This window comes from Ichthyobacterium seriolicida, from assembly GCF_002369955.1.
Lineage (GTDB): Bacteria > Bacteroidota > Bacteroidia > Flavobacteriales > Ichthyobacteriaceae > Ichthyobacterium > Ichthyobacterium seriolicida.
This window is the reverse complement of record NZ_AP014564.1, coordinates 1,876,897-1,921,407: the sequence shown is the minus strand read 5'-3', so window position 1 is coordinate 1,921,407 and position 44,511 is coordinate 1,876,897. Positions and strand designations below refer to the sequence as shown.

Below are 44,511 nucleotides of genomic sequence, written 5' to 3'. Positions count from 1 at the left end.
AGGTGCAAAATACTTATACTTATTCTAGACGATCCAGGAATATTTAACTTAAATGATTCGTAAAAAATAATTAAAATATTATCCTCTCCAATTTATCAAAAAAGATTCGTTTTTTTATGCAAAATTTAGCCCTGCTAATCAGGGCCGTAAAAGTATTAATTCTTAAGATTATTTTGACGTTTTGTGATATGGCAGAAAAAAAACTTTTTTTATTAGACGCTTATGCCTTGATTTACAGGGGGTACTATGTTTTTATCAAAAACCCTATGATTAATTCTAAAGGCTTTGAGACCTCTGCTGTTTTAGGCTTTGTAAATACCTTGATGCAACTCTTGAGAAAGGAACGACCTACTCATATAGGCATAGCTTTTGACACTCCAGAGCAGACAGAGAGACATATAATATTTCCAGAGTACAAAGCACACAGGGATAAAACTCCAGATCCTATAACAGAAGGGTTAACATATATAAGACAGATTGTAGATGCTTTTGGCATAGAACATTATTCTATACCTGGATATGAAGCAGATGATATAATAGGCACACTAGCAAAAAAAGCAGAAAAATCTGGCTTTAATACTTATATGGTGACTCCAGATAAAGATTACTGTCAATTAGTGAGTGAGAGTACTCTCATGTATAAGCCAGCTAGAATTGGCAATGGCTTTGATATTATGGGGATCGAGCAAGTATGTGAAAAATTCGAGATAAATAATGTCAGTCAAGTTATAGACTATCTGGCCATGGTAGGAGATAGCTCAGATAATATACCTGGATTGCCAGGCATAGGAGATAAGACGGCAAAGAAATTCTTAAAAGAATATGACAGCATAGAAGGTCTTTTCAATAATACAGATAAATTAAAAGGAAAACTAAAAGAAAAGGTAGAAGCAAATAGAGAAATAGGAATGTTATCTAAAAGACTAGTAACTATCAATACAGATGTTCCTGTAGACTTTGATGAAGATAAATTGCTTTTCAACAGAATAGATATACCGAGATTATTAGAAATTTTTAAAGACTTAGAATTCAACAAACACAGTGAGTTACTAATTGATAATTTTGGAGGAGCGATGACTGTAAAAACTGATAATTCCAAATCAGAAGTGCAGTTGAGCTTATTTTCAGATGTTAAAATTGAGGATGAAAATGATATAAAAGTTGTAGAAAATAACTCTTCCCCTAGGTATTTTTATCAATTAGTAGATACAATCATAGCTAAAAAATTACTTATAGAAAACATACTCAAACGAGATAGTTTTTCCTTTAAACTACTGAGCGCATCTCAGAATGCTCTGGAGCTAAGAATAATGGGAATAGCATTTTCATATGAGAAGAATATGGGTTATTATTTACCCTTTCCAACAGATCAAATAGGTACTGATAATTTGATTGGGGAATTGGCACCTATTTTCAAAAACAAGGAAATACTCAAAATAGGTTACGATTTAAAACAAGATATCAAAATACTAAAAAAATACGGTGTAGATGTAGAGGGGGAACTTTTCGATATTACAGTAGCTCATCATTTGATAAATCCAGATATAAAACAAGATATAGATGTTTTGTGTAAAACTTATTTAGATCATTCCTCACATTACAGTAATGGATTTATAGATAATAGAAATGAGATTCATATACCTTGTAATACCCCTTTGAAAAGGGAAGAAATACATTTCGTGGAATCCGCAGATATAGCCTTTCAGATAAAAAATATTCTAGAGAAAAAAATACAAGACAACGATATGGGCTACGTCTTCAAAGAATTGGAAATGCCACTTTTAAGAGTGTTAGCAGATATGGAATTAGAAGGTATAAACTTAGATGAAAACGCATTAAAACAGCAATCTGAAGAAATTGAAAAAGAGATATCCATTTTGGATAAGAAAATAAAAGATATATCTGCAAGAGACTTTAATATATCTTCTCCCAAGCAATTAGGCGAAGTTTTATTCGATGAATTAAAATTAATAGAAAAGCCAAAAAAGACTAAGACAGGGCAATATTCTACTTCAGAGGAAACTTTGGCCAAGTTGGCTAAGGATCATGAGATAGTCAAGTATATATTAGAATATCGTTCATTGCAGAAATTGCAATCCACATATGTAAATGCATTGCCATTAGAGATAGATAAAAACACGGGCAGGATTCACACTTGTTTCAATCAAACTGTAACGGCCACTGGAAGATTGAGCTCTAATAAACCTAATTTGCAAAATATACCTATCAAAACAGATAGGGGCAAGAGAATTAGAGAAGCCTTTATTCCTAGAGATGATAATCATGTTTTACTCTCTGCTGATTATTCTCAGATAGAACTTAGACTAATGGCCTCTATGAGTGATGAAAAAAATATGATAGAAGCTTTTCACAAAGGAGAAGATATTCACAGGTCTACAGCTTCTAGAATATTTAATATCTCTTCTGAAGATGTGAATACTCAACAACGCAGTCATGCTAAAACTGTAAATTTTGGAATTATTTATGGAGTTTCGGCCTTTGGATTGAGCAGACAAACAGACCTGTCTAATAAAGAGTCTGCCGCTATGATAGAGTCTTATAATAAATCTTATCCTCGACTCAAGGAATACATGAATGAAGTCGTAGAGATTGCCAGAGAAAAATCTTTCGTTCAGACCTTAGTGGGAAGAAGGAGATATTTAAAAGATATTAATTCTATAAACGGTATGATTAGATCTTCAGCTGAGCGAATGGCTATAAACACTCCTATACAAGGTACAGCAGCCGATATTATAAAAATAGCAATGATAGATATACACAAATCTCTTTTGAAGGGTAATTTCAAAACAAAGATGCTATTACAAGTTCACGATGAGTTAATATTTGATGTGCCTCTAGGCGAATTGGAACAGATAAAAATCTTAGTAAAAGACAAAATGGAAAACGCTTATAAAGTTAAGGTTCCCATACAAGTAGATATGGGAATAGGTAAAAATTGGGCCCAAGCCCATTGATAAATATTCGCTTATGTTATTGAAAATTGTTCTTTTTTAGGAAAGACATTTTCTTTTTTAAGAGATCGAGAGATTCTTTTTTGTCTTGTAAGGATTTTTTAACCTCTTTTGCAAAGTCATTATCGCTATTTTTGAAAAACGACAAATTTATTTCTAATTGTTGTATTTCTTTTTCCATAGAGATTGTACTTTTTTTAATCGTTTCGTGTTCTTTTTTTATATCATTTGTTTTGCCTATCTCCGAGAGAGCCATAATTTTTTCTTTGAATCTAATCAGAGTTATTTCCTTTTGATTAAATCCCATTTTAAGCAGGATGGAGTTGATATGCAAGTAGAATTTTTCTGTTAATTCAACGGGGGTTTCCCCTAGTTTTTCCCATTTTTTTATAAGATTTTTCAACAGAGGTTCATCTTGTTCTTTGGAGATATCTTCTTTATTGTCGTATTCTCTAGTTTGTTCTATTACAGCATTGGCAATGCCTATAGTTTCTTCTGAAATATTTTCGAATTCATCTCTTTTTTCTTTGAGTTTGCCGAAAAAATCATTGCAAATGCCCTGAAAATTTTTGTCAATTTTCTCATGTGACTTAGACCTTATTAAACCATTCCATTGTCTTTGTATTTCTTTTATATCTCGTATGGTTTTAGATGTGTCTTCACTGCTGACTATAGCTATGGCTTTTTCTAATAATTCCCTCTTCAATGGAAGCTGATCGTTAGCCCTCTTTTTTAAAGACTTGTAAAAATCATTTTTGTTTTTGTCGAATCGCTTTTTAAGCCCTATAAACTTTTCCCAGATATTTTCTTCTTCCTTTTTAAATGCTCTCTTAGTCTTTTTAAATTCAGTAAAAATATATTCTACTTCAGCATTCTTTTTTTGCCATTTATTATGAGTATTTAGACTTTCTGTATCACTTACCAATGCCTCTAGATCTTTACACAATTGTCTTTTTTTATCAATTGACTTTTGATTCTGAATCTTTATTTCATCGAAATGAGCAGATATCTTCTCTCGTATTTGTGAACTTATTTCACTGAATTCCTCCCAAGTTTTATCGTTATCAGTTTTTCCTACTGAGCCTATCTCATTTTTCCATATGTTGTGTAAAAGATCTATTTTGGTAGACATCTTCTTTATAGAAGTTTCGTTTAATAACTCTCTGGCGGAATTTATTACTTTGGTTCGAAGCTCCAAATTTTTTTCAGTGTTTACTTGTCTGAGTTGTCTATTTAAATTTGTGTAATCATAAAAATTCTTGGTGTGATGTTTGTATTTATTCCAAATTTCATTAGCCTTGGATTTTGGAATATCATCATATTTTGTCCATTCCTCTTGCAGTAGTTTAAATTTTTCTATTGCATTGGGCACACTTTCAGTTCCTTGATACAGCTCTTTTATACTCTTTATTATCTGTATTTTTTTTTCTAAGTTTTTTTCTTGTCTGATTCTAATTTCTTCGAAATACTTCTTCTTCGCACTCCTGTACTCGAACATGAGCTCTATAAACTTATTGTTTATTTCGTTATTGAATTTAAAATCGTGAATCTCTCCTCCAGAGCTTACAAAGCTCTCTTCTTTGTTTTTTCTATCGATCTGTATCAATTCACAAAAGCGATCATCAATCTTATTAATAACCTCTTTTATGAGGTTTATAGGTTTGTTCTTGATGATTTTTTTTGCCTCTTTGTACAATTGTTCTTCGTTCATATCGTCGTAAACAGACAAATCAAATAAATCATCGTTTAATAGAGTTTCATCTTTTCCTGGTAACATTTCCTTTGTTTTTTTTAGTTGAAAAATAAAATTAGAAAAATATACTTTTACAATACGGTATTAAAATCACCTTTCCCCTCCCTTATTAAAACAGGCGTTTCGTCAGACAAGTCTATTACTGTAGAAGGCGTATTACCTATAAAACCTCCATCTATTACTATGTCGACCAGTGATTTGTATTTCTCATAGATTTCTTGTGGATCACTCATATATTCTATTATTTCATCGTCGTGGTGTATTGAAGTGCTCACTATAGGATTTCCTAATTCCTTTACAAGGGCTCTGGTGATATTGCTTTGGGGAACTCTAATACCTACAGTTTTTTTATTTTTAAATACTTTTGGAAGTGTTCTGCTCCCCTTTAAAATAAAAGTGAAACTGCCAGGCAATGCCCTGTTGAGTATTTTGTATGTAGGGGTGCTGAGTTGTTTGGTGTAAACAGATAAGTCTTTGAGATCAAAACATATAAATGAGAAATTCGCCTTTTCTAGGTTTACTCGTTTTACGCTGGCTAATCTCTTTAGAGCTTTAGTATTATTTATGTCGCATCCCAATGCGTAAACCGTATCGGTAGGATAGATTATAACTCCTCCGTTTCTAAGGCATTCTACAATTTTAACAATGCTTTTTGTATTTGGATTCTCTTGGTATAACCTTATAAATTCAGACATCGTTCAATAATGATCCTCTTTATTTAGATGGCAAAAATAACAAAATATGTTATTTTTTTTGAGATTAGACAAGTCTATGTCAAACTGAAGTTAGATTGATATTCATGTTGTGAAAATTTAAATAGGGTTCTTATATGTTTTTTTTGTAGCTTGCGAGCTTTTTATGTCATACATTCTAAATGTTCGACTTAACTCGTTCTATAAAAATCAATATTTATTTCACAAATGGTTAGTTACAAGTTTATTGTTTTAAAGTTATTGTTTTTCTCGTTTTTAGCGCTCTCAATCTCAGCTCAGACTCATGAAATTGATAAAAAACTCATTATTTATGCATCTGGGGGCTATGACTTTAATAAAGTAACCCATAATTTAAGCAATAGAGTAAGTAGTGATTATGTCGGTCAAGATGGATTTTACACTAGTCTGATCGTAGAGGGGAAAAATGCCTTAGATCTTTTCGACGTATCGTCTGGCGTAGAAGTTTTGAGTAAAAATTATAGGTTTGAGAGGTCTGGGGAATATGAAGGCTGGTACACTAATTACAATACTCTTTATTTAAATGTTCCAATTAGGTTAGGGATAGGAGTTTTATCTATGATTGGAAATTATATAGAAGGGCTTGATTTTACAATACACGGTGGTCCCTATTTTGGGTATTGGCTCAGTCTATATAGAGAGGGGCAATACTTTTCCTTCAGTGGCTCGGTAGAAAAAGACCCAGAGATGGTTAAGATAGAAGGGCCTTATGATTTTGAAGAAAATATAAACAAATTTAGTAGGGTTGATTACGGATTTGAATTTGGATCTAAATTATCATATCAATTGTTTGAAGGCTTAGGAGCCTTTATTGAATGTAACTTATTGTATGGGACATCGGATAATTGTTATGATTATAGAAATAAATCTTCTAACCATTATTATACTACTTTAACTGCGGGAGGCGGGGTTTTCTATGATTTAAGTTTTGTCCCAGAATGATTGAAATAGACATTTTTTGAAAGTACTGTAAATATTATGAAAAAATCGACATAAATCAAGTCTCTGTAATTTAAAACATCTAAATAAAAAGTATATGAAATCTATTTTCTCAGTAATCAAAAATTTCGTTCCAGTATTTTTATTCTTTGTTCTAACATTAATATCTTGTCGTAAGCAACAGGTAGAGTTGCTTCCATTTAAACATCACGATATTGATAGTTATGAAGAATTATTTAAGTCATTTTGGACTACTATGGATAGAAATTATAATTATTTCAGCGAAGAAAATATTGATTGGAGTGATATTTACGCTAAGTATAACGATAAGTTTAGAGATTTAAAAACATTTAATGATGAAAATGCGGATAGATCTTTAGCTATGAAAGAAATAAATTTAGCCTCTAAGTATTTTTCTGATATCTCATCCAAAATATTAGATAATCACTTCTTCTTTTTGGTAGAGTTTCCTTTTCCTCAGATGAAAAAGGGTGGAAAAATAATTAGAATATTTAATGGAGATACTAATACGGCCATAGATGTAGATGGTAGCTATGATCAAACTTTTACTAAAGGGAATATTCGTATAGATAAAAAAAAAGCCATAGAAGGAGCGTCTAGGTTGTTCATAGATGGTACTTTAAAGCGAAAGTCCTTTAAGGATAAAGAAGGTAACCTTGAATCCCTTTACACATTAGGGATGTTGAAAGATATGCGAGATAACACATTGTATTTTGGTTTTGACATATTTCAATTGTCAAAACATGCAATAAAATATTCAGACAAGATTTTTCCAAATTTTAGTCCAAAAAGAGTGTATTTAACAGGCAGTGATTACTTTGGGCATGTCCCTGACTCTATAGAAAATGAGTTTAAAACGGGTTTGGAAAAGATAGATTACTTTATGTACAATGCTATGAGTGGATTAATAGACTCTAAAGAGTATAAAGATGTTCTCAATCATAAGAATTTATTCCTTACGAAAGGAATACTTGACTGTTCAAGTCTCAAAAGAGATTGGACTTTGGTTGGCCCCTTACTTGTGCGAGTAGTAGCACAAGTGTATTTTAAATTACAATCATATAAAGAGCAATATAAAAATAAAATGTCTTCTTCTTCATTAAAAAAGATAGTCGGTAAATTAGAAAAAAAAGTGACCCAAATGCTTAGTAGTCATGGAGAAACTTTAAAGGAACTTAGTGATTGTGGTATCTATGACATGTTTTTTAATAAACTTATAGATGGTTCTATGAAAAAGATCATTATAGATTTAAGAGGGAATGGCGGAGGTCTTGCTCTAGATAGATTGAATTTTGTTGATAGGTTAATAAGTAAGAGGAGCCTTTATGGTTATGAAAGAACTAAAGAAGGCAATGGTAGATTTAATTACACTCCTTGGATTCCGGTATATACAAAAACTCATCCCCATGGACTTAAGTCTCCAATTCCTATAGTTATATTAATAGATAAAGGGTCAGGCAGCATGTCGGAAATAACCACGGTTATGTTAAAAACTCAAGATAAAGTTAAAGTTATAGGAGATTACAGCAATGGAGCATTTGCTGGATTGACTGGCCAATATGAGTTTAATGGTGGATTACGAGCCTCTAATGAATATCTGCTTTTTTATATGCCAGCAATGGCTTTCAAGGATAGGAATCATAAGATATTAGAGGGTATAGGGGCTAAGCCAGATATTTTGATTATACCTACAGAGGATGATATTTTAAATGGTAGAGATCCGGCATTAGAAAAAGCCATAGAAGAAATAGATAAAATGGATTGATAGATATTCTTTTTGGTTCAGACAACTTAAGGTAAATTTACATGCGTGTAACCCCTTGTGTTATCTATGAAAAATAATTATATAATTCGTTTGAGAATTTCTGAGGTAAAATTCAGGTCTATTTTACGGTTATCTTGCCTAGATATTGAAACCTGAGTTGGATTAATAAATCAATCACTCGAACTTAGGTTTATAAGAGGCATTATAGAGTAAAACATAGTGAAAATGAATTTGCAAAAGGAGTAAATTACATTAATGGAATTGAGAATTTTTGGGGACTATGTAAAGTTCGATTATCCAGGTTTAGAGGAGTTCATAAGCACAAGTTTTATTATCATCTAAAAGAGTGTGAATGGAGATTTAATTATCGCAATGAAAATTTGTATTTTTATCTATCAAAATGGATAAGAAAAAATCCACTTAAGTTGTCTTGAACCAAAAAATTACATAATATTAAGTCTCTATAATTTAAAACATCTAAATAGAAAGTATATGAAATCTATTTTCTTAGTAATCAAAAATTTCGTTCCAGTATTTTTATTCTTTGTTCTAACATTAATATCTTGTCGTAAGCAACAGGTAGAGTTGGTTCCATTTAAACATAACGATATTCATAGTTATGAAGATTTGTTTAAGTCATTTTGGACTGCTATGGATAGAAATTATAATTATTTCAGCGAAGGAAATATTGATTGGAGTGATATTTACGCTAAGTATAACGATAAGTTTAGAAATTTAAAAACATTTAATGATGAAAATGCGGATAGATTTTTAGCTATGAAAGAAATAAATTTAGCCTCTAAGTATTTTTCTGATATCAGATCTAAAATATTAGATAATCACCTTGTACTTAGGGTAGAGTTTCCTTTTCCTCAGATGAAAAAGGATGAAAAAATAACTAGAATATTTGATAGAGATACTCAGACGACCATAGATGTAGATGGTGGCTATTATCAAACTTCAACTAAAGGGAATATTCGTATAGATAAAAAAAAAGCCATAGAAGGAGCGTCTAGGTTGTTCGTGGATGGTACTTCAAATCAAGATATCATTACCGATGATGAAATCCTTTACGCATTAGGGATGTTGAAAGATATGCGAGATAATACATTGTATTTTGCTCTTAACAAGTTTAGATTGTCAGAGTATGCAATAAAATATTCAGACAAGATTTTTCCAAATTTTAGTCCAAGAAGAGTGTATTTAACAGGCGGTGATTACTTCGAGCATGTCCCTGATTCTATAGAAAATGAATTTAAAACGGGTTTGGAGAAGATAGAATACTTTATGTACAATGCTATGAGTGGAGTAATAAACTCTAAAGAGTATAAAGATGTTCTCAATCATAAGAATTTATTCCTTACAAGAGGAATACTTGACTGTTCAAGTATCAAAAGAGATTGGACTTTGGTTGGCCCCTTACTTACAGAAGTGATAACACAAGTGCGTTCTAAATTAGAATCATATAGTGATCAATATAAAAATAAAATGTCTTCTTCTTCATTAGAAAATATAATCGGTAAATTAAAAAATAAAGCGACCAAAATACTTAATAGTCATAACAACGCTTTAGGGGAAGTTAGCGATTGTGGTATCTATGATATGTTTTTTAATAAACTTATAGATGGTTCTATAAAAAAGATCATCATAGATTTAAGAGGGAATGGCGGAGGTTTTGCTCTAGATAGATTGCATTTTATTGATAGGTTAATAAGTAAGAGGAGCCTTTATGGTTATGAAAGAACTAAAGAAGGCAATGGTAGATTTAATTACACTCCTTGGATTCCGGTATATACAAAAACTCATCCCCATGGACTTAAGTCTCCAATTCCTATAGTTATATTAATAGATAAAGGGTCAGCTAGCATGTCCGAAGTGACCACGATTATGTTAAAAACTCAAGATAAAGTTAAAGTTATAGGAGATTACAGTAATGGAGCATTTGCTGGATTGACTAGTTCCGAACATGCTTTTAATGGTGGATTACAAGCCGCTAATGAATATCTGGCTTTTTATATGCCAGCAATGGCTTTCAAGGATAGAAATCATAAGATATTAGAGGGTATAGGGGCTAAGCCAGATATTTTGATTATACCTACTGAGGATGATATTTTAAATGGTAGAGATCCAGCATTAGAAAAAGCCATAGAAGAAATAGATAAAATGGATTGATAGATATTCTTTTTTATCAAAAAAAAATCTTTTAATATTACTACCTCATTAGTTTTTACAAGTTAAGTTTTTTATATTTGCCTTTTGAAGATATCTTCAAAGATGTCACTGTTATTTTTAACAAAAACTAAAAAAGTAAGTATTAAATAATTATGAGCGACGCATTCTTTTTTGCTAGGATTTTTTTGTCTTGTATGCTATTTTCGATTCTAGTCTCTTCATGTGTTAATGAAGGAGGAGACTCAAAATTGAGTTCTGAAAAAAATATCATCTCATTTGATCTTATAGATTCTATTAATGTTGATAAAGAAATCATATCTGACTTAAAGGTAGATACAGCTAATTTCACCATATCTCTAAACGTTCCATATAATGTTGTTTTAAAAGATTTAAAACCTTTGATAGATGTTTCGAAAAAAGCTAAAGTGTCAACAGTCAGTGGAAAAGAGGTTAATTTTGAACTTGTGCCTGATTCTAAACCTAAGGTCTACACAGAGGAGTTTAAAGTAGTAGCAGAGGACGGAAGCGCTCAAAAATATACTGTAAACATAACTAAGTTGCCTTCTAGTGCCTGTTCCATCAGAAGTTTTGTTTTAAACAGATCTAAAAATAAAACCAATATCTTCGGTAATAGACAAGCTAGGATTAATGAAGACACAGTGCCTCCTACTGTAACTTTACGTGTATCTGAAAATGCCAATCTAAACGGGTTAATGCCTACAATAGATCATACTGGTGTTAGCATTTCACCTATGGGTAGTAGTACTATTTTTAAAGATAAAACTCCAGTTATGTATACAGTAGAGGCTGCTAATGGCAGAAAAAAGGAGTATAAGGTAATAATATCCAAAAGTTTATCTTCTTCTAGTGCAATAGAATCTTTTAAGTTTAAAGCAGAGGGTAATAATCGATTAAGAGGAAATATTTTTAAAGAAGTACATGGTGTTATTGACAATAAAAATAAGAGAGTAACAGTAATGGTTCCTTATAATGCAGTTCTTAGTGAGTTATCTCCAGAGATAAGGGGGCATAGAAATGCAAAGGTTAAAAGTCTATCAGCTAGAAATTTAGAAAGTGCTGATCTAAATTATGTAGTAACAGCTGAAGATGGAACTACGACTAAATACAATGTGCATGTAGAGAAAGGCCCTGAACCTAAAATAAGTAGCTTTAAGCTCAATGCTGATATCTCTAAGAATATTTCAACTGAAATAACTGCCACTATTGACAACGCAAGTAAGGAGACATCTCAGGGAGAAATAGTTTTAAAAGTTCCATTTGACGCAGATTTATCTAGTCTAACTCCTCGTATAGTTGTTGAAAATTCTCCTTTTGCGGCTAAATTATATAAAGCTGGTGTTGTATCTTCCAACACTGATATTATTGCTGATTTTAGTAATTCTCATTTAAATCCTATTCAATATTCTGTTGAGGATTCCCTTGGAGGATTAAAAATTTATAATGTAAAGATCTATAAAGAGCCACGTATAACAGATTTTAAGTTTGTTAATACTGATAATAATCTTTTAGATATAAAAACTGAGTATGTTGGAGCAATCCAACAAGGGGATAATATGTCAGATGATGGAGTTATAACTTTTACAGTTGCAAATGGTACCGATTTCAGTTCTTTAAAACCTTCTTATGAAGGTATTAATGTTAATACTGTTGATGGAATTATTCCAGCTCCTTTCACAGAAATAGATTCTGAAACCCTTGAGGCTGTTTACGCTTTTAAATATGAGCATTTTGAGGGGTATGAGAAACGTTATACCCTAAGAATAACTAAAGAAATTGCCCCAAAGTTGACAAATTGTACAGTGCAAGCTAATACAGATAAGGGTTTCGAAAGTGATGTTACTGCTGAATTTATTCATAATGATGATGCTTCTGTAGGAGTAATAAGGCTGAAATTTTCTAAGGATAATGATAATGATAATGATCTAAGTGGATTAGATCCTATTATTTCTGTTCCAGAGGATTGTACTTTAAGTTCATTTAAGGGTGAGGATATAAATGAAAGTATAGGAAACTATAAATTTATTTTGACTAAAAATGATACAGGAGTTCAGAGATTATACTCTGTAGAGGCAATTAAAAGCCCTTATATCGAAAGATTAAATTTCACTAATTCTAATATAAAATGGGAAATTGATCACGCTAATGATGTGATAAGGCTAGACCTTTTTTCTTTAGATTCAGAAGAGTTGTGTTTGTTGCCTACATTTATAGCAAAAAATGGTATTGTGGCTATTGATGATGAATGTAGTTACACATATGATAAACCTATTGTTGAACCTATTGATTTTAGTACTGAGATACTCTGCAAAGTAATATCTACTGATGATCCAAAATTCACTAAGACATATACTATAATTCCTGATTTAGAAGATCGTTAGAAGAAATAATAGGGTTATAAACGAATAACGCCTCAGTCGAGTTTGAGATTGAGGCGTTATTTTTTTTCTCTTTTTAATACTATTTTACATATTAGTATACTGAATTGATATAAAGCCATTAATGGCAAGCATACTAATATTTGGCTAGCTACATCGGGAGGGGTTATTACAGCAGAGATAATCAACATCACAACTATGACGTGTCTATTATATTTTTTCATAATACTAGGTGAAAGCAAGCCTATTTTAGTCAGGAAATATACTATCACTGGTAGCTGGAAGATTATAGCCGAAGCTAAAACAATTGTGGAAATAGTACTTATATAGGAAGTGATATCTATTTCATTAGAGATTTGGGGACTAATTGTATAGCTAGCTAAGAAAGTTATAGATAGTGGAGTGATTAGATAATATCCAAATAATACACCTGCCATAAATAAAAAAGAGCTTGATAGTATTATATACGAACTGTATTTCTTTTCTTTTTTTGAAAACCCTGGTTTTAAAAAACTCCATAATTCGAATATTACGTAGGGAAAAGCTATTATAAATCCAGATATAAGAGAAACCCAAATATGTGATGAAAATTGTCCTGTCATAGTTCTATTCTGTATTATGAAAGGAATTTCATCTATGCACATAGCATCATCAATCCCTATGATTTTAGAAATACTGCAGAGCACCCTATAAGTTAAAAAGTTTGGGTCTTTAGGTCCAAAGACGATTGTATCGAATATAAAATTTTTACCTAAAAAAGCTATAATAGAACATATAAACACAGCTATTATCGAACGTATAAAGTGCCATCTCAGCACTTCTATATGTTTTAGAAAAGGCATATTGGAGTTGTCAGACATGTATCATTTATATGTTTTGTGTTTTTTTTTACAAAGTTAGTTAGTCTTTTAAGAAAGACCTTCCTTTATTATATCGTGCAAGTGTATCACGCCTAAGTAATGGGTGTCTTTAGCTACCAAAATATGTGTAATTTTTTTTTCTTTCATTATTTTTATGGCGTTTACAGCTAGTAAGTCAGGAGAGATACAATGAGGTGAATGACTCATTATATCTCTTGCTCTTAGATTTAAGAAATTATCTGTATTTTCCAACATTCTACGGATGTCTCCATCTGTAATTATTCCAATGATTTGATCGTTTATAGTTACAGCAGTCACTCCTAATCTCTTGCTAGATACCTCTAAAATAACTTTACTTATGGGATCATCTGGGTTTACACTTGGCTTAAAATTGTTTTCAATGATATCTATAGCTCTCAAATACAGTTTTTTACCCAGTGTTCCACCTGGATGATATCTAGCGAAATCTTCAGTAGAAAAGCCATTTAACTCCTCTAAACAGACGGCTAAAACATCCCCCATAACTAGTTGGGCAGTGGTGCTACAAGTAGGTGCTAAGTTGTTTATACAAGCTTCTTTTTCTACAGAAGTATTTAAAACGTATTTGGATTTTCTCGCTAAATAGGAATTTGGATTACCAGTAATGGAGATAATTTTATTGCCTCTTTCTCTTATTAAAGGAGCTAAGACTTGCATTTCTGGAGACTCTCCACTTTTTGAAATACAAATAATAACGTCTCGTTTTTGTATGATTCCCAAATCACCGTGTATGGCATCGGCAGCGTGCATAAATACAGAAGGTGTTCCAGTAGAATTTAATGTGGCTACTATTTTCAAAGCTATGTTAGCGCTTTTGCCTATTCCAGTTATTATCACTCTTCCTTTAGACTGGTGTATTAGATTTACAGCTCCTTGCAAATCATCTGTCAGGTTAGGAATTAACATCTCTATAGATCGAGCCTGTAATAGTATAGCTTCTCTTGCTATTTTTATTATATCTATTTTTTTTTTCACATCTTTTATTTATTAATTTTGCACTAGCCGTAATCTAGCAAAATTACTAATAAGACATCAAGCAGATGTCTTTTATATGTGTGTAAAAAGTATAAATAATAAAGTGGATATAAAACAACCAGTCTCTCTAAAGCAGAGAATAGATTTAAAATTAAAATTAAAAGATTATTTCGGATTTGATTCCTTTAATGAAAACCAAGAAGAGATTATAACAAGTTTGTTAGACGGCAACGATGTTTTTGTTTTAATGCCTACTGGTGGGGGCAAGTCCATGTGTTTTCAACTGCCAGCTTTGATTTCAGAGGGGACGGCCATAATTATTTCTCCCCTTATAGCCCTGATGAAAAATCAAATGGATTCTATAAGAAGTATCTCTGAAAGAGATGGAGTGGTTCATGTTTTAAATTCACTATTGAGTAAATCTGAACTCGAAGATGTGAAAAGAGATATAAGAAATGGGGTTACTAAGTTGGTATATATCTCTCCAGAATCTCTTACTAAGCAAGAAAATATAGAGTTCTTTAAATCTGTTAATATTTCGTTTTTTGCTGTAGATGAGGCTCACTGTATATCTGAGTGGGGACATGATTTTAGACCCGAGTATAGAACCTTAAAGCCTATTACAGAAAGTATTGCCAATGTTCCTATAATGGTGCTTACCGCTACAGCTACTCCAAAGGTTCAGGAAGACATTCAGAAAAACTTGGGGATGGATAATGCTAAAGTTTTCAAATCTTCTTTTAATAGACCAAATCTCTATTATGAGGTGCGTCATAAATCTAATACGGAATCACAGATAGTTAAATTTATCCATTCCAAAAAAGGCGAATCTGGAATAATATATTGTTCTAGTCGTAAAAAAGTAGATGAGATATCAGAATTACTAAATGTTAATGGTATTACTGCTGTATCTTATCACGCTGGTCTGGATGCTAAGACTCGTGCTAAGAATCAAGATATGTTCATTATGGAAGATGTAGATGTAGTAGTAGCTACTGTAGCTTTTGGTATGGGAATAGATAAGCCTGATGTCAGATATGTAATACATCACTCTATGCCTAAGAGTCTTGAGAGTTATTATCAAGAGACAGGTAGAGCGGGAAGAGATGGAGGGGAAGGACATTGTTTGGCCTTTTACGACTATGAGGATATGGAAAAAATAGAGAGATTCTTGAATAAGAAATCTATTTCTGAAAGAGAGGTGGGTTTGCATTTATTGCAAGAAGTAGTATCTTTCTGCGAGACTTCTATCTCTAGACGAAAATTTTTGCTTCATTACTTTGGAGAATATTTCGATGAGATTAATGGGAAGGGAGCAGATATGGATGACAATGCTAGATTTAAGAAAAAACAAATAGAAGTTAAAGATGAAATACACCTCTTATTAGATGCTATTTCAAAGACCTTTGAGCAATACAAAGCCAAAGAAATAATATACATTCTTATGGGAAAGAGTAATTCAGTTACTAAAGCTCATAAAGTACAACTTTTAGACGTGTATAAAAAAGGGGAACACAGAGATGAAAAGTTTTGGAAAGCAGCTTGTAGACAAGCTATAGTAAGGGATTTGTTGAAAAAAAACATAGAAGAATACGGAAAATTAAAACTGACTGAAAAAGGAAGGAATTTCTTAACCTATAAACCTTCATTTACTATGGCTGAGGATCATGATTACACAAAAGCTTCTAATACTGTTTCACAAAAAAGCAATGTAGGGGATAAAAATTTATTAATTCCACTAAAGTCCTTGAGAAAGGAAATGTCTAAAAAATTAGGTATACCTCCCTTTGCTATTTTTCAAGATTCATCTCTAGATGATATGTGTGTTCAATATCCAACTACTATTAAGCAATTGATAGGTATATACGGTGTAGGAGAGGGGAAAGCTAAAAAATTTGGAGAGCAATTCGTCAATCTTATAAGTGATTATGTCAAAGAGAATGATATCTTGAGACCAGATGACATAGTTGTAAAGTCAGCAGTAAATAAATCTGTATTAAAAGTTTATATCATAAAGAATACGGATAAAAAACTCTTGTTAGAAGATATTGCAAAAGCAAAGGGTATCAGTATGGACAATCTTCTTTCAGAAATAGAGAGAATAGTAAACTCTGGCACCAATATAAATATAAACTATGCCATAGCAGATATTCTAGATGAAGATCAAGTTGAAGAGATATATGACTATTTCTTGAATTCTGAAGATGATAGCATAGAAAAAGCTTTAAAAGAATTCGATGGAGAATACTCTGAAGAAGAGATTAGAATGGTCAGGATAAAGTTCATAAATGAAGTTGCTAACTAATAGAAGTTATTTTTAATAGTTTAATAAGGAGCGAAGGTTGCAGGTAGTCAGGTGCCAACGGATTGCAGACTTTGGACAGGGCAGCGCGAGCCACCTGCGAGTGGAGTAAGGGTGGTACAAAAGGCACAACGCTTTTTAGGGCGGTTTGTAGCTATGTGTGAAGTGGAACGTATCATTTTTGTAATTTTTTCTTTACACAAAAAGGCGGAGTCCAACGGAACTTACACAAGACTTACTGCTTTAATAGCGGCAGTGGAGGCAAGTCAATCAACATTAAGCCGCAGCCCGTAGCGACCCGCAGGCGATCAAAATTATGGGTAGTGGAAGGAAATACCGTGATAACTTGCAGAGAAACGCAATAAAAGTGACAAATTGCATAGATTTAGCGAGGCACCTGTAGGGCACTATAGCTCTTTTTTTGACCTTTAAAAATTGAAGTGTCCCAAAAAAAATGCGCTGTAATGGTTTGTAGATTTTATTTGCTGACGACCAAAGGCGGAACATCGCTTTACTTGCGTTTGGATGTGCGTTGGAAAAAGGAAGTGTACGACAATATGGAATGTAGTTTGCGGAATGGAATAATGGGCTACTCTTACTGAGTGGTGCTGAAAGCTTGTGATTGCAGTGAGGTACGAACGGAAAGAACAGGCTGTAGGCACATTGGGTGCGGATTTATCTACTTGAAAATTATTGTTCTTGGCTTATCTGTCGAATGAAAATTATTGTTCTTGGCTTATCTGTCGAATGAAAATTATTGTTCTTGGCTTATCTGTCCAATGAAAATTAAAATGTCTAAATTTCTTCATATACTGACCTACACCTTCATCCAAAACAATGGAATAAGAGCTATTCAAGTAATTTAATCCAGATTTCGAACAAATCATTTCTTCAATGATAGTTGATTCAGCGATGAATATTTTTTTATCGGAAAGTTGTTCAATAAGATCCTTTTTTGATTCATCTGTATTGATTTCAAATTCAAAACCCAAAGGGTTAACTTCAACTACTTTTAACCCAGATTATTCATAGTTACCCTTTAAATATTGCGCATAAAGTGTTAATTTTAAGGCATTAAAGTCCAAAGAAACATACTTTAATATAGCCCAAAAATGAGGAATAAAAACACATTATTTTATAGAGGGAAAACTTCTGTTGAGTTAACTTTTTCATCATCAGAAATTAGCTCTGATGGATCTTTAATCATGCTTGAAAAACTAGAAAGAGATCATAGATTGATTCATTATTACAGTAAACTTTTGCCTGATACTCGAGACTCTAGATTTATTACTTATACCAGAAAGCAACAGTTAAAACAAAGGGTTTATATGATCATGTTAGGCTATGAAGACGCCAATGATGTTAATCATTTACATAACGATCCTTTATTCAAAGATGTTCTTCAAGGTGATTTGGCTTCTCAACCTACTATATCAAGATTTGAGAATAGCTTTGACAAACAAGCTGTTTTTTAAGTTTTGTGATGCGTGGTTTATACAAATATGTTTCAAGTTTATCTGATCGTAAGAGAATAGTTATTGACGTAGATTCAACTGATGATCCAACTCATGGCAGTCAACAATTGTCAATGTTTAACGGTTATTATAGTCAATTCATGTACAATGAACTATTTTTTCATGATGGAAAAACAGGACAGATTATCCTTCCTGTACTCCGCCCAGGAAATAGTCATTCTAATAAATGGTATGTGAGTATTTTAAAGCGAATAATTATCAAAATACGTGAGAGTCACCCAGAGATGGAAATAATTATTAGAAGTGATAGCGGCTTTAGTTGCGCTCCTTTTTACCAATTAGTAGATGATTTTGATTTACTATATGTGACAGGCATAGCGAGCAATGAAGTTTTAAAAAGAAAGGTATCTTGGTCAAAAAATGCTGTAAAAAAAATGTATTTAGATCAGGGAGAGAAGCACCAACATTTTATGAGTTTTACGTACAAAGCCAAGAGTTGGCACAAGCCTCAACAGTGCTATTCTAAAGTTGAGAGTACAGGATTAGGGATGAACATAAGGCATTTTTCTAGTAATCTTCCCCAAAAGGATGCTAGAGAAATTTACTTTGACTTTTATGTGAAAAGAGGTGATTCAAGTGAAAATAGAATAAAAGAAGTTAAAAATATGTGTTTTTCTGATCGTTTGTCAAATCATAGTTTTCTTGCTAATTTTTTTCGACTTATGATGAGTAGTCTTGCCTATGAAATGTTTTTATTACTGAAACAGAAGATAAAGAAAACAAGATTTGAAGTAGCAAAAAAATGGTTAATCAGTTCGATTAGAACCTATCTTCTCAAGGTAGGAGCAACGATTAAAATTACCAAAAGGCGAATCTATTATCAGCTATCTAAATCTTTTGTTTACAAGGGTTTATTTCGGGAAATTATTACCCAGTAACGGTTGTTTATTTGTGAAATGAACAACCTTGGGATAGTTACGCCTTGTCGTTAAAAAACCATGTAAAAACACTAAAAAAGAGCATTGTCATCCTAAAAAAAGGTGCAAAAAAACGACAAAGAAGATGAGTTCTCTTCGATTAGTAAAAAAGTTAAGGAAAAAATATCACGTCTAATCTATTTTAGTATGACTATGAATAATGCGGGTTAAATCAACATCGTCTTGAGTATATCTTCTCTTAAAATAAAGTACACCATTACTTTGTGTAATTTCAGACAAAACAGGGGGAGTAGTTGGTTTTCCATGACTAGAGCAATATTCCTGCTGCTGTTTTAGCCACTTTTTTAACAAAGTTCTTTCCGTAGGGATTGATTCTGTTGATTGAAGCCAGGTATTCAAATCTTCTACATGTCCGATAACACAAACCCTGATTTCTTTATCTTCCACATCCCATGCTAGAGTAAAAGACAGAACTTCTTCATTGTTTCTTTCATGAAGACATTTGACTATCATATTTAATGCCTCCATTGTTTTATCCACCAAGTTTTGCGTGTCCTCTGTGGAATGATAAATGCATGGAATATTTACATAATAATCCCCTGGAAACGTATGAACACAACCTTGAGGAAGCTCTAAGTTTTCACCTAATCTGTTTAAAGCTTTTTTTATTTCCACAGTGAAATACTCAATAGCATCATGATGTTTGCCATCTTCTAAAATGATTACATCAGGAATAGATACATACCTTTTTTTACTGCCATGATCCTTTTTTGGATGATAGCTTACTAACAATCTTATTCCGTCATTTTTACTTATTGAATATGGGATATACTTCTCTAACGGACTCTTTTCATTCTCTTCGGGTTGAACATGTTTTACTGAAGGTTTTGGTAAATTAAAGTACTTGTAAATTTCAGGGTTACCTTGTAAGTAGTTTGTAACAAGTGATTTCCAGCTGGATAAGGAGAGTTTTCCATCAACTCTAAAAAGCTTTGTATAATCACTTTTTCTGCCAAACTCTGTCATTTTACTATCAAGTCTCTCGATCATCAATTCTGTTGAATATGATCGAATAGCACCATCAAAATGCTGAAATTCAGACTTATCCTTGTTATAAATTGAATGAACATATCTGCAACCATAAGTATCCGTTAAAGTTGGAGCTGGATCATCCTTTACTTCTTCAAGCTCAAATTCATGAAGTTCATTGTTTGATTTCCAAAAAAATTCAGTTCGGTCAATATTGTGATATAATTTTTCGTACTCATCATTTTTGTAAACTGTCAACCCTACTTCTATTGAAGATATATCATCATCATATTTTGGCCCCCACCAGTATTCAAATTCAAAGGATTGTAGAAAAGATGGGCTAAACCCAATGTAGTCTGGATCAAGCTTTATTTTAGTTATGACATCTTTTTTATCACTTAAACCAACAAGCTCATCAAGGAATATTGAGTTAAAATTATTGTAATGGGAAAGTGATTTTCTGAAAAATGGGTGTGCAAGTATTGCTTTGTCAGAACTTTTCTCTTTAAATACCCCGTGTCCTAAGTAATTGAAACTCTCTAAGAGAATGTTGATGTCAATCAGACCAGCTTTGTCTTTTGCAATCTCTTCAGCAAGTTTAGGAAAGACATCAGTGAGTATGTTAGATTTATTGTAAAGAACAAGGTTTTTATAGAATAGACGGCCATTCTCTTGATCAAAAAAAATCACCTAACTCATTGATAAAATCTGATTGATAAGGTTTAATGTATTTGATTGTCATATTATTCAGGAATGTTTTTCGAGCATTGCGGATATCCTTAAAATCTTTGTCAGTTTCACCAGTTAGAAAATAACCAACCGTCAGTATTTTTTGGTAATCGAAATATAACCCTTGCATTCCATAAACTGAAGTTTGCCAAATCCCATCTTCTAAAGCACTAATTGGAAGTTGAATATCGTGTTTAGAAACTTGATTTGAATTAAATATCCCAAAGCAATGCTGCATATCGTATGTGTTTATAAAAACTAAGGTTATCCTTCCCGTAGGCTGGTATTTTTTCACCCACAAAATGAGGGGCTATTTGAGCTACCATTTCTGGGTATTTTATTGTTATTGGACACTATCGCTTAAAGTGTGTAAATAAAAAATGACATATTTTTTTTGTTTTTATTCATAGTCGAACTCTTTTGTCAAGAATAGTAAATAAATTGATTCAAAATTATTCCCCAATTTGGTATGGGTTTGGACCATTTTTTTGGAGTCTCTCTAAGAGTCAAAAAAGTCGATTTCATAACTTTTTAAAAAAATTAAAAAAATAATCTAGGGTTAGTCATTATCTCTTTTAGGTAATTGTAGCTAACATTGCTAGTTCTCTAATCTATTTGAGAAGCCCAACCTTAGTTTATAAGCCTTATACTCTACTTTTAAAAAAAAGTCATTACATTTGAACGGACGTAGAGATATATTTCAATGCCAGATAACACAATAGACCTAAGCATTAAAAATGATACTTCGGAAGTAACCGAAGTATCGGGCATGTATAGAAATTGGTTTTTAGATTACGCCTCATATGTTATTTTAGAAAGAGCTATTCCCACCATAGAAGATGGCTTAAAGCCTGTACAGCGACGTATATTGCATTCGTTGTACGAGCTAAACGATGGGCGCTATAATAAGGTTGCAAATATAGTGGGCAACACTATGAAATATCATCCTCATGGAGATGCTTCTATATTTGAAGCTACAGTGCAGCTGGGTCAAAAAAACTTTCTAATAGATACCCAGGGAAACTGGGGGAACATACTCACAGGAGATAAGGCAGCAGCAGCTAGGTATATAGAAGCCAGATTATCTGAATTTGCCTTAGACGTGGTTTTTAATCCTAAGGTAACAGTATGGCAAAAATCTTATGACGGCAGAAATAATGAGCCGATTACTTTGCCTATCAAATTCCCATTACTTTTAGCTCAAGGAGTCGAAGGTATTGCCGTTGGCTTGTCCACTAAAATCATGCCTCATAATTTTATAGAGTTAATAGATGCTTCAATACAAAATCTCAAGGGGATAAAGACAAATATATATCCTGATTTCCCCACAAAAGGACTGGCAGATTTCACAGATTATAAAGATGGATTAAGAGGTGGGAAAATAAAGATGAGAGCCAGAATATCTCAAGTAGGCAAGGGGATTTTAAAAATAACTGAAATCCCTTATGGGATGACAACTTCCTCATTGATAGAGTCTATAATAAAGGCAAATGATAAGGGGAAAGTCAGAATAAAAAAAATAGAGGACAATACAGCTGAGGATGTAGAGATATTAATATACTTACATAACAGTGCTGTAGAAGAGAAAATTATAGATGCTCTATATGCTTTTACAGATTGTGAACTATCCTTATCTCCTATTTCTTGTGTCATAGAAAATGAAAAGCCCGTTTTTTTGGGTGTTTCTGAAATACTTTATAAATCCACGGAAAACACCAAACAGCTGCTATATAGAGAATTGGAAATTAAGTTGGAAGATTTGAGAGAACAATGGCATTTTTCGACCTTGGAGAGGATATTTATAGTCAGGAAAATATATAGAAATATAGAAGAAAAAGACACTTGGGAAGATGTTATCTCTGCCATAGATAAGGGATTAAAACCCTATGTAAAACAATTAATTAGAGATATAACCAAAGAGGATATAGTAAAATTAACTGAAATAAGAATTAAACGAATCTCTAAATTTGATATTGATAAATCTGAGACCTACATAAAGAATATAGAAAAACAGATAAAAGAAACTGAATATAACTTAAAAAATATTGTAGACTTTACAATACAGTACTTCACTAGGATTAAAACCAAATACAAAAATGTATATAAAGGGCGCAAAACTGAGATAAAAACATTTGACAATATAGATATATTCGATGTAGCTATTTCTAATACCAAATTATATTTCAATAAAACAGAAGGATTTATAGGAACTTCTTTAAAAGATGAATCTTTTGCTTTGGAATGCTCAGATATAGATGATATTATCGTGTTTAAAAAGGATGGAACTTTTTTAGTTACCAAAGTAGATAGTAAAACCTTTGTGGGCAAGGATATAATACATATACAAGTATTTAAGAAAGGAAATAGCCAAAATGTATACAATGTCATATATGAAGATGGCGAGACAGGTATTTCATATAAAAAACGATTTAATGTATTGTCTGTAACACGAGATAAGGAATACGATATAACACAAGGAACTAAAGGATCTAAGGTAATTTACTTTTCAGCAAATCCTAAGAGTGAAACAGAAGTTGTAACTGTACATTTGAAAAAAAAATACACTTTGATGAAATCAAAATTTGAAGTTGATTTTTCACAACTGAGTATAAAGGGAAAAAATGTAAAAGGAAATATAGTGACCAAATACTCAATAAATAAAATAAAGCTCAAATAATAAGTTTTCTCTAAAAAAAAAGATAACTATAGTTATCTTTGTCTTAGTAATTATCAGTATTACCGAGGTGGAGGCATCTGTAGTCAACCTAAATTTAAATGTATAAAGCAAATAAGATCAAAGATTCCTTAAGGATGTCTTATACCATATCAAAAAGTGGAAGTGTGACACCTAGTTCCAAAAGGTTAGCACTAAAAATGATATCACAAATAGATTTTAATAAAACTAAATTAATAGTTGAACTAGGAGCGGGTAATGGATGTATAACTAAGTACATATTGCAAAAAATGTCTAAGGACAGTATTCTTATAGTTTTTGAGGTAGATCCAAAAATGATCGAGATACTAAAGGGGATAGAAGACCATAGACTTATAGTAGTAAATGATTCTGCTGAAAATATAACAACACATATAACCAAAGCTGGAAAAACAAAGGCTGATGCCATAATATCTTGTTTACCCATAACTATTTTACCTAAAAATTTGGTTAATAATATTTTGCAAAAATGCACAGAAGTTCTAGGAGACACTGGTAGATATGTCCAGTTTCAATATTCTCCAAGAACATTTAAAATGCTTAAAAAATATTTCGATATCCTGAGAAAAGATTTAGTTCTTATGAATATACCTCCTGCATTTGTAATGCATTGCTCTGTTAAAAAAGATATATAGTAAGCATAGTTTTACAGGATTTTACAGGCAAAAACTAAGGCTAGCTAAAATATATTTTTGTAGGCTCTTTTTCTGATATAAACCGCTAAGATTTTTTTTCTGTAAATCTTTTTGAAGATCTCTTGTAATCTATCTAATCTTAGTTCTTTTTTTTAAATATATTGGGAGGAATTTGATTTACAGTCTAGATTTTTCACATTGAAAATTCTTTTAACCTCTTATAAAGAGTATTAACTGGCAATCCCAAAACATTAGATTGTGTTCCCTCTATTCTTTCTATTCCTATCAAGCCCAGCCACTCTTGTATTCCATATGCTCCAGATTTATCAAAAGGCTTCCATTGCTCTATATAAAAATCTATTTCTCTGCAAGAAAGAGATCTAAAAGTGACTCTTGTATTTTCAGAAAAAGTTAGCTTATTCTTCTTCTTAGAAACAAGACATACTCCAGTGATAACATCATGAGTCTTAGCCGAAAGTTTCTCTAACATAACTTTAGCTTGTCTGTCATCTTTAGGCTTGCCTAAAATTTCATCCTCTAATATCACAACCGTATCAGCCGTGATAATAATCTCCGATTCCTTTATATCTCTCTCAAAATGAGAAGCCTTTAATTCAGCTAGATATTCGGGAACTTTTCTAATATCCAAATCAGAAGGATATATCTCTTCCAAATCCTTTTTTACAATGGAAAAAGATAATCCCATATCTTTTAAAAGCTTATGTCTTCTGATAGAATTTGAAGCTAAAACAATACTATATCCATTTAAAATATCTTGCGCTACCATAACAGTCTTATTATTTTATCACTCAGGGATAATCCATTTACCTTGAACCCTCATAATTTGTTCTAAAACATCTCTAACACATCCATTCCCTCCATTATAAGGCGATATATATTTAGATATATTTTTTATATCTATAGCGGCATCATTAGGACAAGCAGGCACCCCTACTCTTTTCATAACTGGATAATCAGGCATATCATCGCCCATGTAAAGAGTGTTTTCCTCCCTTATATCGTAAGTACTTATATAATCTTCATACGCTTCTAGCTTATCAAAACAAGAAAAAAAGAAATCTGTTATTCCTAACTTTTGTAATCTACTCTTAACGAGTAAATTAGAACCACTTGAAATTATACAGAAGTTATAACCTTGCTTAATGGCTAGATTTATAGCGTATCCATCCTTAATATTCATCTGCCGAGCCCAATTATTCTCTGATATGACATTGACTTTTCCATCGGTCATGACCCCATCAACATCAAAAATAAAAGTCTCCACTCTTGAAAAGAGCTCTTTATAATTATTACTCATTGGTTTAAATTGTTATATGAATTTGAAATAAAGGTCTGTAAAAATCATACAGAAAAAAATAATATGACTATTTGCTGTATTTCATCAATAATTCCTTCCAAGACTCTAATTCGAGACTGCCTTCTTTTCGTTTGCCAAATATTTGAACTATTAAATTTTCATCTTCATCGAAAACTTCCAAAGCCGATACTTCCCCATCTTTACCCGATGGTCTTCTAACTACCCATGCCTGAGATATTTTATCAGCATTTAGATGTAAATTAAAATCTGGATCTAATACGTTAAACCATTCTTTGTAAAAAGAAGTTTTTTGTATTTCTCCAGTATATATCTGTATGTTTCCTGGATTAGTTACAAAAATCATAACAGGAATATTTTTAGAAGCGACTTGTTGTATTACCTCGACGGCTGCAGAATTAGGAATTTTATTAGCATAATGCTCACTTGGAGCCAGCTTAAAAGCTTGAATTTTATCTAATTTATACTTTCTACAGATAGACATAAATTCGTGTGTGTCTTGCATGCCTTTCCACTCTTTATGGAATTGCTCTACATCTATCTTAGGAGTCTCTATATTATTTTTAGGATTTTTTTCAGCCTTATCAACACTCTCATAAGCCTCTTGATTTTCATTTCTAAATTTATCCACCAAACTGAGATAGTTATCGATACTGCTCTCTGGTGTCAAGTATATTTTGTGAAGAGCTTGCCCAGTACTAGAAAAAAATTGCAAACTGTGCAAATCCCTGCCTTTTGTATTGTCATGAACAGAAAAAGCTCTATGCCAGTGACTTAAAAAAAAATCTAAGATCTATTTCTCCTAAAAATAATCCTAAGTTATCGTCTTTAAATATAGGGTTTTTATAAACTCCTTTTACTTCATGTACACAATACTCATTACGAGTCAACGCCATGACCTTGCCCAGGGATTTGATTTCTGTTAATATTTCTTTAAATCTAGGCTGTAACCTAATTACAGAGTCTCCACACATGGTGCTCAATAACTCTAATTCACTAACCTCTAATTCTTCGGCAGCATCTTTAATCCTCTTATTGGGATTTAGGTTTTTAAATGTCTCCCACCTCTCTTTTAAACCAGAATTTATATTTATAGTAGTATCGTTCATTTTAATTTTTTTTTATGTAAAATCTAATGTCATTTACCATGAAAAATATAGACGTCTGCTAGACAAAAGGTCTTTTAATCAAAGGCTTTGCGCTAGATACTCCTTAAAAAAAACTTGTATAATGCCAATGAGGCCTAGCTTTTTCGCCTCCCAAAGGTAATACAGTACGGGCAAATTTAGATGCTATATTTTGGAAACTAAATTATTAATCCAACTCAGGTAAATAATTAGTTTATACGGAAGTAAAACAAAAAAGCCGCTTAGGATCAATCCTAAACGGCTTCGTTAAATAATATCAATAATTATACTATTCAGATTTGTTTTCAGGATGCTTGCTATTAGCAGCGCCTTCAATATAAGGCATTCCTGAACGTCGAAACATTAAACTAAAATTTTGAATTCCATTATATGGCAAATCCCAAGAACTTAAATCTTGATTAAAATTTTTAGCAAAATAAAACATCTCTAGCCTATGAATAACATTAGAAACATTCCAACTGCCTATATTTCCATTGAAAGATGTAGCGACCTTAAACATACTTACCATATTAGTAACATTAGAAACATTCCAAATGCCTATATTTTGATCGAAAGATGTAGCATTTTCAAACATACTTTCCATATTAGTAACCTTAGAAACATTCCAACTGCTTATATTTTGATTAAAAGCTTCAGCTCCTAAAAACATACTTTCCATATTAGTAACCTTAGAAACATTCCAACTGCCTATATTTCCATTGAAAGCTTTAGCTCCTGAAAACATCCGCGCTATATTAGTAACCCCCTCTAAATTAGGCGCTTCCATAGGTAAAGTTACTAACTTGGAACATTCCTCAAAACTTCCATAATATTTAGATTTACGATCTTCTGTATATTCAATACTGTTGAGTAATTTCAGATCACCCCAAGATGAAATATTTATTATCTCGTCTGTATTATAGCAATCAGGACTCGGATAATCACCAGAAGACTTATCAAAACTATAAGGATTAGTTCTTATACAATTGAAGACTTTACCAAAGTTAAAACCTTCTATTTTTTCTGTAATAGTAACGGTGTACTCACCTGCTGTTGTATAAGTATGTGAAGCTCCAGTATGAGAAGTAACTTTTTGCTTTTCTGAACCATCGCCCCAATCTACTGTAAAGTCATATTCTCCACCATCGTAAATAGGCAATTTTATTTGTTCGTTGTTTGAAGTAGTTTTCCACTTAGAAATAAATTTCTTTAACTCATGGGTAATAGTCACAGTGTAATCTTTAGTTTCTCCGTTTCCTGCTGTTACTGTGTATTTGACAGCTTCTGTCTTTGAAAGGTCTATATTATTAGAATTAGGAGATATAGAAGCAAGGTTTGAAATCTCTATCGACGGCACTATCTTTGTTATTTTTGCTAATTCATAGTAAGATAAATCTGTTACTGATATAGATATGACTGAATTTATTTTATCTATACTTGTCGATATTTTCGCTTTCACGCCATTAGGTTTTGTAATACTAAATGATAATATTTCATTTTCAGCATTCTCAGGTAATACAGAAACAGTTACTGTATAGGTTTTAGATTCTCCTTTTTCTGAAGTAATTGTAAAAGCTACAGGGTTTGTAAAATCTGTAATTTTACTAGGGTCAGGTTTTATTGTTTCTCCTGCAAAACCTATTATAGGAACTAAATTTGTTTTTAATTTTCCTTTGCTGTGAGGTAAAGCAACAGATATCTTAGTAGAATCTTCAGAATCAATAACTCCCTCTATATCTTTACTCAGACCGTTATTCTTATCAGCTTTAAATTTGAAAGACAATATTTTATTCTCAGAGCTTGGTTCCGACAAAGAAACAGTTACTGTATAAGTTTTAGATTCTCCTTTTTCAGAAGTAATTGTAAAAGCTACAGATTTCGAAAAATCTGTAATTTTACTAGGGTCAGGTTCTATTTTTTTACCTATAAACTTTATTGTAGGAACTAAATTTTTTCTTAATTCTCTTTTTTTGTAAGGTAAAACAACAGATATCTTAGTAGAATCTTTAGAATCGATAACTCCTTTTATATCTTTACTCAGATCTTTATTCTTATCAGAATCAAATTTCAAACTGAAAGAAGTTAAAGAAACAGTATCTGAACTATTTTTTACTTCATCTGAAGTATTTTCTACTTTTTTTTCTTTTGTACAAGAAGTAAAGGACATAATTTGAAAAACAAATAAATAAAACAGTAAAATTTTTGACTTCATAAATATTTAAATTAAAATAATAAAACAATAAACTAAAAGCTTAGTTTAAAGGTAAACACACAATATTCAAGCTTTGTAGTTTTAGTTAAAAAGTCTGCGAAGTTAGTAGTTTATTTTGTAATATTAAAAGAAAATATTACTCCTTGTAAATTAAATCGGATTTAAGGAAATACACCTTTAGTTTTAGCCTCTTTTATGCTTATGAGGCGATTTAATAGAAATTTAACAATTTTCGCGCAAAAAACACTCGATTTATCACAAATATGAGTCTCTTTAATCCTAGTTAATTAAAGAGGTTCAAGCATTTTTACCAAACAAATTATTAATTGAACTCATGTTTTTATTGACTGTTCTTTTTAATAAATATTAACTCAAATCAGAGTATAAGTTTATAAATATAAGTATATTTCGCAGCGATATTAATGGCTGCGAATCAAAGTGGAACAGCCTTTATTCCAAAATAGATTAACTTCAAAAATATTATAGTTATGAATAGATATATTTTTTTGTTTGCATTTGTGCTTTTATTTAATTTGGGATTTTCTCAAGAAAATCAAGATGAGGAATTACATAAATACTCTCCTATAAAATTGGAATTGAATGAATCAGGTTCTAAATATCTAAGACTAATCCTTTGGAATCAAATTTGGGTTGGAGTCGAAAACTTGGGAAATAAAAACCAAAAAGCTTTTTTTAATTTTAGAAGATCTAGGATTTTAGCTGTTGGACAGTTTTCTCCTAGGTTTTTAGTATTGACACACATAGGGACACATTCGTTTAACGCTCAAAATGCTACTCTGCATGGAAAATCAGGTTCTGATATATTTGTAAATGATGCTTGGGGAGAGTATATGTTGATAGATAAAAGTGTGTATTTGGGAGTGGGGTTACATTACTGGAGCGGCATATCTAGATTACAGAGATCATCGAGTTTTAAGTTTATGACAATAGATAGCCCTAACTCTAGAGCGTGGTTAAATTACGGTAGAACAGGGCAGTTTGTAAGGGAATTTGGATTTTATATCAAAGGAACAATCTCCGATAAGTTACAATATTCGTTTACTATAAACGATGCTGAAAATTCATATGCTGTAAATGATGAGACTCCTATATCAAAAGATGTATCGGTTTATGCTGGAGCATATATATCGCCTAATATTTTTAATTCTCAGAGATCTAAATTGAATTACACTTCTAGATTGGAATATCAATTTTTAGATGAAGAAGGAGATAAACTACCTTTTAAGTCGAGTAGCACTTTCAGTGAAAAAGGGAATATTTTTAATATTGGGATAGGCATTTGGTATCATCCAAACGCATCTATTACTCTAAAAGACTATTCATCTCCTATAAAAAAGATCTCTGAGATAACAAACGTAAACCAGATAGAATATCAAGATGCTTTACATTTTTCAGTAGATGCCTATTTAGATATGAAAGGACTAACAGCCTATGCGCTTTTTCAAGACACCAATTATGGCAAAAATGCAGGAGGTTATAGATTTACAGGATCTAATACTACATTGACGTTGGGTTATTTTTTAGATAATCTAGATCTTCAACCTTATGCTTCTTATAGTTTTTTACATCCCAGAGTTGATGGATATAATTCTGGATGGGAGATGAAATTAGGAATCAACCTCTTGAAACTAGATATATTCTTAAAGACATCTTTAGAATTTCAAATTAATAAATCAGTTGAAAGTACTTCTTTGAGTAAAAGCTTGCTTTTGCAAATGCAATTTGTAATATAAATATTAATGAAATTGAGATTTTAAGGAATTTAAAAAGACATCTCTGATTCTATGTTTTAGTTTTTAATATATTTGGATGCCTTTCTAAACTGAGATATGAAAAACAATAGATATTGTGTAATAATGGCAGGAGGCTTAGGAACTCGTCTATGGCCATTTAGCACTGAACAAGAGCCAAAGCAATTCACAGATATCTTAGCCACAGGACGTACTCTTTTACAACACACATTCGATAGATTTAGTGGGATCATACCAGATGGTAATTTCTATGTAGTTACTTCGGTGAAGTATGAGAGTTTGTGTTTAGAACAACTTCCAGCATTAGAAAAAAAGCAAATACTTTTAGAGCCAGAAGGCAAAAACACAGCTTCCTGTATCGCCTATGCAAGTCATAAGATAAAGTTAAATGACAAAAATGCTAATATTGTGGTATCGCCTGCCGATCATTTAGTTTTGGATATTCCCAAATTCAAAGAGTTAATACTAAGAGGGTTGGATTATGTAGATAGAAATAAGAGAATACTTACCATAGGTGTAAAACCTAATGTTCCAAGTGTAAATTACGGATACATAAAAATAAATCATGACAATGACGACTATGCCCAAAGTGATTTAAAACACGTAGAATCATTTATAGAAAAACCAGATTTAAAAACCGCTAAAGAATTTGTTGAAAATGGAAATTACTTTTGGAATTCGGGTATTTTTTTATGGTCTGCAGATACTATTGTATCTGCTTTAGAAGAATATTTACCTTCTATCAATAACAAGTTTTTAGAGGGATTAGATTATTTCGGCACCCAAAGAGAGGAGGAATACATAAAGGAGATATATCCACAATTAGAAAATATATCTGTAGACTACGGCATTATGGAAAATGCTGAGAACATATCTATGCTGATTGGAGATTTTATCTGGTCAGATTTGGGAACTTGGAAAAGTGTATCAGAATATTTTATAATTGATGAAAAAGGAAATGCCACGGCCCATGACAATGCTGTATTTTACGAATCTGAAAATTGTATAGTTCACGTGGGTAAAGAAAAAACAATAGTAGTGGAGGGACTCAAAAATTATGTAATCTGCGAAACAGAAAAAAATATTTCAATTCGAAAAATAGAAAGTGAAGATAAAGTAAAACAAGTAATAGAAGAGCTTAAAAAGAGGAACTCTTCGGAGAAAAATATGGTATAAATAATATTTCAAATATTTTGAAATTCAATCATTAACATTTAACTTTTTAATTGAAATGATTAGAATATTATGTTTTTTGTTAGTATTTCCATGGCAGCTGTATTCTCAGGTTATAGATGATTTTTCTAATAAAGATATATCTACAAATCCTAGGTGGGAAGGCGAAAGGGATAAATTCAAAGTAAATGAACACGGTCAGCTACAACTAAATGATTTATCTAAATCTAAAAAAGCTTATCTGTGTACTGAATCTACTTTATCAAATCATATTATTTGGGAATTCTATTGCGCTTATAGCGGAAATCCCTCTTCTAGCAATAACACCCTTATATATCTGATCTCCGACAATCAAAATTTAACAGAGTCTCTCAATGGATTTTGCATAAAAATAGGAGGAGAAAGTGGAGTAAAAGACAAAATAAGTCTGTATAAACAAAAGGGTAAGATTAAATCGAAATTATTTCAATCTGATAATGGACAAAAGATTTTAAACTCTAAAAATAAATTATCTCTCAGACTTAGAATAACTTATACAGATGGGGCCTGGTCCTTTTTTGCAGATAAGGAAGGTGGAGAAAATTTTGTATCCATTGGCACTTATAGAGGGATTATAGATGTAAATCCAATGTATTTTGGCATTTTAGTTCAATTCTCTAAGACTAAGAATATGCATTTTTTCTTCGATGATATTTCTATAAGACAAGAGGGTAATTCGTCCACAGAGATTGAGCAAGTAAAAATTATAGGGGTAGACAGCATACAAATATCTCTATCTGATAAGGTTAAGAGAACGTCCGCTTTATCAAATAGCAATTATCAATTGAGCGAAATAGGTCCTCCAGCGAGTGTTATTTACAATGAAAAAGAGAAAAATATTAAACTTTATTTTTCAAAAATCATGACAGAGGGAAAGAGATATACTCTCCACATAAGAAATTTAGAAGGTGAAAATGGAAACAAAAACCCTGATTTTATAAAAAATAATCTCTTTTACGAATTGCCTGTTCCCAAACTAAATAGTATAGAAGTCTTAAATCCTAAGTTGTTAAAGTTGAATTTTAATATCCCCATACAAGAGGATCAAGTAGAGTTTAAATCAGATCTTTTGACTTTTGGCCTTCGATCTTGGAGCGATGAAAATAGAGTTCTAGAATTACACTTAAGTGATTCTTCCATTATCCCAAATAATATGTATTTGTTAGATGTGACAAAATTATTTTCTAAGAGAAAATCTAATTTTCCTGTAAAAAAAGCTGAGCCGCATAAAAGACAATTTCTGATAAAAATGCCAAAACCTCATATAAACAGCTTGAAAATAATGACAGACTCAACTTTTGTGATAAAGTTTTCTACACCTATGGATCCTATATCCGCTACAAATAGGAATAATTATATTCTTACAAACAATACTGTTGTGAACAAGGCCATATATAATAGAGAAAATCGTACAGTAGAAATATTACTCAACAAAAAGCTCTCTTCAAATATCTCTTATGATATAATCGTAAAACCAATTTTAGCAGAGAAATTCAAAGGATTTACAGGACTTAAAACTAGGAGTATAAAAACTAGTTTGTCGTTTAGAGTCTTAGACCTAAAAATACTTAAAGCTTCTTTTTTGTCTCCATCACAACTATCGATAGTTTTCAATATGGATATAAATAAAAACAGTGTTAAAGAGCAAAACGTCCTAATCGATAAAATGAAAGTAGCTTCTATTCATGTCAATAAACGTAGCATTACAATTGATGCGCTAGATGGAAATTTTGAGCTCAATACCAATTATAAAATAAAACTGAAAGGAATAGAGGCAAATGATATAAGCGGATTTAAAATCCCAAAATTAGATACGGTCATTTCAGTCATCAAGGAGATAGCTCCTCCATATTTACAGAAAATAGAACTGAAAGATCAAAGAATTGTTAAATTATTTTTCAATTGTGTATTGTCAGATTCATCACTTGATATTTCTAATTATACAGTTAATAAAAACATAGGCATGCCAAAAGAAGTTATTAAAAAAGGCAATATCCTATCCTTAGTTTTTGACGATAATTTTCCCAATGATGATTTTCAACTCACTATAAAAGAATTATCTCCAGCTCTCATAGACGGTTTTGAAATAGATAAAACACCTGTGCAAAAAGTAGTATTTTCAAATTACAAACCACTAAATGGAGATATTATTTTTACAGAAATTCTTTCTAATCCAAATAAAAAAGGGTCTAAGTTTTTGGAAATTTATAACTCTACTGACAAACACATACAAATAGAAAATTTTTATATTTCTAACTCTATTGATAAGAATCTTAAGAAGATAGCTCCTTTTTTAATGAAGCCTGATCAATACATAGCTATTACCAAAACCGTAGATGCCCTTAACAAATTTTACTCTGTGGAGGGATCTTATATAGAAATGCCTCTTCCTTCTATTCCTAAAGATAATGGCAAAGTATGTCTTTTAACACCTGAAAAATCAATTATGGACAGTGTGTCATATACATCAAAGATGCATTTCAAATGGCTAAAGGATAGGACGGGAATATCCTTAGAGCGAATAGATGTAAACAGAAAATCTAATGAGAATAATTGGACTAGTGCAGCAGTAAAAATAGGTGCTACTCCAGCCATGCGAAATTCTCAACAAATAAATAACGAGACTTTTGTGAAAAGGGATTTTATATATTTTGAGAATAATGTGTTTTCTCCCAATGGGGATGGAATAGATGATTTACTAAAAATAGAATACGATATCAAAGAGCAGTCTCAGGCTAGAATATATGTATTAGATGACAATAGTTTTATAGTGAAAAAGATAGTGGAAAATGAGAATTTACCATCTAGGGGATATGTCACTTGGAATGGAGATACCGAAAGAGGAGATAGAGCTAGACAAGGGATTTATATAATATTCATGGAGTTTACAAATCATGAGGGTGTAAGTAAAAGGTATCACAAGGCATGTGTATTAGGCTTATGATATATATTTATATTATTCTGGCATAAAAAGACACTATCGTTTAAAACCTGAGTTTGATTAATAAATTGGTTGATTAAACCATTTGAAAGTCTTTTTACTAAGGTTAGAGAGGGCTGTATTTATAATCATTTGAATATTTTTATGCAAAAAATATCAGGTTTCCACTAAGTCGCTTCATAAGTATTCAAATAATTACACTAATAATCTATTGACCTCAATAAATTCAAAGGTTATAGAGTTTTTATTAATCAAACTCAGGTTTTTAAGTTCTTCCTTTTCTGCGATGTGCGTTCTGTCGGCAAATATTTTAAACATCAAAGAAAAGTTTTAAAAAATTAAAAAAATAACATTAATTTAGTAAACTACTCATGTAGTAAATGAGCGGTTTGTTATTTATTAAATTTTAAATCTAAAAAAAAATGAAAAAAATGTTTAGAAATTTGTTAGCAATGCTAACATCAGGTGTTATTGTTTTCTCTTGTGGAAAAGAGATTGATAAAAATCAAATAACGGAGGTTAAAAGTATAGATTTCTTAGCGGAGAAGAACAAGGTTACTGTTGAAGACAAACAAGACGTTAGTGACTTGTTTAAGAGCTTATTTATTATAAAGACTCCTGAGAGAGCAATATCAGCATATACTGAAGAGCAAAAAGCGCTTAACTCAAAAATTACTATTGAAGGAGATAATATTTATGTAAAAATGCCATATAACCCAGCGTTAAAATTAGATGAAGCTGGCATCCTTACTGCTACAATTACTTCTTCAAGTGCTCCAGGCACTAGTCCTGCTACTTTCGATATACCTATCAGTATAGGAGCAAATGAGTTTACTCATCAAAAAATGATTACAGGTGTAGTTAAAAAACTTCCTAAGAAAATAGGAGATAAGGATATTGAAAAGGAGTATTCTATTCATTTTAAGTACGATAAAGATGCGGCTAAATCAGCATCAGATAAATGTGATCTTTTTCCTACTGATACAACTGTAGACTCTCCTATTAACAACCTTTCTTTTACTAGAAATCACCAATATAAAAAGCTAGAGGAAACTATTACTGCTAATAATAGTTATGTGTGTGAAAATGCCGAAGTAAACGGTAAAAATCATGGAAAGTGTAATGGTTTAAGTAAAACTTCTAAAGCTGTTACACCTGTGCTTACTACTGCATTAACTAGTAAAAATGGAGATTCAGAAGCAAACGCTATAGAAATGCATTTTGAGGGAGGGACCTTGAGTCACCATTTTGTTTCGACTACTATCAGTAACCCAGAGAAATCATTTGATATTGGGATTCTCGCTCATGATTATGATGGTGACAACCCAAAGTTTACAATGCCGAATTTTGAGTTTATAGCTGATGGAGCTGTGCTTCCTGATGGGGCGTTTTTTAGTGTTGAAGGTGTTAACGGAACAGATTGCGATGTTAAGTATAAACAAAAAATCTGTCCAATAATTCCTAATACAGGATTTAAGATGTATAATCCAATGCCTCTTGTAGATAACGGTATAATTTTTAAAGTAGTAGCTCAAAATGGAATAAACAAAAAGTTCTACAAATTGATATTTAAGAATAAGAATACTCGTCCTCGTTTTTAAAATGAAATATTTATTTAAAATCTTATCGCTACTAGACATTTGGTCTAGTAGTTTTCTCATGTAGAAAACCAAATGATACAGCCGAAAAAGCCCTAGAACTAATCTTTAGTTCTAGGGCTTTTTCGATAAGAGTAAGAATCTAACTGATGATAATAATGTCTCCGAGTTCTACGAAAAACTCTTTATTACTAAAACTCCTCCTAGGGCCAAAGGAAAAGTTATTGTTGTAGATTCTAAGGTTACCCAGATAAGTTTGAGACTAAATCTGGAGATATAGTCGGAGATAGTATATTTATAAGGCTTCCTTATAACTCGCAGTTTACATATTCAGCAACCAAGTCTAGTGCTGCTACAATAGTCTTTAAAGGAACTTCTGGCGCTAGCGCAATTAGTTATAAATTCACAGTAGTAGCACAAGATGGAACAAGCAAAAAAAATACTACAAGTTAACAATCAATGCTACTGCGTCTAGTTAGTAGTATTTAAAAAATCAATTATTTACAATAGAAAAGGGGGCTTTTTGCTCCATTTTTTTTATGTGATTACTTTACATGATAATTTTTATTTCTAAATAATAATAAACAGAACTAAGGTTTAGAAATACTTTTTTTTAGGATGATATGATTGGGGCTTATCATTTAATTAGCGGATATTGTAAATAATTAATTAGATTTGCATTGCAAAATTTAAAAAGATTTCTATGGGAGTTTATGCATTATTGGTGATACTGATAGTAGTCATTTGTATGTTATTGGTGTTGGTTGTTCTAGTTCAAAATCCAAGTGGAGGAGGCTTATCTTCAACTTTTGGAGCAAGCGCTACTAATGTGGTAGGAGTGCAAAAAGCTAATGATTTTTTAGAAAAAAGTACATGGATTTTGTTCTCTCTGTTAGTCGTGTTAGTTGTATCATCTAATTTTGTTATACAAAATGAAATTCCAGTTTCTGATGTGGAAGAACATATTGAAAATTTGTATTTGCCAGATGTAGATCCTATTGCAGCTCCTTTAAGTGATGATTCATTACAAACTGATACTGATGTTGATGCTGATTCTTCTTCGGAGAAGAGTGATAAAGATCCTTCAGTTAAGGAATAGACATTTTTAACATAGATTATAGTATTTTTCCTCATCTTGGGAAAAGATTTTTCTCAGATTAATTTGAATGTGAAAGAAGCCGTCTCAAAACCGAGGTAGTTTTTTTGTTTAAAAGTGTAGTTTTTACCCGTTAACCCAGATTATTCATAGTCACATGAATTTTTCAGGTTAAAAGTATTGTTTTATTCAGTATTTCTAAGGAAATATCCATCTAACTCAAGTTTATAAACAATGTATTTTTGTTCCCCATTTTTGGGGACCATCTAAAGTGGTCTAGATTTGGTTAAAACCCTTTAAAATTAATACCTCATATCAAATATTGAAATATAACCATGAATAATCTAGGTTAATTTGTATCTTGCTAACTGATTGATAATCAAATAGTATGAATACAAATTTCAGGGACTATAACCAAGGACAAAATTGGCTTTTTCCACCTAGTATCGAAGAATTGATTCCTGCAGATCATCCTGTGCGAGTTGTCAATGGTGTGATTGAACAACTAAACCTCAATTTATTGATTTCTGAGTACAGTAAAGAAGGCAAACCAAGCTACCATCCTAAGATGATGCTCAAAGTAATGGTATATGCCTACATGGATAATACCTATTCTTCAAGAAAAATTGACAAGGCAATGCGTGAAAACATCATTTATATGTGGCTTTCAGCTCAACAGGTAGTAGATCACAATACCATTGCTCGATTCCGTAGTAAAAAACTCAAGACCATTTTTAAAGATATTTTCAAACAAGTGGTCTTGTTATTGGCAGATGAAGGTTTGTTAACCCTCAAGGAAGTCTTTACAGATGGGACTAAAATTGAATCCATGGCTGGACGTTATACTTTTGTTTGGGGTAATGCGATTAAGACTCGTAAAGAGAAAATGTCCGAGCAACTGGAAAATATGTGGCAGTATGCTTAGAGTATCGCAGATGAAGAAGATCTAGATCCTACCGCTCAAGACTTTAGCAAGATTGATAAAGAGAAAGTAGAAAAGACTGCTACTAAAATCAATAAGATACTCAAAGGTAATACCAAAGCAAGCAGTAAAGCCAAAGCCAAGGCACGCTATATGGAAAAGAATTTCCCAATCAACCTTGAAAAGTATCAGCAACAAGAACAAATACTATCAGGTCGTAACAGCTATAGTAAAACGGATCCTGACGCTACCTTTATGCGCATGAAAGAAGATCATATGCTCAATGGTCAATTAAAGCCAGGGTATAATGTTCAAATCAGTACAGAATCACAGTTTATCATACACTACAGTCTACATCAGAATACAAATGACATCCATACACTAAAACCTCATTTACAGTCTTACGAGAAACTATATCAATCACTTCCCAAATACCTTAGTGCAGATGCTGGTTATGGGAGTGAAGAAAATTACCAATACCTAGAAGATGTTGAAATAAGTGGATATGTTAAGTATAACACTTTTGATAAAGAGCAACGGACTTATAAATCTAATCGAAAGAAAAACTCTAATGTTGACTTTCATAGAGATAATCTTCATTATAATGAACAAGAAGATAACTATGTGTTGTCCTATGGGCCAAAGAATGGATAAAATCTATGAATGAAAGAATACTACAAAATCAGGTTACAATCAGACTTCCAGCGTATATCAAGCACAAAATTGTCAAGGTTGTTCACTACGAGGGCTTTGCCATAAATCAAAGTACAATAGAAAGATAGAACGTAATCATCATCTTGAAAGGCACAAGAATATAATGCGTAATAGGCTCAAGAGTAATGAAGGTCAAAATAGACGTAAAAAAGAACATCAGATGTAGAACCTGTCTTCGGACATATCAAATCAAACCGAAACTTCAAGAGATTTACACATAAAGGGATTAAAAAAGCAGAATTAGAATTTGGATTACATGCTTTGGCACACAATCTTCGAAAAAAGGTCTCATAAAAAGAACCTTCCTTTTAAAAGGAAAGTAAAATGGAATGCTAAATACCAAAAATTAAAAAAGCCTCATTTCATTAATGAGACGGCTTCTTTTTTGTATTTCTGTATGTCGTTGTTTATCTTGTAGTAATTTTGTAGTCTATTACAAGACACATGTTTTTCTTTATAAGAACTCTATCAAAATTACCTTTTCCTTTTCTGTATTTTATATCTGATATATTATATTTCGTAATGTATAGGATAGTCAAGTATAGAAAAAAGGTAGTTTTTGAAAACCTAAAAAAATCTTTTCCCAAAAAGACAAATAAAGAGATAAAGGAAATTTCCAAGAAATTTTATAAGCATCTATCAGATATGACAATAGAAATTTTCAAACCTATATCGATTAAAAAGGAAGTTTTTATCAGTAGAATGCGCCAAGATAATATTGAATTATTAGATGAGTTTATAGATAAGGGTAGAAGTATTATCATGGTAACAGGACATTATGCAAACTGGGAATGGATTTCTGAATTACCTTTGGTACTAAAAAATAAAGAGACTCAAATTAAAGCTGTTTATAATCCTATTAGAAATAGATCTATAGATAAATTAGTCGTGTCTAGCAGAACGGCATTTGGATTGGAAGTATTCACTATGGATGAGATTCAAAAGATGATGTTAAGAGATAGAAACAAAAAATCCATATACTATTTCGTAGCTGATCAAAGTCCACATATTGATAATATTAGCGGTTATATTAATTTTTTAAATCAAGATACTCCAGTTTTTACTGGGGTGGAGAGGATCTCTAAAATGTTTGATTTTGTAGTTGTATATATGGACGTTCAAAAAATCAAAAGGGGATATTACAATACTACATTCAGATTATTATTCGAAAATCCTAGAGATACAGAGAAATTAGAGATAACAAAAGAGGTCTTTAAAACTCTTGAGAATTCTATAAGAAAAAAACCTGAGTATTGGCTATGGTCTCATAGAAGATGGAAACACAGTAGAGATGCTTTTTAATTAAAAATTCTGTTTGTCATTTTATGAGTTCACTATATTCCTTAAACAAATATTATTTCAGATATAAATACCGTTTTTTATTAGGTGTTTTTTTTGTGGTAGGGGGAAATATTTTCGCCTTGGTAATGCCAAATTTAGTAGGTAGGTTATTCGATGATATATCAGATGTAATAAGTGGAAATTTATCTAAGTCAGAGATTATAGATTCTCTTATCTATCTGGGATTGATGGTTATAGCAGCTACGTTTTTGCGTAGTTTTTTTTTGTTTATGATGAGGCAGACTATAATAGTAATGTCCAGGATGATAGAATATGATATTAAGAATGATATTTATTCTCATTATCAAAAGTTATCGCTGAATTTTTATAAACAGAATAGAACGGGAGATTTGATGAATAGGATCACAGAAGATTTGTCTCATGTCAGGATGTATTTAGGTCCAGCGTGTATGTATAGTATAAACTTACTGACACTTATTTTGATCACCATTTCTAATATGTTTAGAATAGATGTGATTTTAACTTTGTGGTCGATTATTCCCCTTCCTTTTTTATCTTTCATAATATACAAGGTCAGTGATAAGATTAACTCCAAGAGCGAAGATATACAGAAGCAGTTATCGAGTGTTTTCACTTTTTCACAAGAGATCTTTTCTGGTATAAGAGAGATAAAATCATATGCTGTAGAGGAAAATACTCAAAGGCAATTCCAAAAAATAACCAAAGAGGGTAAGGTTAAAAATCTAAGTTTGGTAAAAATTCAAGCTTTATTCTTTCCATCTATGGTATTACTTGTAGGTATTAGTAATTTGTTAGTTGTGTACGTGGGCGGACAGAGGGTTATGCAAGGATATATTACAACTGGTGTTATAGCTGAATTTATCATATATATAAATATATTGACATGGCCGATTGCTAGTGTGGGATGGGTTGCTTCTATTATTCAAAAGGCGGAAGCTTCTCAAGATCGTATTAATGAATTTTTGTTTCAAAAGCCTGAGATTGTAAATAACACCAAAGAGAGAACTAAAATATCGGGAAATATAACATTCGACAAAGTCAATTTGGTATATGAAAATACAGGTATCCATGCATTAAAAGATATTTCCTTTAATATTAAAGGAGGAGAAATGTTAGGTGTAATAGGCAAAACAGGAAGTGGAAGATCTACTATAGTGGAGCTTATAACTAGATTATATGAAACTACAAGTGGAAGGGTATACATAGATGATACAGATATCTCAAAAATAAATTTAGATGATTTAAGACAGAGTATAGGTTATGTGCCCCAGGAATCATTTTTATTTTCGGATACCATAAGTGAGAATATAAGATTTGGCAATAAGGATGTGAGCCAAGAAGAGATAGAGGATATATCAAAAAAAGTGTCATTACACAATGATGTAATGAGTTTCCCAGATAAATACAATACTATGATAGGTGAGAGGGGAATAACTCTCTCTGGTGGACAGAAACAGAGAATATCCATAGCGAGGGCTATAATTAAAAATCCCAAAATATTAATATTAGATGATTGTTTCTCTGCCATAGATACTAAAACTGAAGAAGATATATTGTCTTATCTGAGTTTCTTTTTCAAAAGCAGGACATCTATAATGATTACCAATAGAGTTTCTTCAATAAAAAAGGCGGATCAGATATTGGTTTTAGCCAATGGAGAAGTGTTAGCACGAGGAACTCATACAGAGTTATTAGAAAATGATTTATACCGTAAGTTTTTATGAAATAAACCTTGTAGAAGAGTATATTTTTTTACTTATTTCGCGACTGTGACCTCGTGTCATAATCTTAATCTTGAAAATACTAATAAACAATGGAAGAATATCGTATAGAAATAGATACTTTGGGTGAAGTAAAAGTGCCTGCAGAAAAATATTGGGGAGCACAGACACAGAGGTCTATAGACAACTTCAAAATTGGTAATCCAGGATCTATGCCAAAAGAAGTTATAGAGGGATTTGCATATTTAAAAAAGGCTGCGGCTTATACAAATTGTGAATTAGGTATTTTGACAAAAGAAAAAAGGGATGTTATATCTGCTGTATGTGATGAAATTTTGGAGGGAAAACACGAAGAAGAATTTCCATTGGTAATATGGCAAACGGGATCTGGGACACAGTCTAATATGAATGTAAATGAGGTCATCTCCAATAGGGCAGAAGTGTTATTAGGAAACAGCTTAGGAGATAAAACTAGATTCGTTCATCCAAATGACGATGCTAATAAATCTCAGTCATCTAATGACACATTTCCAACTGCTATGCACATTGCAGCGTATAAATCTATAATAGAGATAACTGTGCCGGGGGTGGAGAAATTAAGAGATGTTTTAAGAGAAAAATCAGAAGAATTTAAACGTGTAGTCAAGATAGGTAGGACTCACCTTATGGATGCTACACCTCTCACTTTAGGTCAAGAGTTTTCTGGATATGTATCTCAATTAGATCACGGTTTAAAAGCGTTGAGAAATACTTTAAATCACCTTTCGGAGATAGCTCTAGGAGGGACGGCTGTAGGTACGGGCATAAACACTCCTCCAAATTACAGTGTAAAAGTCGCTGAGTATATTTCCAAATTTACTGAGTTGCCATTCAAAACAGCAGAAAATAAATTTGAAGCATTGGCTTCTAATGATGCAATTGTAGAGTCTCACGGCGCTTTAAAACAAATAGCTGTATCTTTAATGAAAATAGCTAATGATATTAGGTTGCTGTCATCAGGCCCTCGTTCGGGGATAGGAGAAATAATTATTCCTTCTAATGAACCTGGTTCATCTATCATGCCTGGAAAAGTAAATCCTACACAATGTGAGGCTATTACTATGGTGGCATCTCAAGTGATGGGAAATGATGTCACAATTTCTATAGCTGGTTCTAACGGTCATTATCAATTGAATGTTTTTAAGCCTGTTATAATAGCCAATCTATTGCAGTCTTCTAGATTGATAGGAGATGCTTGTGTATCTTTTACAGAAAAATGTGTGTATGGCATACAGCCCAACTACGTTAATATAAAACGTCATTTAGACAATTCACTTATGTTAGTAACTGCTTTGAATACAAAAATAGGTTACGAAAAATCTGCAGAAATAGCTAAAGCAGCTCACAAGAATGGTACTTCTCTCAAACAGGAGGCTGTGAGATTGGGGTATCTAACTGAATTGGAATTTGACAAATGGGTTAGACCAGAAGAAATGATAGGTAATTTATGATTAATCTGATCATTAAATGTGTAAATTAAACCATTTGTATGTGGATTTATATTTAAAAAAATCTCTAACTTTGTCGTCTAATTTTTAAACTTGGGACATGAGCAAAGATCCCTACCCTAGGTAATTAGAAAAAAATTGAAAGCAAAATTAGAATACATATGGTTAGATGGGTATTCCCCAGTGTCTAACCTAAGGAGTAAGACGAAAATAGAAGATAATTTTAGTGGTAAGCTAGAGGATTGTAAGTTATGGTCTTTTGACGGTAGCTCTACAAGGCAGGCTGATGGTGGTTCTTCAGATTGTTTATTGAAGCCTGTGGCTATTTATCCTGATCCCTCTAGGGAAAATGGTTATCTAATTATGACAGAAGTTCTAAATGCCGATGGGACTCCTCATAAGTCTAATTCTAGACATAAAATTGACGATGACGATAATGATTTCTGGTTTGGATTTGAACAGGAGTATTTCATTATGGATTGCAATACAAAATTACCTATAGGATTCCCTTTCAATGGTTCGCCAGAGCCTCAGGGGATGTATTATTGTTCTATTGGAGGTAACAGATCTTACGGGAGGAGTATAGTAGAGGAACACTCTAATTTA

30 protein-coding genes and 3 pseudogenes (1 of these 33 only partly in view) are annotated in these 44,511 nt (G+C 31.9%); 21 read left to right on the top strand and 12 right to left on the bottom strand.

The genetic code is table 11. The annotated features are described in order from the left end of the window. Positions 1–116 precede the first annotated feature (116 nt). Positions 117–2,975, top strand: coding sequence for a DNA polymerase I (gene polA / locus JBKA6_RS07385; RefSeq protein WP_317044158.1), 2,859 nt, complete (start codon positions 117–119; stop codon positions 2,973–2,975). 16 nt (positions 2,976–2,991) lie between these two features. Here the strand turns inward: polA and JBKA6_RS07380 are convergent, their stop codons facing one another. Continuing rightward, positions 2,992–4,749: a DUF349 domain-containing protein gene (locus JBKA6_RS07380; protein WP_096687301.1), complete on the bottom strand. Its 1,758-nt coding sequence runs from the start codon at positions 4,747–4,749 to the stop codon at positions 2,992–2,994. 47 nt (positions 4,750–4,796) lie between these two features. Next, positions 4,797–5,420: an L-threonylcarbamoyladenylate synthase gene (locus tag JBKA6_RS07375; RefSeq protein ID WP_096687299.1), complete on the bottom strand. Its 624-nt coding sequence runs from the start codon at positions 5,418–5,420 to the stop codon at positions 4,797–4,799. Positions 5,421–5,645: 225 nt separating this feature from the next. Here JBKA6_RS07375 and JBKA6_RS07370 point away from each other — a divergent pair, with 225 nt between their 5' ends. The 5 genes and pseudogenes from JBKA6_RS07370 to JBKA6_RS07350 all read left to right on the top strand — a co-directional run bounded on the left by JBKA6_RS07370 (position 5,646) and on the right by JBKA6_RS07350 (position 12,752). Further along, the gene (locus tag JBKA6_RS07370; protein WP_096687297.1) at positions 5,646–6,398 is read left to right on the top strand and encodes a hypothetical protein; all 753 of its coding nucleotides are present in this window, start codon (positions 5,646–5,648) and stop codon (positions 6,396–6,398) included. Between the two features lie 94 nt (positions 6,399–6,492). Beyond that, a complete protein-coding gene (locus tag JBKA6_RS07365; protein WP_096687295.1) occupies positions 6,493–8,181 on the top strand; it encodes a S41 family peptidase in 1,689 nt (562 codons plus the stop codon). Positions 8,182–8,372: 191 nt separating this feature from the next. Continuing rightward, a pseudogene (locus JBKA6_RS08125) lies at positions 8,373–8,615 on the top strand (IS1595-like element ISIse1 family transposase); the annotation flags it as partial. A 58-nt stretch (positions 8,616–8,673) separates the two neighbouring features. Next, complete coding sequence (locus JBKA6_RS07355) at positions 8,674–10,353, top strand: S41 family peptidase (RefSeq protein WP_096687293.1); 1,680 nt, start codon at positions 8,674–8,676, stop codon at positions 10,351–10,353. A gap of 152 nt (positions 10,354–10,505) precedes the next feature. Beyond that, positions 10,506–12,752, top strand: coding sequence for a DUF5018 domain-containing protein (locus tag JBKA6_RS07350; RefSeq protein ID WP_172843122.1), 2,247 nt, complete (start codon positions 10,506–10,508; stop codon positions 12,750–12,752). Between the two features lie 56 nt (positions 12,753–12,808). Here JBKA6_RS07350 and tatC read toward each other — a convergent pair whose 3' ends face one another. Continuing rightward, the gene (gene tatC / locus JBKA6_RS07345) at positions 12,809–13,609 is read right to left on the bottom strand and encodes a twin-arginine translocase subunit TatC (RefSeq protein ID WP_172843121.1); all 801 of its coding nucleotides are present in this window, start codon (positions 13,607–13,609) and stop codon (positions 12,809–12,811) included. A gap of 48 nt (positions 13,610–13,657) precedes the next feature. Next, a complete protein-coding gene (locus tag JBKA6_RS07340) occupies positions 13,658–14,623 on the bottom strand; it encodes a KpsF/GutQ family sugar-phosphate isomerase (RefSeq protein ID WP_096687289.1) in 966 nt (321 codons plus the stop codon). A gap of 103 nt (positions 14,624–14,726) precedes the next feature. Between JBKA6_RS07340 and JBKA6_RS07335 the strand changes: the two genes are divergently transcribed. The 3 genes from JBKA6_RS07335 (at position 14,727) to JBKA6_RS07315 (ending at position 19,338) form a co-directional block, all read left to right on the top strand. After that, positions 14,727–16,928, top strand: coding sequence for a RecQ family ATP-dependent DNA helicase (locus JBKA6_RS07335; RefSeq protein WP_231952052.1), 2,202 nt, complete (start codon positions 14,727–14,729; stop codon positions 16,926–16,928). 1,109 nt (positions 16,929–18,037) lie between these two features. Then, positions 18,038–18,400 (top strand): transposase, encoded by a 363-nt coding sequence (locus tag JBKA6_RS07990; RefSeq protein WP_096685809.1) that lies wholly within the window; start codon positions 18,038–18,040, stop codon positions 18,398–18,400. Positions 18,401–18,408: 8 nt separating this feature from the next. Beyond that, positions 18,409–19,338 carry an IS1380 family transposase gene (locus JBKA6_RS07315; RefSeq protein ID WP_096687281.1) on the top strand — a complete coding sequence of 310 codons (930 nt, stop codon included), beginning with the start codon at positions 18,409–18,411 and terminating at the stop codon, positions 19,336–19,338. A gap of 171 nt (positions 19,339–19,509) precedes the next feature. Here JBKA6_RS07315 and JBKA6_RS07310 read toward each other — a convergent pair whose 3' ends face one another. The 3 genes and pseudogenes from JBKA6_RS07310 to JBKA6_RS08185 form a co-directional block, all read right to left on the bottom strand. Further along, the gene (locus JBKA6_RS07310; protein WP_096687279.1) at positions 19,510–21,057 is read right to left on the bottom strand and encodes a hypothetical protein; all 1,548 of its coding nucleotides are present in this window, start codon (positions 21,055–21,057) and stop codon (positions 19,510–19,512) included. After that, positions 21,044–21,334 (bottom strand): hypothetical protein, encoded by a 291-nt coding sequence (locus JBKA6_RS07305; RefSeq protein WP_096687277.1) that lies wholly within the window; start codon positions 21,332–21,334, stop codon positions 21,044–21,046. Before JBKA6_RS07305 ends, JBKA6_RS07310 begins: the two co-directional genes overlap by 14 nt. Positions 21,335–21,500: 166 nt before the next feature. Next, positions 21,501–21,624 (bottom strand): annotated as a pseudogene (locus JBKA6_RS08185) (IS256 family transposase); the annotation flags it as partial. A 175-nt stretch (positions 21,625–21,799) separates the two neighbouring features. Between JBKA6_RS08185 and JBKA6_RS07300 the strand changes: the two are divergent. Both JBKA6_RS07300 and JBKA6_RS07295 read left to right on the top strand, forming a co-directional pair. Further along, positions 21,800–23,773, top strand: a complete 1,974-nt coding sequence (locus JBKA6_RS07300; RefSeq protein WP_096687275.1) for a DNA gyrase/topoisomerase IV subunit A — start codon at positions 21,800–21,802, stop codon at positions 23,771–23,773. A 98-nt stretch (positions 23,774–23,871) separates the two neighbouring features. Beyond that, positions 23,872–24,444 carry a class I SAM-dependent methyltransferase gene (locus JBKA6_RS07295; protein WP_096687273.1) on the top strand — a complete coding sequence of 191 codons (573 nt, stop codon included), beginning with the start codon at positions 23,872–23,874 and terminating at the stop codon, positions 24,442–24,444. A 193-nt stretch (positions 24,445–24,637) separates the two neighbouring features. Here JBKA6_RS07295 and JBKA6_RS07290 read toward each other — a convergent pair whose 3' ends face one another. From JBKA6_RS07290 to JBKA6_RS07275, 5 genes are all read right to left on the bottom strand, one after another. Then, positions 24,638–25,231, bottom strand: coding sequence for a Maf family nucleotide pyrophosphatase (locus JBKA6_RS07290; RefSeq protein WP_096687271.1), 594 nt, complete (start codon positions 25,229–25,231; stop codon positions 24,638–24,640). Between the two features lie 18 nt (positions 25,232–25,249). Continuing rightward, complete coding sequence (locus JBKA6_RS07285) at positions 25,250–25,762, bottom strand: KdsC family phosphatase (RefSeq protein WP_096687269.1); 513 nt, start codon at positions 25,760–25,762, stop codon at positions 25,250–25,252. Positions 25,763–25,829: 67 nt separating this feature from the next. After that, a complete protein-coding gene (locus tag JBKA6_RS07985; protein WP_262490690.1) occupies positions 25,830–26,573 on the bottom strand; it encodes a ChuX/HutX family heme-like substrate-binding protein in 744 nt (247 codons plus the stop codon). After that, a complete protein-coding gene (locus tag JBKA6_RS07980; RefSeq protein WP_262490685.1) occupies positions 26,542–26,889 on the bottom strand; it encodes a ChuX/HutX family heme-like substrate-binding protein in 348 nt (115 codons plus the stop codon). The genes JBKA6_RS07985 and JBKA6_RS07980 overlap by 32 nt, the downstream gene beginning before the upstream one ends. A gap of 307 nt (positions 26,890–27,196) precedes the next feature. Beyond that, positions 27,197–29,119, bottom strand: a complete 1,923-nt coding sequence (locus JBKA6_RS07275) for a BspA family leucine-rich repeat surface protein (protein WP_096687267.1) — start codon at positions 29,117–29,119, stop codon at positions 27,197–27,199. A 488-nt stretch (positions 29,120–29,607) separates the two neighbouring features. On the opposite strand from JBKA6_RS07275, the gene JBKA6_RS07270 reads away from it, so the two are divergent. The 10 genes and pseudogenes from JBKA6_RS07270 to JBKA6_RS07225 all read left to right on the top strand — a co-directional run. Continuing rightward, positions 29,608–30,873, top strand: a complete 1,266-nt coding sequence (locus JBKA6_RS07270; RefSeq protein ID WP_096687265.1) for a hypothetical protein — start codon at positions 29,608–29,610, stop codon at positions 30,871–30,873. Positions 30,874–30,969: 96 nt separating this feature from the next. Beyond that, positions 30,970–32,067 carry a mannose-1-phosphate guanylyltransferase gene (locus tag JBKA6_RS07265; RefSeq protein WP_096687263.1) on the top strand — a complete coding sequence of 366 codons (1,098 nt, stop codon included), beginning with the start codon at positions 30,970–30,972 and terminating at the stop codon, positions 32,065–32,067. Positions 32,068–32,122: 55 nt separating this feature from the next. Then, positions 32,123–35,047: a lamin tail domain-containing protein gene (locus JBKA6_RS07260; RefSeq protein ID WP_096687261.1), complete on the top strand. Its 2,925-nt coding sequence runs from the start codon at positions 32,123–32,125 to the stop codon at positions 35,045–35,047. A gap of 428 nt (positions 35,048–35,475) precedes the next feature. Further along, a complete protein-coding gene (locus JBKA6_RS07255) occupies positions 35,476–36,645 on the top strand; it encodes a hypothetical protein (RefSeq protein ID WP_157777006.1) in 1,170 nt (389 codons plus the stop codon). 700 nt (positions 36,646–37,345) lie between these two features. Beyond that, positions 37,346–37,741, top strand: coding sequence for a preprotein translocase subunit SecG (gene secG, locus JBKA6_RS07250; RefSeq protein WP_096687257.1), 396 nt, complete (start codon positions 37,346–37,348; stop codon positions 37,739–37,741). 385 nt (positions 37,742–38,126) lie between these two features. Beyond that, positions 38,127–39,668 (top strand): annotated as a pseudogene (locus JBKA6_RS07245) (IS1182 family transposase). Between the two features lie 150 nt (positions 39,669–39,818). After that, positions 39,819–40,676, top strand: coding sequence for a lysophospholipid acyltransferase family protein (locus tag JBKA6_RS07240; RefSeq protein WP_096687255.1), 858 nt, complete (start codon positions 39,819–39,821; stop codon positions 40,674–40,676). 23 nt (positions 40,677–40,699) lie between these two features. Then, a complete protein-coding gene (locus tag JBKA6_RS07235) occupies positions 40,700–42,421 on the top strand; it encodes an ABC transporter ATP-binding protein (protein ID WP_096687253.1) in 1,722 nt (573 codons plus the stop codon). An 89-nt stretch (positions 42,422–42,510) separates the two neighbouring features. Continuing rightward, entirely contained in the window at positions 42,511–43,908 is a 1,398-nt protein-coding gene (fumC, locus tag JBKA6_RS07230) for a class II fumarate hydratase (protein WP_096687251.1), read from the top strand. A gap of 135 nt (positions 43,909–44,043) precedes the next feature. Beyond that, positions 44,044–44,511, top strand: the start of a protein-coding gene (locus JBKA6_RS07225; RefSeq protein WP_096687249.1) for a glutamine synthetase beta-grasp domain-containing protein. 540 nt of this gene lie beyond the right edge of the window; 468 of the gene's 1,008 nt are visible here — the first part of the coding sequence; it begins with the start codon at positions 44,044–44,046; its stop codon lies off the right edge, out of view.

Excerpts from the sequence above, each read along its gene's own strand:
- JBKA6_RS07355 (WP_096687293.1), top strand. The coding sequence starts at position 8,674 with ATGAAATCTATTTTCTTAGTAATCAAAAATTTCGTTCCAGTATTTTTA.
- secG (WP_096687257.1), top strand. The coding sequence starts at position 37,346 with ATGGGAGTTTATGCATTATTGGTGATACTGATAGTAGTCATTTGTATG.
- JBKA6_RS07265 (WP_096687263.1), top strand. The coding sequence starts at position 30,970 with ATGAAAAACAATAGATATTGTGTAATAATGGCAGGAGGCTTAGGAACT.
- JBKA6_RS07315 (WP_096687281.1), top strand. The coding sequence starts at position 18,409 with ATGCGTGGTTTATACAAATATGTTTCAAGTTTATCTGATCGTAAGAGA.
- JBKA6_RS07285 (WP_096687269.1), bottom strand. The coding sequence starts at position 25,762 with ATGAGTAATAATTATAAAGAGCTCTTTTCAAGAGTGGAGACTTTTATT.
- JBKA6_RS07300 (WP_096687275.1), top strand. The coding sequence starts at position 21,800 with ATGCCAGATAACACAATAGACCTAAGCATTAAAAATGATACTTCGGAA.
- JBKA6_RS07370 (WP_096687297.1), top strand. The coding sequence starts at position 5,646 with ATGGTTAGTTACAAGTTTATTGTTTTAAAGTTATTGTTTTTCTCGTTT.
- JBKA6_RS07305 (WP_096687277.1), bottom strand. The coding sequence starts at position 21,334 with ATGCAGCATTGCTTTGGGATATTTAATTCAAATCAAGTTTCTAAACAC.
- JBKA6_RS07375 (WP_096687299.1), bottom strand. The coding sequence starts at position 5,420 with ATGTCTGAATTTATAAGGTTATACCAAGAGAATCCAAATACAAAAAGC.
- JBKA6_RS07990 (WP_096685809.1), top strand. The coding sequence starts at position 18,038 with ATGAGGAATAAAAACACATTATTTTATAGAGGGAAAACTTCTGTTGAG.
- JBKA6_RS07350 (WP_172843122.1), top strand. The coding sequence starts at position 10,506 with ATGAGCGACGCATTCTTTTTTGCTAGGATTTTTTTGTCTTGTATGCTA.
- JBKA6_RS07275 (WP_096687267.1), bottom strand. The coding sequence starts at position 29,119 with ATGAAGTCAAAAATTTTACTGTTTTATTTATTTGTTTTTCAAATTATG.
- JBKA6_RS07255 (WP_157777006.1), top strand. The coding sequence starts at position 35,476 with ATGTTTAGAAATTTGTTAGCAATGCTAACATCAGGTGTTATTGTTTTC.
- JBKA6_RS07270 (WP_096687265.1), top strand. The coding sequence starts at position 29,608 with ATGAATAGATATATTTTTTTGTTTGCATTTGTGCTTTTATTTAATTTG.
- JBKA6_RS07240 (WP_096687255.1), top strand. The coding sequence starts at position 39,819 with ATGTTTTTCTTTATAAGAACTCTATCAAAATTACCTTTTCCTTTTCTG.
- JBKA6_RS07295 (WP_096687273.1), top strand. The coding sequence starts at position 23,872 with ATGTATAAAGCAAATAAGATCAAAGATTCCTTAAGGATGTCTTATACC.
- JBKA6_RS07365 (WP_096687295.1), top strand. The coding sequence starts at position 6,493 with ATGAAATCTATTTTCTCAGTAATCAAAAATTTCGTTCCAGTATTTTTA.
- JBKA6_RS07260 (WP_096687261.1), top strand. The coding sequence starts at position 32,123 with ATGATTAGAATATTATGTTTTTTGTTAGTATTTCCATGGCAGCTGTAT.
- JBKA6_RS07235 (WP_096687253.1), top strand. The coding sequence starts at position 40,700 with ATGAGTTCACTATATTCCTTAAACAAATATTATTTCAGATATAAATAC.
- JBKA6_RS07290 (WP_096687271.1), bottom strand. The coding sequence starts at position 25,231 with ATGGTAGCGCAAGATATTTTAAATGGATATAGTATTGTTTTAGCTTCA.
- JBKA6_RS07980 (WP_262490685.1), bottom strand. The coding sequence starts at position 26,889 with ATGAACGATACTACTATAAATATAAATTCTGGTTTAAAAGAGAGGTGG.
- JBKA6_RS07380 (WP_096687301.1), bottom strand. The coding sequence starts at position 4,749 with ATGTTACCAGGAAAAGATGAAACTCTATTAAACGATGATTTATTTGAT.
- tatC (WP_172843121.1), bottom strand. The coding sequence starts at position 13,609 with ATGTCTGACAACTCCAATATGCCTTTTCTAAAACATATAGAAGTGCTG.
- fumC (WP_096687251.1), top strand. The coding sequence starts at position 42,511 with ATGGAAGAATATCGTATAGAAATAGATACTTTGGGTGAAGTAAAAGTG.
- polA (WP_317044158.1), top strand. The coding sequence starts at position 117 with ATGCAAAATTTAGCCCTGCTAATCAGGGCCGTAAAAGTATTAATTCTT.